49 protein-coding genes (1 of these 49 running past the window's edge) are annotated in these 57671 nt (G+C 68.8%); 28 read left to right on the forward strand and 21 right to left on the reverse strand.

The window, feature by feature from the left end:
- Positions 1-187: 187 nt before the first annotated feature.
- Both ilvA and ACN6O8_RS20465 read right to left on the reverse strand, forming a co-directional pair.
- Positions 188-1774, reverse strand: coding sequence for a threonine ammonia-lyase, biosynthetic (gene ilvA / locus ACN6O8_RS20460; RefSeq protein WP_427992824.1), 1587 nt, complete (start codon positions 1772-1774; stop codon positions 188-190).
- 194 nt (positions 1775-1968) lie between these two features.
- Positions 1969-2871: a winged helix-turn-helix domain-containing protein gene (locus tag ACN6O8_RS20465; protein ID WP_427992825.1), complete on the reverse strand. Its 903-nt coding sequence runs from the start codon at positions 2869-2871 to the stop codon at positions 1969-1971.
- Positions 2872-3315: 444 nt separating this feature from the next.
- Here ACN6O8_RS20465 and ACN6O8_RS20470 point away from each other — a divergent pair, with 444 nt between their 5' ends.
- Entirely contained in the window at positions 3316-5544 is a 2229-nt protein-coding gene (locus ACN6O8_RS20470; RefSeq protein ID WP_427992826.1) for an NADP-dependent isocitrate dehydrogenase, read from the forward strand.
- A 154-nt stretch (positions 5545-5698) separates the two neighbouring features.
- Here ACN6O8_RS20470 and ACN6O8_RS20475 read toward each other — a convergent pair whose 3' ends face one another.
- The 3 genes from ACN6O8_RS20475 to ACN6O8_RS20485 form a co-directional block, all read right to left on the reverse strand.
- A complete protein-coding gene (locus tag ACN6O8_RS20475) occupies positions 5699-6340 on the reverse strand; it encodes a VTT domain-containing protein (protein WP_427992827.1) in 642 nt (213 codons plus the stop codon).
- Positions 6341-6467: 127 nt separating this feature from the next.
- On the reverse strand, positions 6468-7268 hold the full coding sequence (locus tag ACN6O8_RS20480; protein ID WP_427992828.1) for an ABC transporter permease: 801 nt from the start codon (positions 7266-7268) through the stop codon (positions 6468-6470).
- Positions 7259-7873 carry an ABC transporter ATP-binding protein gene (locus ACN6O8_RS20485; RefSeq protein WP_427992829.1) on the reverse strand — a complete coding sequence of 205 codons (615 nt, stop codon included), beginning with the start codon at positions 7871-7873 and terminating at the stop codon, positions 7259-7261. The genes ACN6O8_RS20480 and ACN6O8_RS20485 overlap by 10 nt, the downstream gene beginning before the upstream one ends.
- Before the next feature lie 365 nt (positions 7874-8238).
- Here ACN6O8_RS20485 and ACN6O8_RS20490 point away from each other — a divergent pair, with 365 nt between their 5' ends.
- The 12 genes from ACN6O8_RS20490 to ACN6O8_RS20545 all read left to right on the forward strand — a co-directional run bounded on the left by ACN6O8_RS20490 (position 8239) and on the right by ACN6O8_RS20545 (position 22919).
- A complete protein-coding gene (locus tag ACN6O8_RS20490) occupies positions 8239-9636 on the forward strand; it encodes a lysine N(6)-hydroxylase/L-ornithine N(5)-oxygenase family protein (RefSeq protein WP_427992830.1) in 1398 nt (465 codons plus the stop codon).
- Between the two features lie 16 nt (positions 9637-9652).
- Positions 9653-10258, forward strand: coding sequence for a GNAT family N-acetyltransferase (locus tag ACN6O8_RS20495; protein WP_427992831.1), 606 nt, complete (start codon positions 9653-9655; stop codon positions 10256-10258).
- Positions 10255-12108 (forward strand): IucA/IucC family protein, encoded by a 1854-nt coding sequence (locus tag ACN6O8_RS20500; RefSeq protein WP_427992832.1) that lies wholly within the window; start codon positions 10255-10257, stop codon positions 12106-12108. The genes ACN6O8_RS20495 and ACN6O8_RS20500 overlap by 4 nt, the downstream gene beginning before the upstream one ends.
- Positions 12105-12854, forward strand: coding sequence for a siderophore ferric iron reductase (locus tag ACN6O8_RS20505; RefSeq protein WP_427992833.1), 750 nt, complete (start codon positions 12105-12107; stop codon positions 12852-12854). The genes ACN6O8_RS20500 and ACN6O8_RS20505 overlap by 4 nt, the downstream gene beginning before the upstream one ends.
- Positions 12855-12893: 39 nt before the next feature.
- Positions 12894-14060: an aromatic ring-hydroxylating oxygenase subunit alpha gene (locus tag ACN6O8_RS20510; protein ID WP_427992834.1), complete on the forward strand. Its 1167-nt coding sequence runs from the start codon at positions 12894-12896 to the stop codon at positions 14058-14060.
- Between the two features lie 206 nt (positions 14061-14266).
- Positions 14267-15181 carry a helix-turn-helix transcriptional regulator gene (locus ACN6O8_RS20515; RefSeq protein ID WP_427993058.1) on the forward strand — a complete coding sequence of 305 codons (915 nt, stop codon included), beginning with the start codon at positions 14267-14269 and terminating at the stop codon, positions 15179-15181.
- A 131-nt stretch (positions 15182-15312) separates the two neighbouring features.
- Complete coding sequence (locus ACN6O8_RS20520) at positions 15313-16542, forward strand: multidrug effflux MFS transporter (protein WP_427993059.1); 1230 nt, start codon at positions 15313-15315, stop codon at positions 16540-16542.
- Between the two features lie 116 nt (positions 16543-16658).
- On the forward strand, positions 16659-18863 hold the full coding sequence (fauA, locus tag ACN6O8_RS20525) for a TonB-dependent alcaligin siderophore receptor FauA (RefSeq protein ID WP_427993060.1): 2205 nt from the start codon (positions 16659-16661) through the stop codon (positions 18861-18863).
- Between the two features lie 39 nt (positions 18864-18902).
- Positions 18903-20027, forward strand: coding sequence for an ABC transporter substrate-binding protein (locus ACN6O8_RS20530; RefSeq protein ID WP_427992835.1), 1125 nt, complete (start codon positions 18903-18905; stop codon positions 20025-20027).
- Complete coding sequence (locus tag ACN6O8_RS20535) at positions 20027-21067, forward strand: FecCD family ABC transporter permease (RefSeq protein ID WP_427992836.1); 1041 nt, start codon at positions 20027-20029, stop codon at positions 21065-21067. Before ACN6O8_RS20530 ends, ACN6O8_RS20535 begins: the two co-directional genes overlap by 1 nt.
- A complete protein-coding gene (locus tag ACN6O8_RS20540) occupies positions 21064-22119 on the forward strand; it encodes a FecCD family ABC transporter permease (protein WP_427992837.1) in 1056 nt (351 codons plus the stop codon). Before ACN6O8_RS20535 ends, ACN6O8_RS20540 begins: the two co-directional genes overlap by 4 nt.
- A complete protein-coding gene (locus tag ACN6O8_RS20545; RefSeq protein ID WP_427992838.1) occupies positions 22098-22919 on the forward strand; it encodes an ABC transporter ATP-binding protein in 822 nt (273 codons plus the stop codon). Before ACN6O8_RS20540 ends, ACN6O8_RS20545 begins: the two co-directional genes overlap by 22 nt.
- A 58-nt stretch (positions 22920-22977) precedes the next feature.
- Here ACN6O8_RS20545 and ACN6O8_RS20550 read toward each other — a convergent pair whose 3' ends face one another.
- The 3 genes from ACN6O8_RS20550 to ACN6O8_RS20560 all read right to left on the reverse strand — a co-directional run bounded on the left by ACN6O8_RS20550 (position 22978) and on the right by ACN6O8_RS20560 (position 25318).
- A complete protein-coding gene (locus ACN6O8_RS20550; RefSeq protein WP_427993061.1) occupies positions 22978-23730 on the reverse strand; it encodes an amino acid ABC transporter ATP-binding protein in 753 nt (250 codons plus the stop codon).
- Between the two features lie 25 nt (positions 23731-23755).
- Entirely contained in the window at positions 23756-24409 is a 654-nt protein-coding gene (locus ACN6O8_RS20555) for an amino acid ABC transporter permease (RefSeq protein ID WP_006384524.1), read from the reverse strand.
- 117 nt (positions 24410-24526) lie between these two features.
- Positions 24527-25318 carry an amino acid ABC transporter substrate-binding protein gene (locus ACN6O8_RS20560; RefSeq protein ID WP_427992839.1) on the reverse strand — a complete coding sequence of 264 codons (792 nt, stop codon included), beginning with the start codon at positions 25316-25318 and terminating at the stop codon, positions 24527-24529.
- Positions 25319-25647: 329 nt separating this feature from the next.
- On the opposite strand from ACN6O8_RS20560, the gene ACN6O8_RS20565 reads away from it, so the two are divergent.
- Positions 25648-26472, forward strand: a complete 825-nt coding sequence (locus ACN6O8_RS20565) for a TlpA family protein disulfide reductase (RefSeq protein ID WP_427992840.1) — start codon at positions 25648-25650, stop codon at positions 26470-26472.
- A gap of 37 nt (positions 26473-26509) precedes the next feature.
- Here ACN6O8_RS20565 and ACN6O8_RS20570 read toward each other — a convergent pair whose 3' ends face one another.
- From ACN6O8_RS20570 to ACN6O8_RS20585, 4 genes are read right to left on the reverse strand one after another with little or no spacing between them, the layout of a single operon-like run.
- On the reverse strand, positions 26510-26848 hold the full coding sequence (locus ACN6O8_RS20570) for a hypothetical protein (RefSeq protein WP_427992841.1): 339 nt from the start codon (positions 26846-26848) through the stop codon (positions 26510-26512).
- Entirely contained in the window at positions 26845-27987 is a 1143-nt protein-coding gene (locus ACN6O8_RS20575; RefSeq protein WP_427992842.1) for a thiolase family protein, read from the reverse strand. The genes ACN6O8_RS20570 and ACN6O8_RS20575 overlap by 4 nt, the downstream gene beginning before the upstream one ends.
- Positions 27984-29297 carry an MFS transporter gene (locus tag ACN6O8_RS20580; protein ID WP_427992843.1) on the reverse strand — a complete coding sequence of 438 codons (1314 nt, stop codon included), beginning with the start codon at positions 29295-29297 and terminating at the stop codon, positions 27984-27986. Before ACN6O8_RS20580 ends, ACN6O8_RS20575 begins: the two co-directional genes overlap by 4 nt.
- 31 nt (positions 29298-29328) lie before the next feature.
- Entirely contained in the window at positions 29329-30945 is a 1617-nt protein-coding gene (locus ACN6O8_RS20585; RefSeq protein WP_427992844.1) for an ATP-dependent acyl-CoA ligase, read from the reverse strand.
- Between the two features lie 138 nt (positions 30946-31083).
- Between ACN6O8_RS20585 and ACN6O8_RS20590 the strand changes: the two genes are divergently transcribed.
- Both ACN6O8_RS20590 and ACN6O8_RS20595 read left to right on the forward strand, forming a co-directional pair.
- Positions 31084-32013: a LysR family transcriptional regulator gene (locus ACN6O8_RS20590; RefSeq protein ID WP_427992845.1), complete on the forward strand. Its 930-nt coding sequence runs from the start codon at positions 31084-31086 to the stop codon at positions 32011-32013.
- A 96-nt stretch (positions 32014-32109) separates the two neighbouring features.
- Positions 32110-32991: an MBL fold metallo-hydrolase gene (locus tag ACN6O8_RS20595; RefSeq protein ID WP_427992846.1), complete on the forward strand. Its 882-nt coding sequence runs from the start codon at positions 32110-32112 to the stop codon at positions 32989-32991.
- A gap of 44 nt (positions 32992-33035) precedes the next feature.
- Here ACN6O8_RS20595 and argC read toward each other — a convergent pair whose 3' ends face one another.
- Positions 33036-33980 carry an N-acetyl-gamma-glutamyl-phosphate reductase gene (gene argC, locus ACN6O8_RS20600; protein ID WP_427992847.1) on the reverse strand — a complete coding sequence of 315 codons (945 nt, stop codon included), beginning with the start codon at positions 33978-33980 and terminating at the stop codon, positions 33036-33038.
- A gap of 133 nt (positions 33981-34113) precedes the next feature.
- Here argC and ACN6O8_RS20605 point away from each other — a divergent pair, with 133 nt between their 5' ends.
- The 6 genes from ACN6O8_RS20605 to ACN6O8_RS20630 all read left to right on the forward strand — a co-directional run bounded on the left by ACN6O8_RS20605 (position 34114) and on the right by ACN6O8_RS20630 (position 39547).
- Complete coding sequence (locus tag ACN6O8_RS20605) at positions 34114-35010, forward strand: LysR family transcriptional regulator (RefSeq protein ID WP_427992848.1); 897 nt, start codon at positions 34114-34116, stop codon at positions 35008-35010.
- A gap of 99 nt (positions 35011-35109) precedes the next feature.
- A complete protein-coding gene (locus tag ACN6O8_RS20610) occupies positions 35110-35562 on the forward strand; it encodes a MarR family winged helix-turn-helix transcriptional regulator (protein WP_427992849.1) in 453 nt (150 codons plus the stop codon).
- A 99-nt stretch (positions 35563-35661) separates the two neighbouring features.
- Positions 35662-36828, forward strand: a complete 1167-nt coding sequence (locus ACN6O8_RS20615; RefSeq protein ID WP_427992850.1) for an HPP family protein — start codon at positions 35662-35664, stop codon at positions 36826-36828.
- Positions 36829-36892: 64 nt separating this feature from the next.
- Positions 36893-38332 (forward strand): sensor histidine kinase, encoded by a 1440-nt coding sequence (locus tag ACN6O8_RS20620; RefSeq protein ID WP_427992851.1) that lies wholly within the window; start codon positions 36893-36895, stop codon positions 38330-38332.
- Positions 38329-38943, forward strand: a complete 615-nt coding sequence (locus ACN6O8_RS20625) for a response regulator transcription factor (RefSeq protein WP_427992852.1) — start codon at positions 38329-38331, stop codon at positions 38941-38943. Before ACN6O8_RS20620 ends, ACN6O8_RS20625 begins: the two co-directional genes overlap by 4 nt.
- Positions 38944-39058: 115 nt before the next feature.
- Entirely contained in the window at positions 39059-39547 is a 489-nt protein-coding gene (locus ACN6O8_RS20630) for a GlcG/HbpS family heme-binding protein (protein ID WP_427992853.1), read from the forward strand.
- 121 nt (positions 39548-39668) lie between these two features.
- Here ACN6O8_RS20630 and ACN6O8_RS20635 read toward each other — a convergent pair whose 3' ends face one another.
- Together ACN6O8_RS20635 and ACN6O8_RS20640 are read right to left on the reverse strand one after the other, a co-directional pair.
- Positions 39669-41012 carry a hypothetical protein gene (locus tag ACN6O8_RS20635; RefSeq protein WP_427992854.1) on the reverse strand — a complete coding sequence of 448 codons (1344 nt, stop codon included), beginning with the start codon at positions 41010-41012 and terminating at the stop codon, positions 39669-39671.
- A gap of 150 nt (positions 41013-41162) precedes the next feature.
- Positions 41163-42347: a hypothetical protein gene (locus ACN6O8_RS20640; RefSeq protein WP_427992855.1), complete on the reverse strand. Its 1185-nt coding sequence runs from the start codon at positions 42345-42347 to the stop codon at positions 41163-41165.
- Positions 42348-42702: 355 nt separating this feature from the next.
- Between ACN6O8_RS20640 and ACN6O8_RS20645 the strand changes: the two genes are divergently transcribed.
- The 6 genes from ACN6O8_RS20645 to ACN6O8_RS20670 all read left to right on the forward strand — a co-directional run bounded on the left by ACN6O8_RS20645 (position 42703) and on the right by ACN6O8_RS20670 (position 49826).
- Entirely contained in the window at positions 42703-43959 is a 1257-nt protein-coding gene (locus tag ACN6O8_RS20645; protein ID WP_427992856.1) for a hypothetical protein, read from the forward strand.
- 79 nt (positions 43960-44038) lie between these two features.
- Positions 44039-44554 (forward strand): sigma-70 family RNA polymerase sigma factor, encoded by a 516-nt coding sequence (locus ACN6O8_RS20650; RefSeq protein ID WP_427992857.1) that lies wholly within the window; start codon positions 44039-44041, stop codon positions 44552-44554.
- On the forward strand, positions 44524-45513 hold the full coding sequence (locus ACN6O8_RS20655; protein ID WP_427992858.1) for a FecR domain-containing protein: 990 nt from the start codon (positions 44524-44526) through the stop codon (positions 45511-45513). The genes ACN6O8_RS20650 and ACN6O8_RS20655 overlap by 31 nt, the downstream gene beginning before the upstream one ends.
- Before the next feature lie 130 nt (positions 45514-45643).
- Entirely contained in the window at positions 45644-48049 is a 2406-nt protein-coding gene (locus ACN6O8_RS20660; RefSeq protein WP_427992859.1) for a TonB-dependent siderophore receptor, read from the forward strand.
- A gap of 2 nt (positions 48050-48051) precedes the next feature.
- Positions 48052-49170, forward strand: a complete 1119-nt coding sequence (locus ACN6O8_RS20665) for a YncE family protein (protein ID WP_427992860.1) — start codon at positions 48052-48054, stop codon at positions 49168-49170.
- A complete protein-coding gene (locus ACN6O8_RS20670; protein WP_427992861.1) occupies positions 49167-49826 on the forward strand; it encodes a PepSY-associated TM helix domain-containing protein in 660 nt (219 codons plus the stop codon). Before ACN6O8_RS20665 ends, ACN6O8_RS20670 begins: the two co-directional genes overlap by 4 nt.
- A gap of 33 nt (positions 49827-49859) precedes the next feature.
- On the opposite strand, the gene ACN6O8_RS20675 is transcribed toward ACN6O8_RS20670, so the two are convergent.
- The 6 genes from ACN6O8_RS20675 to ACN6O8_RS20700 all read right to left on the reverse strand — a co-directional run.
- Positions 49860-50384: a hypothetical protein gene (locus ACN6O8_RS20675; RefSeq protein WP_427992862.1), complete on the reverse strand. Its 525-nt coding sequence runs from the start codon at positions 50382-50384 to the stop codon at positions 49860-49862.
- Between the two features lie 151 nt (positions 50385-50535).
- On the reverse strand, positions 50536-51738 hold the full coding sequence (locus ACN6O8_RS20680) for a hypothetical protein (RefSeq protein ID WP_427992863.1): 1203 nt from the start codon (positions 51736-51738) through the stop codon (positions 50536-50538).
- A gap of 269 nt (positions 51739-52007) precedes the next feature.
- The gene (locus ACN6O8_RS20685; RefSeq protein WP_427992864.1) at positions 52008-53303 is read right to left on the reverse strand and encodes a YeeE/YedE family protein; all 1296 of its coding nucleotides are present in this window, start codon (positions 53301-53303) and stop codon (positions 52008-52010) included.
- Positions 53304-54230 carry a sulfurtransferase gene (locus ACN6O8_RS20690; protein ID WP_427992865.1) on the reverse strand — a complete coding sequence of 309 codons (927 nt, stop codon included), beginning with the start codon at positions 54228-54230 and terminating at the stop codon, positions 53304-53306.
- Between the two features lie 205 nt (positions 54231-54435).
- The gene (locus ACN6O8_RS20695) at positions 54436-56643 is read right to left on the reverse strand and encodes a rhodanese-like domain-containing protein (RefSeq protein ID WP_427992866.1); all 2208 of its coding nucleotides are present in this window, start codon (positions 56641-56643) and stop codon (positions 54436-54438) included.
- 114 nt (positions 56644-56757) lie between these two features.
- Positions 56758-57671, reverse strand: partial view of a CysB family HTH-type transcriptional regulator gene (locus ACN6O8_RS20700; protein WP_427992867.1) — the 3' portion only. Its footprint extends 16 nt past the window's final position; the window shows 914 of its 930 coding nt (coding positions 17-930); the start codon falls outside the window, past its right edge; its stop codon occupies positions 56758-56760.

The raw sequence follows: 57671 nt of genomic DNA on the forward strand, positions 1-57671 counted from the left end.
GTTCTTCGACCACCCGCAGAACGAGCGCACCAAGCTGTTCCTGAGCCAGATCCTGCATTGAGGGCGGGCGGCGCGCGCCCATCCACGCAAGCGCCCAGCCCGCAAGGACATGGGGATGGCTGGCCCATCACGGGCTGGCCCATCACGGGCTGGCCCATCGCGGGCTGGCCCATCGCGGGCTGGCCGCCTAGATCAGGAACTGCCGGTAGGCCTCGTTGCCGGTTTCCTCGCAATGGGCGTAGCCCAGTTGCGCCAGGAAGCGGTCCAGCGCCGCGTCGTCGGCCACCGGCGCCTGGATCCCCACCAGCACCGAGCTGAAATCCGCGCCCTGGTTGCGGTAGTGGAACAGGCTGATATTCCAGTTCGGCGCCATGGCCGACAGGAACTTCATCAGCGCGCCCGGGCGCTCCGGGAACTCGAAGCGGAACAGGCGCTCGCCGCCCGCCAGCGGCGAGCGCCCGCCCACCATGTAGCGGATGTGCTGCTTGGAGACCTCGTTGTGCGTCAGGTCGCTGACCGCGAAGCCCTCTTGCTGCAAGCCGCGCATGATGTCCGCGCCCTCGCCGCGGCGCGCGATCTGCACGCTGACGAAGATGCGGGCGGTGCGGGCATCGGCGATGCGGTAGTTGAATTCGGTCACGCTGCGCGGGCCCATCACCGCGCAGAAGCGGCGGAAGCTGCCGCGCTCCTCGGGCAAGGCGACGGCGAACACCGCCTCGCGCGCTTCGCCCACTTCGGCGCGGTCGGCGACGAAACGCATGCGGTCGAAATTCATGTTGGCGCCCGAAGTGATCGCCACCAGCGACTGGCCGCTCACGCCCTCGCGCTCCACGTACCGCTTGAGCCCGGCCAGCGCCAGCGCGCCGGCCGGCTCCAGCACGCTGCGGGTGTCCAGGAACACGTCCTTGATCGCCGCGCAGACCGCGTCGGTATCCACCAGAATGACTTCGTCCAGGAACTGGCGGCACAGGCGGAAGGTCTCCTCGCCCACCAGCTTGACCGCGGTGCCGTCCGAGAACAGCCCCACCTCGGCCAGGCTGACGCGCTCGCCCACCTGGATCGACTGCGCCATGGCGCTGGAATCGACCGTCTGCACCCCGATCACCTTGACCGACGGATCCACCGCCTTCATGTACACCGACACGCCCGCCGCCAGGCTGCCGCCGCCGATCGGCACGAACACCGCATCCAGCCGCCCCGGATGCTGGCGCAGGATCTCCATGCCGACCGTGCCCTGCCCGGCGATGACGTAGGGATCGTCGAACGCCGGAATGAAGGTCAGATCCTGCTCGCGCGCCAGCGTCTGCGCGTAAGCGTAGGCGTCGCTGTAGGAATCGCCCGCCAGCACCACCTGCACCGTCGGCCCGCCGAAGGCGCGCACCGCATCCACCTTCACTTGCGGCGCGGTCTGCGGCACCACGATGGTGGCGCGAACCCCCAGCCGGGCGGCGGAGATTGCCACGCCCTGGGCATGGTTGCCGGCGGACGCGGTGATCACGCCGCGTTCCAGCGCCGCCTGCGGCGTGTTGCGCATCTTGTTGTACGCGCCGCGCACCTTGAAGGAAAACACCGGCTGGTTGTCCTCGCGCTTGAGATGCACGCGGTTGCCCAGCCGGCGCGACAGGCCCTGGGCCGGATCCAGTTCGGTCTCGCGGGCGATGTCGTAGACCCGCGCGGTCAGGATCTGGCGCAGGTATTCCATGGGCGCGGCATGGCCCGCGGTGAAGGCGCCGGCGGCGGCGGTCTGGGAAGTGGCGGCTTGCGGTTGTTGCATGAGAGTCTCTGCGGCGGTTCGAGGAGCGGAGCCCGGCAGAGGCGGCAACAAAAAACCCGCCTCGTGGGGCGGGTTTGTTTGACTGACTACGGTCGCGCGCTAACCCACCATTGCAGGAATGATGGTAATAATCAGCGAAATGCGGACGGCGCGGGAAGTCATGGGGCGTAGCTTCGCGCAACCGCCCCGCTTTGTCAAATTGGGGCCCCCGGCGCAGGGGCCCCCGGCACAGGGCCGCCCGCCATCGGCGCGCCCAGCGCGGTATGAGGATCGTCCGGGCTTGCGGCGCGCGGCTTTTCCAGCTCGGCCTGCGACTCCAGCCAACGCTGCGGCGAGCGCGACAGCACCGATGTGGCGCGGTGCAGGCGCAATTCGACGGGCTCATCGGCCGGGCCGGCCAGGTCGCCACGGGTTCGCGCCAGGCTGCGCCAGATCTCGCTTTTAATGGCGGCCGCGAAGGTGGTGGCGGCGGTCCGGCCGACCGCGGCCTCGTCGTCCGGGGCGATGGCCCAGCGTTCGGCGTGCAGCGCCGCGCCGCTGGCGGCCTCGCGCAGCACCACGGCGCAATGCACGCCGGCCTCGTCCTGGCGCAATCCGACTTCGACACGGAACGGCGCGCGGGCCTCGTCCGCGGCCGCCAGCGACAACAGACTGACGCCGCGTTCGCTCGGCAGGCGCGCCCGCAGGGCTCCGGCCAGATCCACCAGGAAAGCCTTGACCCGGGGTTCGGCCCGTAGCGCCTCGGATCCGGCGGCCGGGCCGATGGCCACATAGACATCGCCGCCCGGCTCCGGCTCGGGCGCGGCGATCCAGCTATAGCCTTCGCCGTAGCTGGTGGCAATGAAGCGTGGCGCGCGCGCCGCATCGCCCAGCTTGCCGCGCAGGCGGTTGATCAGCAGGTCGACACTGCGTTCTAACGCATCGGCCGCGCCGCGCTGGGTCGCGTCCAGCAGTCGCTGGCGCGGCAGGATCTGGCCCACGTGCCCGGCCAGCAGCGCCAGCGCGGCGCTCTCGACCGGCGTGAAATGGATCATCCGGCCATCGTGACGACTGGCGTAGCGGAACTTCGAATCGAACGACAGATTGCCAAACCGCATTGCGCCTCCCCAGCGCCGGGGCTGTATAACGCCCATCGTCATCTGGCGCCCCGGTCTTATCCCGGCCGCCGCATGGCGTGGCCGGATGCCGCATAGTAGCCATAACTTGCGCACTTATACCAACAAGTTATGGAAATTTGGCGCCATTACGGGACACAAAACAGCGCAATTCCCGCCCGAACGCACGGCCCGCGGACATTGGCGCCCATTTCCGCGCACGCCGGACGGGGCACGGTATTACAATGTTCGATTCGTGGCAGTCGCACCTTCCAGGCGGTCGGGCAATCAGACCAGCAAATAAAGGATGGGCGGCGCCATGTTGAGCCGACCAGGGCCCGCCCGGGTCTGCCCAAACGAACCCACTCTCGACAACATCTACCGGCTGACGCCGCATAGCATGTTCGGGTTTGCGCCTAGCGCCACCGCCGAACAGATTCAAGGATCATGTCTCTTACTCCGAAGATTATCTACACCCTCACCGACGAAGCTCCGGCGCTTGCAACCCGTTCCCTGCTGCCGATCGTCCAGACCTTCGCGAAGTCCGCTGGCATTACGGTCGAAACCCGCGACATCTCCCTGGCCGGCCGCATCATCGCCCTGTTCCCCGACTACCTCGATGACAGCCAGAAGCTGGGCGACGCCCTCTCCGAGCTGGGCGCCCTGGCGGTCCGGCCCGAAGCCAACATCATCAAGCTACCCAACATCAGCGCCTCGATGCCGCAGCTCAAGGCCGCCATCAAGGAACTGCAGGAACAAGGCTACAAGCTGCCCGACTACCCGGACGCCCCGGCCAACGACACCGAGCGCGACGTCAAGGCGCGCTACGACAAGGTCAAGGGCAGCGCCGTCAACCCCGTGCTGCGCGAAGGCAACTCCGACCGCCGCGCGCCGCTGTCGGTCAAGAACTACGCCCGCAAGCACCCGCACAAGATGGGCGCCTGGACGGCTGATTCCAAGTCGCACGTGGCGCACATGGACAGCGGCGACTTCTACGGCACCGAAAAATCGGCCCTGATCGCCGAAGCCGGCGACGTCAAGATCGAGCTCACCGCCGCCGACGGCAGCAAGACCGTGCTCAAGGAAAAGACCCCGGTCAAGGCCGGCGAGATCATCGACGCCGCCGTGCTGTCGACCGCCAAGCTCAAGACCTTCCTGCAGGCCCAGATCGACGACGCGCGCGCCCAGGGCGTGCTGTTCTCGGTGCACCTGAAGGCCACCATGATGAAGGTCTCCGACCCCGTCATCTTCGGCCACGTGGTGTCGGTGTTCTACAAGGACGTGCTGGCCAAGCACGCCGCCGCCCTCAAGCAGGTCGGCTTCGACCCCAACAACGGCATTGGCGACCTGTACGCCAAGATCCAGTCGCTGCCCGCCGACCAGCAGGCCGCGATCACCGCCGACATCGACGCCGCCTACAAGACGTTGCCGCAACTGGCCATGGTGAACTCCGACAAGGGCATCACCAACCTGCACGTGCCCAGCGACGTCATCGTCGACGCCTCCATGCCCGCGATGATCCGCGACTCGGGCAAGATGTGGAACGCCGAAGGCAAGCTGCAGGACACCAAGGCCGTCATTCCCGACCGTTGCTACGCCGGCGTCTACCAGGCCGTCATCGACGACTGCAAGCAGCATGGCGCCTTCAACCCGGTCACGATGGGCAGCGTGCCCAACGTCGGCCTGATGGCCCAGGCCGCCGAGGAATACGGTTCGCATAACAAAACCTTCGTCATCCCCGCCGCCGGCACCGTGCGCGTCACCGACGCCGCCGGCAAGGTGCTGCTGGAGCAGGCCGTCGAGGCTGGCGACCTCTGGCGCATGTGCCAGACCAAGGACGCCGCGATCCAGGACTGGGTCAAGCTGGCCGTCACCCGCGCCCGCGTCAGCCAGACGCCGGCCGTGTTCTGGCTGGACGAAAAGCGCGCCCACGACGCCCAGGTCATCGCCAAGGTCAAGCAATACCTGAACGACCACGACACCAGCGGCCTGGATCTGCGCATCCTGGCGCCGGTCGAGGCCACCAAGTTCTCGCTCAAGCGCATCCGCGAAGGCCTGGACACCATTTCCGTCACCGGCAACGTGCTGCGCGACTACCTGACCGACCTGTTCCCCATCATGGAACTGGGCACCAGCGCCAAGATGCTGTCGATCGTGCCGCTGGTCGCCGGCGGCGGCCTGTTCGAAACCGGCGCCGGCGGTTCGGCGCCCAAGCACGTGCAGCAGTTCCTGGAAGAAGGCTTCCTGCGCTGGGATTCGCTGGGCGAGTTCATGGCCCTGGCCGCTTCGCTGGATCACCTGGGCCGCGCCTACGACAACGCCCGCGCCCTGGTGCTGGCCAAGACGCTGGACCTGGCCACCGCCAAGTTCCTGGACGAGAACAAGTCGCCCGACCGCAAGGTCGGCGGCCTGGACAACCGCGGCAGCCACTTCTACCTGGCGATGTACTGGGCCCAGGCCCTGGCCGAGCAGACCGACGACCGCGCCCTGGCCGCGCTGTTCGCCCCGGCCGCCGCCGCGTTCGCGCAAGGCGAAGCCAAGATCCTGGAAGAGCTCAAGGCCGCCCAGGGCAAGCCGGTCGACATCGGCGGCTACTACCAGCCGGACGAAGACAAGGCCAGCCGCGCCATGCGCCCCAGCGCCACGCTGAACCAGGTGCTGGCCAGCATCGGCTAAGCCCGGGCGCGCTCCGGGCCTGCCGGCCCGGGCGCGTCAAAACCGGCGGTTCCTCGCGGAACCGCCGGTTTTTTTTCGCGCCATCGCGGCATGCCGCTTTCCAGCGCGCGCCGCCCCCGGGCGGATGCTCTCCGAAGGCGTGCTCGCACCGGCCCTATGCCCGCGACAACCGCCGCGCCCGCCGCATCTGCAGCCATTGCAGCGCCACGGGAATCAGCGACAGTCCGATGATGATGACCGACACCCAATGCAGGTTGGCGCGCACCCAGGCGATCGAACCGAGCCAGTAGCCGGCCAGCAGCATCGACCCGCACCAGGCAACGGCGCCGACCACGTTATAGATGAAGAAGGTGCGGCGCGGCATCTGCGACAGCCCCGCCACGAACGGCGCCAGCGTACGCACGATGGGCACGAAGCGGGCCACGGTAATGGTCATGGCGCCATAGCGCGCGAAATAGGCGCGGGCCCGCTCCAGGTGATCGGGCTTGACCCAGCGGCTGTGCGCCAGCCGCTGGCCCCAGCGCGACGCGGCAATGGCATAGTTAAGGGCGTCGCCGGCCATGGCGGCGGCCGTGATGGCCGCCAGCGACGCCAGCGGATCGATGCCCGCCAGCCCCAGGAAAGCGCCAGCGGCGAACAGCAGCGAATCGCCCGGCAGGAACGGCATCACCACCAGGCCGGTCTCGATGAACACGATGGCGGCGATGATACAGGTGCCCAGCACCCAGTTCTGCGCCAGCAGCGCCATCAGGCCCTGCTCGCTGGTCAGCCACGCAAACATGTCGGTAATACTCATACGGATCCCGCCCTTCTTTGACGGCCGGTGGCACCGGCCTCGTTATGGATGAAGGCAAGCAGTATGCGGCGGGCCGCGTCGATATTTCATCAAATCCGCCCGCGCCCGACGCCGCCGCGAACGCGGCTCAACGCTCGGCCATCAGCCGGTCCAGCCGCAGCCGGCCGCGCTCGTCCGTCAGCCGCCGCATGGCGCCGTAGGCCGCGCCCATGGCCGCCATGCCGCTGGCGCCGCACAGCAGGAACATCAGCAGGATCTGGTACTTGGCCGCCTCGATCGGGTCCATGCCAGCAATGATCTGCCCGGTCATGATGCCCGGCAGCGTGATGATGCCGGCCGCCGACATCTGGTTGATGCTGGGCACGATGCCGCGCCGCACCGACTCGCGCAGCAGCGCCGCGAAGGCCTGGTGCGCGGTGGCGCCCAGCGCCAGGCGCGCCTCGATCGCCAGCCGGTCGCGGCGCACGCCCGCCAGCACGCCGTCCAGCGCCAGGCTGGCGGCGTTGAGCACGCTGCCCAGCACGATGCCGACCAGGGCAATGGTATAGCGCGGGTCATACCAGGGCTCGGGCCGCAGCGCGGTACTGAGGATGAACAGCGCGGTCACGCCGGTGGTGGCCGCCACCGCCAGCGCGCCGACCTGGCCGTTGCCGTGCCGGACCAGGCGCGCCTTGGGCCGCGCCGCCACCTCGCGCGCCGCCAGCGCCATCATCAACGCCACGACCAGCGCCGTCAGCCACGGCGCCGCGTGCGCGAACACGATGCGCAGGAGATGGCCGACCAGCAGCAGTTGCACCACGGTGCGCAGCGCCGCCCACAGTACCTGGCGTTGCAGGTTCAGGCGCAGCGCGAACGAGATGCCGGCCGACAGCAGCACCAGCAAGGAGGCGATGACCAGATCCAGCGCTTGCAGCTTGATCACGTCCATTGCGGCTCCAGGCGCCCCTGCTCCATGCGCCAGCCGCGCCGCGCCATGCGCCGCGCCTGTTCAGGGTTGTGGGTGACCAGCAGGATGGCCGTGCCGCCGTCGAGGTAACGGCGCAGCTCGGCCTCGACGCGGGCAGTGGCCTCGGGGTCCAGCGCCGCGGTCGGCTCGTCCAGCAGCAACGCCCGCGGCGCCAGCGCCAAAGCGCGCGCCAGGGCGGCGCGCTGGCGTTCGCCGGTGGACAGTTCCTGCACCAGCGCGTCCATTTTTTCCTGTGCCAGGCCCAGGCGCTGCAACAGCCCGGCGGCCAGGGTCCGGTCGGTGAAATGCGGCGCGACGTGGTCGTCCCACCAGCCGGCCTCGGCCTGGCAGTAGATCACCTGGCGGCGCCATTGCCAGCCGCGCATGCCGGAGCGCGGCGCGCCGTCCAGTTCGACTTCGCCATGGCCGGGGTCGAGATCGGCGACCTGCCGCAACAGCAGCGACTTGCCCGACCCGGAGGGGCCGGTGATGGCGGCGCACTCGCCCGCCGCGAGATCGAGGCTGACGGGCGCCAGGCGTTCGCTGTAGACGCCGCGCAGCCTGAGCACGGGAGGTTTATCTTGCATGGCGGCAAGCATAACCCGCCGCCGTGGCGCGGATCCGCCTGCCGCATGCGCTTATGCGCCCGAGCCATGTCCCTATGCGCTGCGCCACCCTGCATATGAGCGCCGCCTGGGTCAGCGCGGCGACGCTTCGCGCCCAAAAGCCATTTGATAGAGTTCCAGTATTGCAAATGAAAATCATACCTATACAGATGTTCGATTCATGCAATACCGGCGCTGGGAATCCTTTGTTGTCGCGGTGGACCGACGGGCGCGCGCGCCCGTCGCATCCTGTCCCGCCTGATTAGGCGCCACGGCCGGCCCTGTCCCGCGGTGCCCGCTCCGGGCGCCGCCTGTGCAACGCAGACTCAGCAAAAGGCGTCACCCTCATGAACCGTGAAATCCATGACTTCGTCGCGATCGGCCTCGGCCCTTTCAATCTCAGCCTGGCCTGCCTGACAGCCCCGCTGCCGGGCGTACGCGCCCTCTTCCTCGACAAGAAACCTGGCTTCGATTGGCACCCCGGCATGCTGATCGAGGCATCCACGCTGCAGAACCCCTTCCTGGCGGATCTGGTCAGCCTGGCCGATCCACGCAGCGAATACAGCTACCTGAACTACTGCAAGCAGACCGGCCGCATCTATTCGTACTACATGCGCGAGAACCACTACCTCACGCGCGCCGAGTACAACCGCTACTGCAAATGGGTGGCCGCGCGCCTGCCCAACCTGCGCTTTAACAGCGACGTGCAGAGCGTGCTGCACGACCCCGAGACCAACACCTACCTGGTCACCGGCCAGCACAGCATCAACGGCGAACGCTTCATGGTTCGCTGCCGCAAGCTGGTGCTGGGCCTGGGCTCGCAGCCGGTGCTGCCGGCCTGCTGCGACCGGCGCGAGGCGCCTTATATCCACAGCGCCGACTACCTGCGACACAAGCAACAACTGCAACAGCGCGCCTCGATCACCATCGTCGGCAGCGGCCAAAGCGCGGCCGAAGTGTTCCACGACCTGCTGCGCGACAGCGACGAGCACGACTACAGCCTGGCCTGGATCACGCGTTCGCCGCGCTTTTTCCAGATGGAGAACACCAAGCTCACGCTGGAACTGATCTCGCCGGACTACACCGACTATTTCTACGACCTGCCCGAGGCCCGCCGCCGCCAGATCCTGGCCGAGCAGAGCAGCCTGTACAAGGGCATCAATGCCTCGCTCATCAACCAGATCTACGACCTGCTGGACGAGAAGATCCACAACGGCGACCGCCGCTACACGCTGCTGACCAACGCCGAATTGCGCGCCAGCCGCCATGACCGCCAGGCCGCGCGCTACCACTTGGAATTCCGCCACGTCGACACCGGCCAGCCGTTCTCTCACACAACCGACGGCCTGGTGCTGGCCACCGGCTACGCCCGCAGCATTCCCGCGTGCGTCAATCCAATCCACGACCGCATCGCCTGGGCCGAAGATGGCAACTACCGGATCGCGCGCAACTACAGCATCGACCACGGCGGCAACGAAATCTTCGTGCAGAACAGCGGCCTGCTCAGCCACGGCGTCACCAACCCCGACCTGGGCTTTTGCTGCTACCGCAATTCGCAGATCCTGCGCGAGCTGACCGGCCACGAGCATTACGCCATCGAGCCGCGCACTGCGCTACAGGACTTCCGTCCGCCGGCCAACGGCGTGCTGGCGCATCGCCCGGCGCACGCCGTCACGGCTTGCCGTGGCGGCGTGGCCCCGGAACTGCTGCCCCTGCTGGACGGCCATCGCGCCGCCACGGTCTGATCCTCGGGAGCCCGCCATGATCACCATGACCGCCACCTTCCTGGGCCAGATCGATCGCCAGGCGCGCAGCCATTACGACGAAGGCGCGGGCCTGACGCTGCGCCCGCTCGATCCCGCCAACGACGCCGCCCTGCTGCGCCAATGGTTCGCGATGGACTACGCCCGCTTCTGGTCGATGCAGACCTTCACCGAAGCGCAAGTGCGCGACTTCTATGACGCCCTGCTCGACTGCGGCCACGCCGGCGCCTGGCTCGGCAGCCACGACGGCCGCCCCGCCTTCCTGGTGGAGTGCTACGACCCGGCCCGCGATCAGGTCGGCGAGCACTACCCGGTGCGCCCCGGCGATCTGGGCATGCACATCTTCATCGGCCCGCCGCGCGTCCGCATCCCGAACTTCAGCCGCCACGTGCTGGCCTTCGTCATGCGCTTCATGTTTTACCGCCTGCAGGCCCGCCGCGTGGTGGTGGAACCCGACAGCAACAACAACAAGATCCATGCGCTCAACCTGGCCATGGGTTTTGTCTACGCCGGCCAGGCGCGTTTTCGCGAGAAGACCGCCAGCATCGCCTTCTGCACCCGGCAGCAATTCGAACAGGCCCAACCCCAGGAGTCATCCGTATGAGCACCCACCCCCATCCCGCCCGGATCGCCAGCCACCTCGCCCCCGAGGTCTGGGACAAAGTGAACCGCCTGCTGGTGAAGAAGGCCATCTCGGAATACGCCCACGAATGGCTGCTGGAGCCCGAGCGGCTCGGCCCCGCCGAGGCGCCCGGCTTCGACCGCTACAGCCTGGTGTTGGCCGACGGCCATGCCGAGTACCAGTTCGACGCGCAACTGATGGCCATGCGCCACTGGCGCATCCCGCCCGAGTCCATCAGCAAGACCATGGCCGGCACGCCCGCGCCGCTGGACGCGCTGCAGTTCGTCATCGAGATCCGCGACAAGCTCGGCATGCCCGAGGACCGCCTGCCGATCTACCTGGACGAGATCACCAGCACGCTGCACGGCAGCGCCTACAAGCACACCCGCGCCGCGCTCTCGGCCGCCGAACTGGCGCTGGCCGATTACCAGACCATCGAAACCTCGATGATCGAAGGCCACCCCAGCTTCGTCGCCAACAATGGCCGCCTGGGGTTCGACGCCGAGGACTACCACGTCTACGCCCCCGAATGCGCCAGCCCGATCCGCGTGATGTGGCTGGCGGTGCACAAGGACAATGCCCACTTCGCCTGCCTGTCCAGCATGGATTACGACAGCCTGCTGCGCGATGAGCTGGGCGCCGACACCGTCGCCCGCCACAGCCAGGCCCTGCGCGACCAGGGGCTGGATCCGGCCGACTATTACTTCATGCCGTCGCACCCGTGGCAGTGGTTCAACAAGCTGTCGCTGGCGTTCGCGCCCTACGTGGCCACGCGCAAGATCGTGTGCCTGGGCTATGGCGACGACGACTACCTGGCGCAGCAGTCGATCCGCACCTTCTACAACATCAGCCAGCCCGGCAAGCACTATGTGAAGACCTCGCTGTCGATCCTGAACATGGGCTTCATGCGCGGCCTGTCGCCGTACTACATGTCCGGCACGCCGGCCATCAATGAATACCTGCATGGGCTGATCTCGGCCGATCCGTGGCTGCGCCAGAACGGCTTCACCATCCTGCGCGAGGCGGCTTCGCTGGGATTCCGCAACTACTATTACGAAGCGGCCATCTCGGTGGACACGCCGTACAAGAAGATGTTCTCGGCGCTCTGGCGCGAAAACCCGACCGCGCTGATCGGCCCCAACCAGCGCCTGATGACCATGGCCGCGCTGCTGCATGTCGATCCGCAAGGCCGCGCGCTGCTGCCGGAACTGATCCGCGCCTCGGGCCTGGACGCGGCCGCGTGGCTCGAACGCTACGTCGACGCCTACCTCACGCCGCTGGTGCATTGCTTCTACGCCCACGACCTGGTGTTCATGCCGCACGGCGAGAACGTCATTCTGGTGGTCGAGGACCACGTGCCGGTGCGCGCCTTCATGAAGGATATCGCCGAGGAATCGTCGATCCTGAACCCCGACGCCGCGCTGCCCGAGAACGCCCGCCGCCTGGCCGCCGACGTGCCCGAGGAATACAAACTGCTGACGATTTTCGTCGATGTGTTCGAGGGTTACTTCCGCCACCTGGCGCAGGTGCTGGCCGACAACGGCGTGATGGATGAGGACGCCTTCTGGCAACTGGTGGCCGGCCGCATCAGCGCCTACCAGCAGGCCCATCCCGAGCGGCTGGAGAAATACCGCCAGTACGACCTGTTCGCCCCCGAGATGATCCATTCATGCCTGAACCGCCTGCAATTGGCCAACAACCTGCAGATGGTCAACCTGGCCGACCCCATCGGCAGCTTCCAGATGGCGCCCAACCTGGTCAACCCCATCGCCCGCTACCGCCCACAGTGGCTGGGCCAGGGTCAGGCCGACACCGCGCGAGCGCTTGCGTGAACCGCGACCTGGACGATCTGCTGGACCTGACCGGCCGCCTGGTGCCCGGGCTGTCGGGCCAGGTCGCGCCGGCGGCCGGCCCGGGCATCCGCCCGGGCGCCGACAACGCCCAGGCCATCGCGCAACTGCGCGATCTCTGGGGGCAGCGCCATCCGGAAGCCGGGCCGCACTACCTGGCGCTGCGTTGCTGGGGGCTGCTGATCTGGCAACCCGTGTACCTGAGCGTGATCGCCGCGCACCGCAGCGAGATCGTGCCCGACCTGTCGGGCATGCACCAGCCGGTGCCGGACGACGGCTTCATCATCGGCTATACGCTGGAGCGCCATGAACCCTGGCGCGGCGGCCCGCGCGAGCGCATGCGGGCCGCCGCCGCGCAACTGCGCAGCATCTGCGCCACCTTCTACCGGGAATTGACCCAGGTGCTGCGGGTCAGCCCGCGCGCGGCCGAAAGCATGCAGGCCGATTGCGTGCTGTATGCCCTGCTGGCCGCGCGCCATGACGACGGCGCTGCCGCCAACGCCTGGGCCCAACGGCAGGCCACCGCCTGGATGGAACTGCTGGGCGTCCCGGGACGCAGCGGCTACCTGACCTGGCAGCGCGCGGCGCGGCCGGTCATCGCCGTGGACCGGCAGGTCTGCTGCCACTACTTCCGCAGGCGCGGCAGCGATTACTGCAGCACCTGCCCCAAATTGGATCTTGCCGAACGCATGGCCCGGATCGACGCCGAGAGCGCCGTGCCCGCCTGAGGGCGGCCGGGCCCCGCGGGCTGGCACAAGGAGTCGGAAATGACGGACATTGGCCGCCTTGAGCAGGTGCGCGAGGCCCTGAGCCCGCTGCACGTGCGGGCCTATTTCGACCAAGCCCTGTTCGCGCGCGAACAGGAACGGATATTCAAGCAATCGGCCCTGTACGTGGGCCACGAGAAAGGCGTGCCCGAACCGGGCGACTGGCGCCGCCTGCCGCACGAGGACGGCGGCCGCGTGCTGGTGCGCAACGCCCAGGGCGTCGAGCTGGTCTCCAACGTCTGCCGTCACCGGCAGGCGCTGATCCTGGGCGGCGAGACCGGCGCGGTCACCGGCCCCGGCAATCCCGCCGGCAACCTGTCGGCCACGGGCGGCAACATCGTCTGCCCGCTGCACCGCTGGACCTACGACAACCGCGGCCAGATCCTGGGCGCGCCGCAGTTTCCCAGCACCCCTTGCCTGAACCTGCCGCGCTTCCCGCTGCATAACTGCCATGGCCTGCTGTTCGAGGGCCCGCGCGACCCGCGCGCCGACCTGGGCCACCTGTTCGCGCGGCCGGAGTTCGATTTCTCCGACTACGTGCTCGACCACGTCGAGGTGCACCAGTGCAACTACAACTGGAAGACCTTCATCGAGGTCTACCTGGAGGACTATCACGTCGGGCCGTTCCACCCCGGACTGGGCCGCTTCGTCACCTGCGACGACCTGAGCTGGGAATTCGGCCGCCGGCACAGCCTGCAGCGCGTGGGCGTGCACGATTCGCTGGAAAAGCCCGGCTCGGACGTCTACCGCGACTGGCACGACACGCTGATGCGCTATCGCGGCGGCGCGGCGCCCGAGTTCGGCGCGATCTGGGTGACCTACTTCCCGACCCACATGATCGAGCTGTACCCGCACGTGCTGGTGCTGTCCACGCTCTACCCCAAGAGCCCGCAGGAGACCATCAACATCGCCGAGTTCTACTACCCCGAGGAAATCGCCCTGTTCGAACGCGGGTTTGTCCAGGCCCAGCGCGCGGCTTACATGGAAACCGCGGTGGAGGATGACGAGATCGGCGAACGCATGGACGCCGGCCGCCTGGCGCTTCTGCGCCGCGGCACCTCGGAAAGCGGCCCCTATCAGTCGCCGATGGAGGACGGCATGCAGCATTTCCACGAGTGGTACCGCGACATCATGGGCGACGAATTAGGCGACTGCGCGGCGCCGTGAGGACGGACGGGGGCATACGGGCGCCGCGTCATTAAAACGGTGCCGGAGCGGTGAGAATAGCTGCAACAATGCGAACATATGTTATTCTCATTCTCACATCTGGCGGCGCATGAACGGCCGTCCTAGGGGCTCATCCCGTAACGCGAGTGACGATCTTGAACCCAGTACCCTCCCCCGTCCCATTCACCGTCGCCGACTTCAACCGCATGGGCAGCCAGAGCGGTTTCCGCTACCGCCTGCCGCAATTGAACGGCGCGCTGCGCGGCGACCCGGAAACCCTCTGCATCGCCGAAGGCCGGGTCGAGACCCACGCGATCCGCCCGGGCCTGACCCTGGTGCTGTCCGACGTGCGCGTGCACCAGCATTACGAAGCCACGTCGATGATGTCGCCGCGCTTTTCCGCCATCGTCATGCTGCAGGGCCACGCCCAGACCCGCATCGATCGCCACGATGACGTCAGGCTGGCCGCGCACAGCGGCGTCAGCGCGCTGTACGGCGATACGGTCGCCATGACCGGCATCCACACGCCGGGCCAGCGCCTGCGCAGCGTCAACCTGTCGCTGTCCGACCCGGACGGCGCGGGCGATGACCAGACCAGCGAGATGATCTGGAAGGCGTTGCGCTCGCCCTCGCTGCGGCTGCGCCGCTGGCAGGTGCAAGGCCACTTGCTGCAGGCCATCGAGCACCTGCTCGATTGCGGCTGGGACGGCCCGCTGCAGGCCATGTTGCGCGAAGGCGTCGGCACGCAGCTGCTGGCGCATGCGCTGGCGACGCTGGAACAACCCGCGCCGGCCGACAGCGGCGTCTCGGAACGCGACCGGCAGTTGCTGGAACGGGTGCGCGAGCGTCTGTACCACGCCCCCGGCGAGGAACACACGCTGGACGAGCTGGCGCGGCTGGCCTGCATGAGTCCCAGCACGCTGCGCGCCAAGTTCCAGGCCACCTACCAGCGCTCGGTCTTCAGTTGGCTGCGCGAACGCCGGCTGGAGGTGGCGCGCGAGCAACTGGCCCAGGGTTGCAGCGTACAACAGGCGGCGCACTTCGTCGGCTACCGCCACGCCACCAACTTCGCCACGGCGTTCCGCGAACGCTACGGCATCGCGCCCAGCGAACTGAACTGAGCGCCCGGCCGTGCACGGCTTACGGCGGCGCCCATTGCTCTTGCGGCGTTCTCCATTCCTGCAACCCGCGACGACAGGCGACCATGCGGCAAAGCCTCCCAGCCCGGGAGGCGCCCGCCATGGATGCCGTTGTGTCTCGCCGCGAACCCCTGCCTTCCTTTCCCGTCATGGTGCTGATGCTGGGCCTGCTGTCCTGTGTCGCTCCCGCCACCATCGATGCCTACCTGCCCGCTTTCGGCGCGCTGGGCCGGGAGTTCGCCGTGCCGCAGGAGACCGTGCAACTGACGCTGGGCGTCTACATGGCCTGCTATGCCTCGATGCTGCTGCTGCACGGCACGCTGTCCGACTCGCTGGGGCGCCGCCGCGTGGTGCTGACGGCGTTGGCGGTGTACGTGTGCGGCGCGCTGATGGCCGCGCTGGCGCCCAGCTTCGGCTGGCTGCTGGCCGGACGCGCGGTGCAGGGTCTGTCGGCCGGCGCCGGCATCGTGGTCGGCCAGGCCATCATCCGCGACTGCTACGACGGCGCCGTGGCGCGCCGCGCCATGTCCTACCTGATCCTGGTGTTCAACCTGTCGCCGGCGCTGGCGCCGATCCTGGGCGGCTACCTGGCCGCGCACCAGGGCTGGCGCGCGGTGTTCGTGCTGCTGACCGCGCTGGCCGGCGCCGCCTGGCTGCTGTGCGCGCGGCGCCTGCCCGAAACGCTGCCGCCCGCACGGCGCCAGCCGCTGGCCTGGCGCGCGCTGGGCGGCAACTATGCGCGCGTGCTGGGCAACCGCCGCTATGTCGCGCTGGGCGCGGCGTTCAGCCTGCTGTTCGCCGCCCAAGGGTTCCTGATCGGGGCCGCGCCCGACTTCATCACCAACGTGCTGGGATTGCCGGAAACCGATTTCGCCTATCTGTTCGTGCCGCTGGTGGCCGGCGCCATGGCCGGCGCGCTGCTGGCGGCGCGCAAGGCCGGCCGCTGGTCGGATGGACGCATCGCGCGCCTGTCCTACCTGCTGATGGCGGGCAGTTGCCTGGGCTACGTGCTGTACATGGCCGCCGCCGAGCCGCCGCGCCTGCCGTGGGCGGTGCTGCTGCCCGGCCTGTTCACCTGCGGCCTGGCGCTGGGCGTGCCGGCCATGACGCTGCGCATCCTGGGCCATGTGCCGGACCTGTCGGGCACCGCCGCGTCGGTGCTGGGTTTCATGCAGATGCTGACGTTTTCGGTGGCCAGCGGCTGGGGCGTGCCGTGGGTCTACGGACAACCGCTGCGGCTGGCGGCGGCCATGCTGGCCTGCGTGGCGGCCAGCGCCATCAGCTGGGCGTGGCTGCATCGCCACGCGTCTCCCGTGGCCAAGGCCGAGGCGGGCCTGGGATAGCCCGCCGGCATTTGCCATATGCATCGCAGCGTGCCGCATACATCAGCACAACGGTAAAAATCAATAATTCTCATTACCAAATTTTTCCGCTGGAGCTCGACCTCATGCTGTCCGCCATGCCCTCGCCCGCCGCCCGTCCGCGCCGGGTGCGCCCTCTTGTCTACGCGATCCGGACGGCCCTGTTCTGCTCCGCGCTGGCCCATCAACAGGTCTTTGCCCAGGCCGGCGCCGCCGGCAAGAGCGCCGAGGTGGCGCAATTGCCGGCCGTCACGGTCACCGGCAGTGGCATCGCCGGCACCACCGAAGGCACCCATTCCTACACCACCGACGCCATGAACACGGCCACCGGCCTGACCCTGTCGCCGCGCGAAACGCCGCAGTCGGTCAGCGTGGTCACGCGCCAGCAAATCGAGGACCAGGGTCTGCGCGACACCGGCTCGATCCTGACCAGCGCGCCCGGCATCTCGGTTGCGCGCAGCGACAGCAACCGGCTGTCGTTCTCGTCGCGCGGCTTCGATATCGACAACTTCCAGTTCGACGGCCTGAACTCGCCCATCCTCAGCCTCTGGAACTACGGCGCCACCGACATCGACGCGGCCATCTACGACCGGGTCGAGATCGTGCGCGGCGCCACCGGCCTGATGACCGGCTCGGGCAATCCGTCGGCGGCGGTCAATTTCATCCGCAAGAAGCCGCTGCGCGAATTCGCCCTGTCCGGCAGCGCCAGCGCGGGCAGTTGGAATCAGGTCGGCGGCAACCTGGATCTGTCGGTGCCCGTCACCGAAGGCGGCCGCATCCGCTCGCGCTTCGTGGCCGCCTACGACCAGGGCGACAGCTACGTGACGTTCCTGGATTCGCGCAAGCGCACTTTCTACGGTGTCATCAGCGCCGACCTGACGCCGGATACGGTACTGACCGCCGGCATCGAATATTCCCGCAACCAGAGCAATGGCTTCGGCAGCGGCTTCCCGCTGTTCTACCGCGACGGCTCGCGCACCGACTTCAACCGCTCGGTGGCCAACAACACCCGCTGGGCCCGCATCGACACCGAGTCCACCACCACCTTCGTCGACCTGACGCATCGCTTCGCCAACGACTGGAAGGTGCGCGCCGCCTACAGCCACAACGACGGCGACTACCGCATGAAGCAACTGTTCCGCGGCGGCTACCCCGACCGCGTCACCGGCGCGGGCATGACCAGCGCCTTCAACAACTACGACGGCGACCGTTCGCGCGATGACATCCACCTGACCGTGTCGGGCCCGTTCCAGTGGTTCGGCCGCAAGCACGAACTGGCGCTGGGCTGGATGAGCGTCAACGACCACAGCAATATCGGCCAGTACCTGCAGACCGGCGCCAAGCCGGCCATCGGCAGCTTCTTCGACTGGCGCCAGGATCACATCGCCGAACCGGCCTGGGCCGCCGACAAGACGCCCGCCGACGACATGCGCGTCAAGCAGACCGGCGCCTACGCGGTGGGCCGCTTCTCGCTGGCCGACCCCTTGCACCTGATCGTGGGCGGCCGCTGGAGCAATTGGGAAACCAACCAGACCTATTTCGGCACCAAGCGCCAGTACAAGATCAACGACCAGTTCACGCCCTACGCCGGCCTGCTGTACGACATCAACAGCACCTACACGGCCTACGCCAGCTACACGGAGATCTTCCAGCCGCAGAACGCGCGCTCGCCCAGCGGCTCGATCCTGCCGCCGATCGACGGCAAGAGCTATGAGGTCGGCCTGAAGGCGGCCTACCTGGACGGCCTGCTGAACGCCTCGGCGGCGCTCTACCAGACCCGCCAGAACAATCTGGCCCAGGCCATCCCCGGCGAATCGGTCATCGGCATGCCCGGCACCCAGGCCTACCGCGCCGCCTCCGGCGCCAAGGTGGAAGGCTTCGAGCTGGAGACCAGCGGCCAGCTCACGCCGGGCTGGAACATCGGCGCCAGCTACACCCATTTCACCGCCAAGGACGCCGACGGCAAGCCCATCAACACCAGCCATCCGCGCAGCCTGTTCAAGGTCTACACCACCTACCGGCTGCCGGGCGACCTGCACCGCCTGACGGTCGGCGGCGGCCTCGACTGGCAGAGCCGCATCTACCGCTCCGCCGCCAGCCCGCGCGGCAACGTCGACGTGGAGCAAGGCAGCTACGCGCTGGTCAACCTGATGGCCCGCTTCGATTTCAGCAAGCAGGTTTCGGCCACGCTCAACCTGAACAACGTGTTCGACCGCAAGTACTACGACCAGATCGGCTTTTACAGCCAGGGCTGGTATGGCGCGCCCCGCAACGTCATGCTGACGCTGCGCGCGCAGTATTGAACCGGCGGCACGCCTCGCGGAAAGGAGATCCCCGCCACAATGCGTCTGCATCAATCCATCGCGGCGCGCTGGCGCCGCCGCGCCGCCCTGGGCGCGGCGGCGTTGGCCATGGCCTGCACCCTGGCCGCGTGCGACCGCCCCGCGCCGTCCGCTTCCACGCTCGCCCCCACCGCGGCCACCGCCGCCACGCCCCCGGCCGGCCGCGCGCCGCGTGACGCCGTCGACGGCCCCGCCAGCGGCTTTCCGGTGACCCTCGACAGCGCGCTCGGCAAGGCGGTGATCACGGCCCGCCCCAAGCGCGTCGTCACCCTCGGCCTGGGCGCCGACGACCTGGCGCTGGCGCTGGGCGTGGTGCCGGTGGGCGTGGGCCGCGCCGACTGGGGCGGCGATGCCGACCATTACTGGCCTTGGGTGCGCGCCGCCATCGAGGCCGCCGGCCAGCCGCTGCCCGAACGCATCACGGTGTACCCCGAACTGGATATCGAGAAAATCATCGCGTTGCGCCCGGACGTGGTGCTGGCGCCGTTCTCCGGCGTCACGCCCGAGGCCTACGCGCAACTGTCGCGGCTGGTGCCCGTGGTGGCCTATCCCGACCAGCCGTTCCTGACGCCGGTGGACACGCAGATCGACCTGATCGCGGCAGCGCTGGGCAAGCCCGAGGCGGCCGCGCCGCTCAAGGCCCGCATCCGCCAGGCGCTGGCGCAGGCCGCGCGCCGCTACCCCGAACTGGCCGGCAAGACCTTCGCCTACGTGCGCGCCGACCTGGGTTCGGGCAACTTCGCCGCCTACGTGGCCGGCGATCCGCGCGTCGATACGCTCACGGCCATGGGCCTGACCCTGGCGCCGTCGGTGCGCGGCCTGCGCGCCAGCGCCGGCCATTTCGCCCACTACCTGGGCTTCGAGCATGCCGACGCGCTGGGCGATGCCGATATCCTGGTGTCGTGGTTCTACTCGCCCGAGGAACGCGACCGTACCGCCGCCCTGCCCTTGTATGGCTCGATTGCGGCGGTACGGCGCGGCGCCTACGTGGCGCTGAGCGACCCGGCGCTGGTCATGGCCTCGTCCTCCGGCACGCCGCTGGCGGTGGCCTGGATGCTGGACCGGCTGGCGCCGCGACTGGCGCAGGCCGCCCGCCACGCCCAGCCCGACGGAGCCGGCTCCTGATGCCGCCGCGCCGCCCGCCCTCGGCCGCCGCCGTCGCGGCCTTGCGCCAGGGCGCGCCACGCTTGCGGGCGCCGCTGTTGCTGGCGGCCTGTACGCTGCTGGCCCTGGCCGCGCTGGCCAGCCTGTGGCTCGGCTCGCGCGGCCTGGCGCCCGCCACGGTCTGGCGCGTCTTGCTGCACCCGGACGACAGCCATGCCGCCATGGTGGTCGCGGCACGCATTCCCCGCACCCTGTTGGCGCTGCTGACCGGCGCGGCCCTGGCCGTGGCCGGCGCGCTGATCCAGGCGCTGACCCGCAACCCGCTGGCCGAACCCGGCCTGCTGGGCGTGAACGCGGGCGCGGCCGCCTCCATCGTGACGGCGGCGCTGCTGCTGGGCGGCCTTCCGGCGCATCCGTTCTGGGCGGCGCTGCCCGGTGCGCTGGGCGCGGCAGCGGCGGTGTACCTGATCGGCGCCGCAGGGCGCGGGCTGCAACCGGTGCGGCTGATCCTGGCCGGCGCCGCCGTCAACGCGGTGCTGTTCGCCTATGTGCAGGCGGTGGCGCTGCTGCGCGACGACATCTTCGATGCCTACCGCTTCTGGGCCGTGGGATCGTTGGCCGGCCAATCGCTGGCCGCCGCGTGGCGCGCCGCGCCCTACATTGGCATCGGCCTGCTGCTGGCCGCCATGCTGGCGCGGCCGCTCAACCTGTTGGCGCTGGGCCAGGCGCTGGCGCGGGCGCTGGGGCTGCGCGCCGGGCTGTATCGCGCGCTGGGCTTGCTGTGCGTGGCGGTGCTGGCCGCCGCCGCCACCGCCGCCGCCGGGCCCATCGCCTTCGTCGGCCTGGCCGTGCCGCACATCGCGCGCCGCTACGCCGGTCCGGACCTGCGTTGGCTGTTGGCCTATTGCGCGGTGCTGGGGCCGCTGCTGATGCTGGTGGCCGACATCCTGGCGCGGCTGCTGCGTGCGCCGGCCGAACTGCTGACTGGCGTGGTGGTGGCCTTCATCGGCGCGCCGTTCCTGCTGATCGCCCTGCGCAGCCGGGCACGGGGCCTGGCATGACCCGCGCCACGCCCGCCCCGCCTCGCCGCCCGCGCATGCTGAGCGCTGGCGCGTGGCTGGCCTGGCCGGTCGCGCCGCGCGCGCTGGCCTGCGCCGCGCTGCTGCTGGCGCTGGCCGGCGCCCTGCTGGCCGCCGCCTTGCGCGTCGGCGACCCCGGCCTGTCATGGGCTGCGCTGTGGCAGGCGCTGCAAGGCGCCGGCGGCGCCGTGGAGCAATGGCTGGTGCACACGGTGCGCCTGCCGCGCGCGCTGACGGCGCTGGGCGCGGGCGCCGCGCTGGGCCTGTCGGGCGCGCTGTTCCAGAGCCTGACCCGCAATCCGCTGGGCAGCCCCGACGTCATCGGCCTGACGGCGGGCGCTTCTGCCGGCGCCGTGGCGGTGGCCATGGTCTGGCCCGGCCTCATGCCGGTGGCCTGGGGCGCGGCGGCCGGCGCGCTGCTGGCCACGGCCGGCGTCTGGTTCGGCTCGGGCAGCGGCTTTGCCGCGCCGCAGCGCCTGGTCATCGCTGGCATCGCCGTCGGCGCGATCGCCTTCGCCTTCGTGCAATACGGCTTGTCCAACCTGCGGCGCGAACAGGCCTACCTGGCGGCCACCTGGCTCAACGGCAGCCTGGCCGGCAGGACCTGGCGCGACGTTGCCCTGATCGGCTCGGCCTGCGCCGTGCTGCTGCCGCTGGCGCTGGCCTTGTGCGCCCGCCTGCGCCTGCTGGAGATGGGCGACGACCTGGCCCAGGCCCTCGGCGCGCCGCCGGCCCGCAGCCGGCTGGCGGCCACGCTGGTGGCGGTATTGGCAGCGGCCGCCGCCGTCGCGGTGGCCGGGCCGATCGCCTTCATCGCCCTGGCGGCGCCGCAAATCGCCCGCCGCTGCGTGCGCGTCAGCGGCCCGCAACCGCTGCTGGCGGCCCTGACGGGCGCCGTGCTGCTGGCCGGCGCCGACCTGCTGACCCGGCTGGCCGGCCCCAACGGCCTGCCGGTCGGCGTCCTGACCGCCGGCATCGGCGGCGTCTATCTTGCTTTCCTGCTGGTACTCGAATGGCGCAAGACCTCCACCTGAACACCTCTCCAGACGGCCAGCCCGCGCTGCAATTGCGGCAAGTCCAATTGGCTTACGGCGACAAACCCGTGCTGCGCGACCTGTCGCTGGCGGTCGCCCCGGGCGCATTCACGGCGGTGGTCGGCCCCAACGGCTGCGGCAAGTCCACGCTGCTGCGCGTGCTGGGCGGGGCGCTGGCGCCCAGCCAGGGCCAGGCGTTCCTGGACGGCGCCAACCTGGCGGGCCTGCGGCGCAAGGCGGTGGCGCGGCGCCTGGCCTATCTGCCGCAGAACCCGGTGGCGCCGGAAATGATCACCGTGCGCGACCTGGTGGCGCGCGGCCGCTATCCGCACCAGACCCTGCTGCGACAGTGGTCGCCGGCCGACGCCCAGGCGGTCGAGGCGGCCCTGGCCGACACCGACCTGGCGGACCTGGCCGACCAGCCGGTGCACACGCTGTCGGGCGGCCAGCGGCAGCGCGCCTGGCTGGCGCTGGTGCTGGCGCAGGACGCCGGCATCATGTTGCTGGACGAGCCCACCACCTTCCTCGACATCCGCCACCAGATCGACCTGCTGGAACTGTGCGCGCGCCTGCACCGCGCCGGGCGCACGCTGGTGGTGGTGCTGCACGACCTGAACCTGGCGTTCCGCTACGCCGGCCGGGTCGTCATGATGCGCGCCGGCGCCATCGCCGCGCAGGGCGAAGTGCGGCAGGTGGTAACGGAGGCGACGCTGCGGCGGGTGTTCGACCTGGACTGCCGGGTGCTGCCGGATCCGGAGACCGGCAGCCCGATGATCGTGCCCCGGCGCGGCCAGCGCTGAGGCCGGCGCGGCGCGGCCACGGCCACGCACTGGCACGCAGCGGCGCCGCTGCCGCGTTCTACAGCATGTGCGCCAGGAATTCGCGGCTGCGCGGATGCCGCGGCGCGCGGAAGAAGTCCGCCGACGGCGCCGCTTCGACGATGCGGCCTTCGTCCATGAAGATGACACGGTGCGCCACTTCGCGCGCGAACCCCATTTCGTGGGTCACCACCAGCATGGTCATGTGCTCGTCGGCCAGTTGGCGCATGGTGCGCAGCACCTCGCCGGTCAGCTCGGGGTCGAGCGCCGAGGTGGGCTCGTCGAACAGCATGATGTCCGGTTCCATCGCCAGCGCGCGGGCGATCGCCACGCGCTGCTTCTGGCCGCCGGACAGACGCGTGGGATAGTTGTCGCGCTTGTTCAGCAGGCCGACCTTGCGCAGCAGTTCCTCGGCCTTGGGCACGATGGCCGCGCGCGGCATGCGCTTGACGATCATGGGCGCTTCGATGATGTTCTGCAGCACCGTCATGTGCGGGAACAGGTTGAACGACTGGAACACCATGCCCATCTTGCGGCAGATGCGGCGCACGTCGCCGTCGCTGGCGTAGCGGCTGTGGCCGCCCGGCACGGCGGTGGCCAGGGCCTCGCCTTCGATCTCGATGGTGCCGTCGTCAATGGTTTCCAGGTGGTTCAGGCAGCGCAGGAAGGTGCTCTTGCCCGAGCCCGACGGCCCGATCACCGCCACCACCTCGCCCTTGCCCAGTTCCAGCGAGACTTGGTTCAGCACCCGGTTGGCGCCGAACGACTTGACGATGCCGCGCGCCGAGATCATGGCGCCGCGACCGCCGGCGGACGGATTACTGGTCGTATTTGGCATAGCGCTTTTCCATACGCTGGAAGAACCACGTCAACACCAGCGTCATGATGAGATAGAAGGCGGCCGCGACCAGGAACGGCGTGGTCGTGAAATCGCGCTGCACGATGCCGCGCGCGGTGCGCAGGATGTCGTTGAGCGCCAGCACGTAGATCAGGGAGGTGTCCTTGACCAGGGTGATGGTTTCGTTGCTCATGGGCGGCAGCACCCGCTGCACCATCTGCGGCAGCACGATGCGGCGCAGCGTCTGCAGGTAGGTCATGCCCAGCACCTTGCTGCCCTCGTACTGGCCGCGATCCACCGACTGGATGCCGGCGCGGAAGATCTCGGCGAAGTATGCCGCGTAGTTCAGCGCGAACGCCACCACCGCCGCCGGGAAGTCGGGCAGCCGCACCCCCACCACCGGCACGAACGGCAGCGCGAAGTAGATGAACAGCATCTGCAGCATCAGCGGCGTGCCGCGCATCAGCCAGATGTAGCCATTGACCAGCTGGCTGACAAAGCCCCACTTGGAGATCCGCAGCAGCGCCAGCACCAGGCCCAGCGGCACGGCCAGCGCCAGCGTGATGAAGAACAGCGTCAAGGTCACTTTCGCGCCTTGCGCCAGGGGTCCCAGAAGGGAAAGTACGTAGTCCATGCGGATGGGTGCGCGCCGGTCAGGGCGGGATGAATCGGGGGCCGGGTCACCGGCGTACAGGATCGCCGGACTGCAAAACGCCCGGACCGCGGCGCGGTCCGGGCGCTTCCCGGGAGATTACTTGATGATGTTGGCGCCGAACCACTGGGTGGCGATGCGGCCGGCGGTGCCGTCCTGCTTCATCGAGTCCAGCGTCTTGTCGAGCTTGGCGAGCAGCTCGGTATCGTCCTTGCGCACGCCGACGCCGTAGTCTTCGGTGCCGAAGTTGTCGTCCAGCACGCGGTATTCACCGGCGCGCTTGCTGATCAGGTAGCGGCCCACCACTTCGTCGACCACGATGGCGTCCAGGCGGCCGGCGGCCAGATCCATCAGCGCGGTGACGTTGTCGCCGAACTTCTTGACTTCCTTGATGCTGCCGGCGACCGGGTCCTTGGCGATGGCGTCGGTGGCGCTGCTGCCGTCCTGGGCGCCGACCACCTTGCCGGCCAGGTCGGCCTTGGCCTTCACCGGCGAGGCGTTGCCGACGATGATGATCTGGTGGTTGGCCATGTAGGGCGCGGTGAAGCTGATGTTCTTCTTGCGTTCCTCGGTGATGGTCAGGCCGTTCCAGAGCACGTCGACGCGCTTGCCGTTCAGCTCGGCTTCCTTGGCGCTCCAGTCGATCGGCTTGAATTCGACTTCCAGGCCCAGGCGCTTGCTGGCTTCCTTGGCCATGTCGACGTCAAAGCCGACGATCTGGTTGTTGGCGTCGCGGAAACCCATGGGCGGGAAGTTGTCGTCCAGGCCGACGACCACCTTGCGGGCGGCGGCCGGCGCCTGCGCGCTGGCGGCCGGCGCGTTGTCGGACGGGCCGCAGGCGGTCAGCATCGTGGTGGCGGACACGAGAAGAACAGCAGTCAGTTTTTTCATGTTTTGTCGAGAGCGCGGGGCGCAGGGATGATGAAGGCCGGAGGGCTCGATGAAAGCCGCGAGCCGGTTATTTTAACGTCCCTGGAAATATGTGTTTCAGCGTGGCCGTATATAGGGCCAAGCGCCGTGTCCGCCGATGCCGGGCGCGGCGCGGCCGCCCCGATCGCCATGCGGCAGTCTGGCGTACCCGGGCACGCCGGCGGCAATGAGGGACGCCCAGGCCTATAGCGGCGCCATGCTAGGCTTGGGCCTTCGCCCGACTCGTCTCACGCCATGGAATTTCGCAGCAACGGCCGCCCCGGCGCGGCCACGCGCCTGGAGCGCGCCGCATGAGCCCCGCCCTGCGCCTGGGCCCGTTGGTGTTTCCCGTCGAACTGGCGCTGCTGGCGGCCGCCGTCGTCGCCGGCCTGATCGCCGGCCGGCTGCTGGCCGGCGCCCGCGCCGAGGCGACCGGCCGCGCGCTGTGGCGCTGCCTGCTGCTGGGCCTGCTGGCGGCGCGCCTGGGATTCGTCTGGCAATACCGCGACCATTTCCAGCAAGATCCGCTCAAGATACTGGATCTGCGCGACGGCGGCTGGGCCGGTGCCGCCGGACTGGTCGCGGCGTTGGCCTATGGCGCCTACGCCACGCTACGCAACCGCGCGCCGCGCCGCGCACTGCTGGTCGCGATGGCGCTGGGCGCGGCCGTCTGGCTGGGCGGCGCACGCCTGCTGGCGCCGCCGGCCCAGACGCCGCCGCAGTTGGCGGGGCTGTCGCTGCAACGGCTGGACGGCGCCGCCGCCACGCTGGCCGCCTTCCACGGCAAGCCCATGGTCGTGAACCTGTGGGCCAGCTGGTGCCCGCCGTGCCGGCGCGAGATGCCGGCCTTCGAGCAGGCGCAGGCGGCCCACCCCGATATCCATTTCGTCTTTGTCAACCAGGGCGAGGCCGCGGCCACCGTGCGCCAATACCTGGACGAGCACGCCCCGTCCCTGGCCAACGCCCTGCTCGACCCGGCCGGCGAGGCTTCGCGCCAGATGAGCAATCGCGGCTTGCCGGCCACGCTGTTCCTCGATGCCGAAGGCCGGCTGCTGGATGTGCGCGTCGGCGAACTGTCGAGCGCCACGCTGGCGCAGCGGCTGGCATCGATCCGGTCGGCCAACGCGCGGCCCTGACCCGCACCGCCGGCACGCGCCTGCCGACCCCGGGTCGTCAGCCCTCGCCCGGGGCGTCGTCACCCTTGGACAGCGCTTGCGCCCAGGGCAGCGTCACCCCTTGCTCGATCCGCGCAAGCAGGCGCAGGCGTTGCCCTGCCCCCTGCGGCACGTCCGGCAGGCGCGCCACCAGCAGCGGTCCGCGCGGCAGCGCGTTGACGGTGGCCAAGACGCTGCCACCTTCGCCCGCCTTGGCGGGCACGCGCGTCCACGCCAGCAGCTCGGCTTGCTCCACCGCCACCTCGCGCGCCCGGTCGTGCCCGCACGCCGGGCACCAGAGCCGCGCCGGGTAGACCCGATGCGCGCACCGCGCGCATTCCATCACGTTGAAACTCATGCGTCCTCCCTGGCCAGCACCGCCGCGTTGGCGCACATGCCGTAGCGCAACTGCACCATGCCGTAACCGGTCGCCACGCCGTGACGCGCGCCGGCCACCTGGCGGGCGCCGGCGCGGCCCAGCAGTTGGCGCGCCACTTCCGCCAGGCCGTGCATGCCGCCGGCCGTGCCCGCCTGCCCCGCCGACAGTTGCCCGCCCGCCGTATTGACCGGCAGTTCGCGCGTGGCGATGCGGCGCGCAATGAAGCCCGGCAGATCGTCCGCCGGCGCCAGGCCCAGGTCGCACAGTTGCGCCACGGCCATGGCCGGGTAGTCATCGTAGACGCCGATCACGTCCATCTCATCCGGCCCCAATCCGGCCTGGGCCCACAACGCCGGCGCGAACCCGGCGATGCCGGTCACCAGCCCGTCGCCCTCCTGCTGGTCGGCGTTGTAGCGCGCGCCGCTGGCCCGCAACGTGACGCGCACGCCTTGCGGCCGCGCCTGCAACACCAGCGCGCAGGCGCCGCTGACCACCGGCACGCAATCGAGCCGGCCCAGCGGCGCGGCCACCAGCGGCGCCGCCAGGTATTGCGCCAGCGTCAGCGGCTGGCGGTAGGCGGCGTTGGGGTTGTCGGCGGCCCAGGCGCGCTGCGCCACGCACAGCGCGCCATAGTCCTCGCGCCGCAGGCCGGTTCGCGCCATCTGCCGCTGCGTCAGCATGGCGAACAGCGGGTTCGGCCCGGCGCAGCCCAGCGGGCTCAGGTAATCCTGCGCGCTGCGGTTGTAGCGCCCCACCAGGTCGGCGAAATCGGCGCCGCTGAAATGGTCGCCGGCCACCAGCACGATGGTGCGCGCCTGCCCGGCCTGGAGCGCCAGCCAGGCATGGCGCAGCATGTTGATGGCGCTGGCGCCGCCCATCTCGTCCTGCATGCACCAATCCAGTGTCAGGCCGAGCCGCCACGCCATGTCGATGGCCCGATCGGGACGCAGCGTGAACGAGGCCAGCCCCAGGCCGTCCACCTCCGCCGGCCGCAGCCCGGCATCGTCCAGCGCCAGCCGCACCGCCTGCGCGATCAGCGTGGCGGTGTCGCAGCCGGGCTCGGGATGGCGCAGCGCGGGCGTCTCGCCCACGCCGACGATGCCGGGTCCGGCGCTCATGCCGATTCCTGCCGCGGCGGTTCGCGCGTCAGCAGCAAGGTGATGACCGTGATCGCCGCCATGCCCACCAGGAACCACGCCACCGGCGTGGCCGATTCATATTTGCGCAGCAGCGCCATGGCGATGAGCGGCGACAGGCCGCCGGCGAACACCGAGGCCAGCTCGTGCCCCAGCGCCAGGCCGGTGTAGCGCACCTCGGGCGGGAACAGCTCGGCGAAGTACGCTGGCTGCGTGCCGATCATGGCGGCGTGACACACGGTATTGCCCAGGAAGAACGCCAGAAAGATCCACATCGGCTCCTTGGTCTGCACCAGCCAGAAGAACGGAAACGCCGCCAGCATCAGGCCGGCCGAACCGATCAGGTACACGGTGCGCCGGCCGATCCGGTCCGACAGGTGGCCAAACCACACCAGCGAGCCCAGTTCGATGAACATGGACGCCAGCACCCCGCCGAGCATCACGTCGTTGGGAATGCCCAGGAACTTGCCATAGGCCAGCGCGAACGCCAGGAAAATGTACGAACCGCCGTTCTCCGCCACCCGCAGCCCCATCGCCGTGAACACCTGGCGCGGATAGCGGCGGAACACTTCCACCGCCGGCATGCCGCGCTTGGCGGTCTTCTTGGCCTGCACGAATTCGTCGCTTTCGGGAATGTGCTTGCGGATGTACAGGCCAATGCCGAAGATCAGCACGCTCAACAGGAACGGCAGACGCCAGCCCCAGCTCATGAAGGCCTCCTGCGGCAGTTGCTGCGCCAGCATGAAGACGCCCGACGACAGCACGAAGCCGCCGGCCACGCCCAACTGGCTGAACGACGAGAAGTAGCCGCGGCGCTTGCCGCCCACCGCCTCGCTGATCAGCAGCACGCCGCCGCCCCATTCGCCGCCGGCCGCCGCGCCCTGCAACACGCGCAGCGCCACCATCGCCACCGGCGCCCAGATGCCGATCTGCTCATAGGTGGGCAACAACCCGATCAGGAAGGTGGCCGCGCCCATGATGCCCAGCGTCCACTCCAGCGCCAGCTTGCGGCCGTAGCGGTCGCCGATGTGGCCGAACACCACCCCGCCCAGCGGCCGCGCCAGAAAGCCCACGGCAAAGCCGGCGAAGGCGCCCATGGTGCCCAGCAGCGGATCGGTGCCCTTGGGAAAGAACAACTCGCCGAACACCAGCGCCGCCGCCGTGCCGTAGATGAAAAAGTCGTACCACTCCATCGCGTTGCCGGCGACGGACGCCATCACCACCCGCCGCGTGCGCTGCCTGCGGGCCTGCTCATCGGCGCTTTGCACCGCGCCCTGGTATGCCATTGTCATGCTGTTGCCCCTTGTTTTATATGGACGGGATTCAGCGCGCCACGCGGTAGCCGGCGGCGTCGCGATCCCAGGTGTCGCCCGTCACGCCCTCATCGCGCAACCGGAACTTGCGGACCTTGCCGTTCTCGGTGCGCGGCAGGTCGTCCAGCACGCGCAGGTAGCGCGGCACGGCGAAATACGGCATGCGTGGCTGGCAGAAGTCCAACAGGGCTTCGGGCGTGAGTGCGCAGCCCGGCTTGTAGACCAGCGCCGCCATGACCTCGTCCTCGGCCAGTTCCGAACGCACCGCGTAGACCGCGGCCACCGCCACCGACGGGTGCGCCAGCAGCACCTGCTCCACCTCGTACGACGAAATGTTCTCGCCGCGCCGGCGGATCGCGTCTTTCATGCGATCCAGGAAGCGGAAGTAGCCGTCGGCGTCGCGCACCACGCGGTCGCCGGTGTGGAACCACAGGTTGCGCCAGGCCTCGACTGTCTTGTCAGCCATGCCGAAGTAGCCGGTGGCGATGGCGAACGGCGGCCGCGCGCGCAGCAGCAGCTCGCCGGCCTGGCCGTCGGGCAGCGGCGCGTCGTGCTCGTCGGCCACGATCGCGTCGAACTCCGGCGCGACACGGCCCATGGCGCCGGGGCGCTGCTGGGCCAGCGTGCCTCCCAGCGCGAAGTTGGTTTCGGTGGAGCCGTAGCCTTCCAGCAGCGCGATGCCGGTGCGCTCGGTGAAAGTCGCGTGGAAGCGTTCCGGCACGCCTGGCGCCAGCGCGATGCGGGCGCGGTGGCCGCTTTCGGCGGCCGACGGCTGGCGCGCCAGCAGCATCGGCACCATGGCGCCAAGCAGATAGGTCACGGTGGCGCCGGTGGCCGCCAGGCGCTCGAAGTAGCGGCTGACCGAAAAGCGTTCGTCGCAGACAATCGACGCGCCGGTGACCAGCGCCTGGAAGCAGGCGTTGAGCGCATTGGTGTGGAACAGCGGCAGGCTGGTGTAGAGCACGTCATCGGCGCCGATCTCCAGGTTGCGCGCGGCGATGACGCCCCACCAGTGGAACTGCGCGTGCGGACAGCACACGCCCTTGGACAGGCCCGAGGTGCCGGACGTGTAGAGAATCGCCAGCGTGTCGCCCGGGCCCAGGCCGGCCGCCGGCATCGGCGTCTCCGGCAAGGATGGAAGCCGCGTGACGGGCGCCGGCAGACCGGCGGCTGGGATGGCCCCGGCGCCGGCCGGCCCGGCATGGACGGCCCCCGCTGGCGCCTGCCGCTCGTCCAAGAGCCAGATCCGCCGCAGCGCCAGGCCCGCCGCGTCCAGGCCTGCCAGCGCCGGACAGGAGGCGCTGTCCGCCACCAGCAGCACGCAGCCGCTGTTGACCAGGATGTGCTGCAACTGCAGGCCGCGCGACGCGGTGTTGATGGGCACCACCACCGCGCCCAGCCAGCCGCAGCCCAGCACCACCGACAGAAACTCGATGCGGTTGCCGGCCATCAGCCCGACGCGGTCGCCGCGCCCCACCCCGGCCGCGGCCAGCAGCGCCGCCCAACGCGCGGCGTGCGCCGGCGCCTCGGCATAACTCAACGCCCCGCCCGGCGCCTGGATCCACGGTCGGCCCCCCTGGCGGGCGGCCTGGTCGCACAACAGCGACGGCAATGTCAACGCTTGCATGGCGTGCTTTTCCCCTTGTTGTCGGCGGCCGGCGGTCGGTGCCGCGGCTCGTGAAAATTAGTCTAGGAATCAACTATTTATGTGTCAAATTTATGGGTATTATTCATCGCATAAAGCAGACTGATAACAAGGGCAGGCGTGGACTTCGACTTGAATCTCATGCGGGTTTTCCTGACCGTGCTGCACGAACGCAGCGTCACCCGCGCGGCCCAGCGTCTGCAACTGACGCAGCCCGCGGTCAGCTATGCGCTGGCGCGGCTGCGCGAAAAATTCGACGACCCGTTGTTCGTGCGCACGCCCGCCGGCATGCGGCCCACGCCGGTGGCCTTCGCGCTGGCCGACCCGATCGAGCGCGGCATGAACAGCTTCGCCGAGGCCGTCAGCCTGCGGCAGCATTTCGAGCCGGCCAACAGCACGCGGCGCTTCCGCCTGTCCATGTCCGATATCGGCGAGATGGTGTTCCTGCCCAGCCTGATGGAGCGCGTGCACGCGCTGGCGCCGCGCCTGCGGATCGAGGTGGTGGAAGTGCCGCTGGAACAATTGCCGCAGGCGCTCAAGGACGGCGAGATCGACCTGGCGATCGGCAACCTGGCCGGCCTGGGCCGCCACACGCGCCACGCCGACCTGTTCAGCGAACGCTACGTGTGCATGGGCCGGCGCGGCCATCCGGTGCTGGCCGCCGGCCTGACGCGCGGCCAGTTCAAGCGGCTGGACCACATCCTGGTCGCTTCCCGCGCCAGCGCCCACCGCCTGCTGGACGACGTGCTCGGCGAGGCCGGCCTGCACCGCCAGCCCTATCTGACGCTGCCGCATTTCTCGGCCGCCGCCGAAATCGTGCGGCGCACCGACCTGACCGTCACGCTGCCGTATCGCGCCGCGCTCTGGTTCAACCATGACGGCGCCTTCGAGATCCGGCCGCTGCCGCTGCCCCTGCCGCCCTTGAGCGTCACCGTGCACTGGCACGCGCGCTTCGAGAGCGATCCCGGCACGCGCTGGTTGCGCAGCTTGATTGTGGAGACGCTGGCCGATCCGGCAGGCGCGGATCCAGCGGCGGCGCCCGAGACATGATCGATTTACGCATCAGACTCACCCGGAATAAGCGGTTTATCTGATCGAATGACGCAACTAGACTGCCGGCATTCCCTTTCTTTCCAGGAAACCGCCATGTCCTCCCTGCCCACCCCGCGCCGCCTGCTGCCCGCCTTGGCGCTGGCCCTGTCCGCCCCCGGCCTGGCCGCCGCCACCGAGTTGACGATCACGCCCTACAACCCGGGCAACGACGCCATCTTCCAGGTCTCGTCCGTGCTGGTCAGCGGCGAACGCGAGGCGGTTCTGATCGACGCCCAATTCGGCAAGGCGCAGGCCGAGCAGTTGGTGGCACTGGTGCGCGCCAGCGGCAAGACGCTGACCACCATCTACATCAGCCACGGCGACCCGGATTTCTATTTCGGACTCGACACCATCCTGGCCGCGTTCCCGCAAGCCAAGGTCGTGGCCACCGCCCCGACCGTGCGCCATATCCGCGACACCGTCGACGCCAAGCTGGCGTTCTGGGGGCCCAAGCTGGGCGCCGACGCGCCGCGCAAGGCGGTCATCCCGCAAGTGCTGCAAGGCGACACCCTGACGCTGGAAGGCGAGACCCTGAAAATCACCGGCCTGGACGGCCCGCAGCCGGACCGCAGCTTCGTCTGGATCCCCTCGCGCCAGGCGGTGGTGGGCGGCGTGGTGGTGTTCGGCAACCTGCACGTGTGGACCGCCGACACGCAGACGCCGCGGTCGCGCGCCGACTGGCTCGCCACGCTGGCCCGCATCGCCAGCCTCAAGCCCACGACCGTGGTGCCGGGCCACTACGCCCCCGGCGCGCCGCTGACGCTGGAATCGGTGCATTACACCGAAGGCTACCTGCGCGCCTTCGAGGCCGAGGCGGCCCGGGCCAAGGACAGCGCCGCGCTGATCCAGGCGATGCGCGCGCGCTACCCGCAAGCGGGCGCGGCCGCCTCGCTGGAAATCAGCGCCAAGGTGGCCAAGGGCGAAATGACGTGGTGACGCGGCGGCGGTGACGCCGCCGGCACGCCATCATCAGCCCGTCTTCAGGCCTCGGCCAGCGCCAGCGCCTGCAGCATCAGGTCCAGGTTCTGCACCGCCGCGCCCGAGGCGCCCTTGCCCAGGTTGTCGAACACGGCGGCCAGCAGCACCTGGCCATGCTGCTCGTTGCCGTGCACCGCCAGCCGCAGATCGTTGGTGCCGTTGAGCGCCTGCGGATCCAGATGGGTCTGGGCAGCGGCATCCTGCGGCGCCACCACCCGCACATGGCGGCTGCCGGCGTAGTGCCGCGCCAGGCATTGGTGCAGTTGCGCAATCGTGACGCCGGCTGGCAACAGGCGCAGTTGCAACGGCACCGTCAGCACGATGCCCTGGCGGAACGCGCCGTAGGACGGCACGAACACCGGCCGCTGCGACAAGCCGGCGTGGCGCTCGATTTCCGGGGTGTGTTTGTGCGCCAGCCCCAGTCCATAGACCTGGAAGGCCAACCCGCCCGTGGCTCCCGGCGCCTCAAAGGCGTCGACGCTGGCGCGGCCGCCGCCCGAATAGCCGGACACCGCATGGATTGCCAGCGGGTAGTCGGCCGGCACCAGCCCTGCCCGCACCAGCGGCCGCAGCAAGGCGATGGCGCCGGTGGGGTAGCAGCCCGGATTGCTGACGCGCTTGGCCTCGGCGATGCGCCGCGCCTGCTCCGCTTCCATTTCCGGGAACCCGTAAACCCAGCCGGGCGTCGTGCGATGCGCCGAACTGGCGTCGATCACCCGCACCGCGGGATTGACGATGGACGCCACCGCCTGACGCGCCGGTTCGTCCGGCAGACACAGGATGGCGATATCGCTGGCGTTGATGGCCTCGGCGCGGCGCCGCGGGTCTTTGCGCTCGGCCTCGGGCAGGGTCAGCAGCCGCAGGTCGTCACGGCCGCGCAGGCGTTCGTGGATCTGCAGCCCGGTGGTGCCCTGGTCGCCGTCGATGAATACGAGAGGATGCGTCATGTGCGTGGCCTTGCGGAAAAACCGGCGCGGTGCCGGCGGGAGGTCGTCGTGGCTGCCATCATTGCGCAGTGCCAGACATAATAAAAGTCGAATATCATGACCGTTGGATTCAGCTTTCCTGAACGAAACCGCCATGCGTGAAATCAACCTCGACCGCCTGCGCACCCTGGTCGCCATCGCCGACCTGGGTTCGTTCGCCGAGGCCGCCCGCGCCCTGCACCTGGCGCCGCCCACCGTCAGCCTGCACGTGGCCGACCTGGAAGCCCGCATCGGCGCGCCGCTGCTGACACGCACGCGCGGCCAGGTGCGGCCCACGCCCATCGGCGACACCCTGCTGGAACGCGCGCGGCGCCTGCTGGCCGACGCCGACCAGGCGCTCGACGACGTGCAGCGGCAGGTGCAGGGCCTGGGCGGCCGGGTGCGGCTGGGCGCGTCCACCGGCGCCATCGCCCATCTGCTGCCGCGCGCGCTCGAAACGCTGGGGCGCCAGCATCCCGGCATCGACGTGCAGGTGGCGGTGCTGACCTCGCAGGAAACGCTGCAGCAACTGCGCGACGGCACGCTCGATGTCGGTCTGGTGGCGCTGCCGCAGCCGCCGGTGCCGGGACTGGTGCTGCGGCCATGGCGGCGCGATCCCATCATGGCCTTCCTGCCCGCCGCCTGGGACGCGCCGGCGCGCGTCACGCCGGCCTGGCTGGGCGAACGGCCGCTGATCCTGAACGACGCCAGTACCCGCCTATCGCGCCAGACCGGCGAATGGTTCGCCGGCGCCGGCCTCAATCCGCGCCCGCGCATCCAACTGAACTACAACGACGCCATCAAGAGCCTGGTGGCGGCCGGCTACGGCGCGACCCTGCTGCCGCACGAGGCCACCGCGCCGCAACCCGATCCGCGCATCGTCATGCGGCCATTGCGCCCGGCACTGTGGCGGCCGCTGGGCATCGCGCATCGCGATGGTCAGATCGAGCGCGCCACGCAGCACGTGCTGGACGCGTTGTGGCTGCTGCGCGCGGCCGGCGGGCGCGCCTGATACGGCCATGGACGGCGCCGGCCTTTGCGGCCTGGGTGGCGGCAGATGCCTGCGAAAAATCAACCAGGTCGCATAACGACATAACTTAGAATCGACCGCGTGAAACGCCCTCCATCCCCCGCCCTGCCGTCCGCCACCGACTACGAACTGCTGGCCGATTTCCGCTACGCGCTGCGCAAGTTCGCCGCCTTCAGCGAAAACGCCGCCGCCGGCCTCGACCTGATGCCGCAACAGCACCAGGCCTTGCTGGCCATCAAGGGCAGCCGCCCCGACGCGCCTGGCCGGCGCGGCCTGTACGTGGGCGAGATCGCCGAACGCCTGCTGGTGCGCCCGCACACCGCCGCCGAACTGGTCAACCGCCTGGAGCGGCTCGACCTGGTCAGCCGCGAGCCCGACGCCGAAGACGGCCGCCGCGTGGAAGTGGTGCTGACGGACAAGGCCGAACGCATCCTGGAGAGCCTGTCGGCCTCGCACCTGGAGGAGCTGCGCGCCATGCGCCCGCTGCTCACGCGGTTGCTGGCGCGCATCGGCGAAGCGCCCGCCGCACGCTGATCCCGCTTATCGCAGCCGCCACAAGCGCACACCGCCCCGCGGCGCGCCGCGTGATAAATTGTCATCCCCCGATATATCTGAAGCGGCGAGGAGACGGTTTTGGGTGTGGCAATCAAGCGCTGGCTGGGTGCGTTCGCACCGGCGCCGGTCGGCGTCAACACGCGCGAAAAGCTCTATGGCGCGCTCGGCGCGCTGGTCGGGCTGTTTTGCACCGAATGGGTCGGCCGCCATGCGCTGGGCAGCGCCAATCCGTGGTTCATCGCGCCCATGGGCGCCTCGGCCGTGTTGCTGTTCGCCGCGCCCGCCAGCCCGCTGGCCCAGCCCTGGTCGATCATGGCGGGCAATTTCGTCTCGGCCCTGATCGGCGTGTTCTGCGCCCAGTCGATCGCCGACCCCGGCGTGGCCGCGGCCAGCGCGGCGGCGCTGGCGATTGGCGCGATGTTCTGGCTGCGCTGCCTGCATCCGCCCAGCGGCGCCGTGGCCCTGACCGCGGTGCTGGGCGGGCCGCAGGTCGCCGCGCTCGGCTATGGCTTCGCCCTGTGGCCGGTGGCCTTGAATTCCGCCATCCTGCTCAGCATCGCCGTGGTCTTCAACGGCCTGCTCAAGCGCAACTATCCACGCCGCCACGCCGACCCGGCCACCCACCACCAGACCCGCGATCCGGCGCCCAGCGCCCGCCTCGGCTTCTCGCGCGCCGATCTCGACCAGGCCCTGGCGCAGCGCGGCGAGCTGCTCGACATCAGCAAGGAAGACCTGGAGGAAATCGTGCTGGCGGCCGAACTGCGCGCCAGCCGCCGCCGTTTCGGCGACGTGCGCTGCGCCGACATCATGTCGCGCGACGTGATCACGGTGCGACAGCAGGATCCGCTGGACTACGCCGTGCGCCTGTTCGACAAACACCGGCTGCACTGGCTGCCGGTGCTCGATTCCGCCGGCCACTACGCCGGCATGCTGGCGCAGGGCGACGTGCTGGCGCGCAACAGCCGGCCGGCGCAAGTGGCCGCCGCCGGCGGCGCGCCCGCCGATCTGCTGGTGGCCGATTGCATGCGCTCGGAAGTGCCGTTCGCCCATCCCGACCTGCCCGCGATCGAGCTGGCGCGCCCCATGTCCGACAGCCTGCACTGCGTGCCGGTGCTGCGCGAGGACCGCGTGCTGGTCGGCCTGGTGACCCAATCCGACCTGGTCGCCGCGCTGCATCAGATGGCCTTGTCGGCCGCCGCCCAGGCCGCCCCCGACCACAACGGGGGCGGCCGCCTCGCCGCGTGAGGCGCCGCCCCCTCCGTAGCCCTACGGATGCCCGGCTGGACAGGGCGCAAGGCATAATTCCAGCGTGAATCCCCCCTTGCGCCACCGCGCCCTCCTCTGCTGGCTGGTCCTGTTCTGCCTCGGCGCCCTCTGGATCGGCCGCCAGCACTACGTCGACCAGTACGAGCGTTTTTTCCAGGACACCAGCATTGCGCAGCGCATGCTGAGCCAGAAGACGGTGCAGCACGAGGCGGTGCTGGCGACCCTGGCCGCGCTGTCGCATCCGCCCGCGCCCGAACGGCTGTTTCCCAGCCTGCGCCCGGCCATGCCGCAACTGCGGGCGCTCGGCTACCTGGCGGACGGCGCCTGGTCCGGCAGCAGCGCCGAGCCGCCCGGCCTGCGCGCCGCCGTGGAGCAGGCCCGCGAGCTGGGCCGCCCCGTCACGCTGGCGCTGGACGCCGCCCGCTACTGGCTGGTGTCGCCCTCCAGCTGGAGCCTGCTGGTGGACGCGCGCGACCTGCTCGCCGCCGCCGATTTTCCCGCCGGCCTGTCCAACCTGACCGTTGCCATCGGCACGCCGCCGCTGGCGTTGCTGCAACGCCAGCCCGATCCCGCGCCGTTCGGCTGGCCGTTGACGCTGACCAAGCCGCTGGGCGCGGCCAGCCAACCCTTCGTGCTGCACAGCGTCCGCAGCCTCACGCCAGCCACCTGGCCCTGGCTGCCGTGGCTGCTGTGGGGCCTGACCAGCGCGCTGCTGGTGGCGGGCGTGGCGGCAACCCGCCGCTCGCGCGCCGAGGCCCGGCGCCAGCAGGAACAAGCGCGCCTGGCGGCGATGGCGCGGCTCGGCACGCTGGGCGAAATGGCGGCCGGCATCGCCCACGAGCTGAACCAGCCGCTGACCGCGATCCTGGCGCAGACCCGCGCCGCGCAACGCCTGCTGGACGACGACGAGGAACGCCCCAGCGTGCGTCGCGCGCTGCTGGCCAGCGCCGAACAGGCCAAGCGCGCCGCCGACATCATCAGCCGCATGCGCGCCCTGGTGCAACCCAGCGCCCCGGGCCGGCGCGAAGCGCTGGACCCGGACGCGCTGGTGGCCTCGCTGCGCTTCCTGCGCGAACCCGAGCTGGCGCGCCAGGACATCCATCTGAGCTGGCGCAACGCCAGCCCGCAGGCCCGGCCGCTGGGCGACCGCGTGGCCCTGGAACAGATCCTGCACAACCTGGTGCAGAACGCCGCCGACGCCCTGGCCGACGTGAGCGGGCCGCGCCGCATCGCGCTCGAAGGCCGTGCCGAAGGCGCCGGCTACGTCTTCAGTGTCAGCGACAACGGCCCCGGCATCCCGGCCGACGCCCTGCCGCGCTTGTTCACGCCTTTCCATACCACCCGCGCCCAGGGCATGGGACTGGGCCTGGCGCTGTGCGAAACGCTGGCCGGCGCCATGGACGGCCGCATGGCCGCGCGCAACCTGACGCCCAGTGGCGCCTGCTTCACGCTGGTTGTGCCCCTGGCCGGAAACGCCACATGAACCTGTCCGATCAATCGCCCCTGGTCTACCTGGTCGACGACGACGACGCCGTGCGCGACGCGCTGGCGCTGCTGTTGCGCAGCGTCGGCCTGCGCAGCGAGGGTCATGGCGACCCGCAGGCCTTCCTGGCGCAACTGTCGCCGCACGCCATTGGCTGCGTGGTGCTGGACATCCGCATGCCCGGCATCAGCGGACTCGACGTGCTGGCGCGGCTGGCCGACGCCTCCGACCTGCCGGTGGTGATGCTGACCGGCCATGCCAACGTCGACCTGTGCCGCCGCGCCTTCAAGGGCGGCGCCATGGAGTTCCTGCAAAAGCCGGTGGACGACGACGTGTTCCTGGACGCGGTGCAGTCCGCCGTGCGCGGCCACATCGCCCGCCGCGAGCGCCTGGCCGTGACCCAGGCCGCCGCCGACCGCCTGGCGCGCCTGTCCACGCGCGAGCACGAGGTCCTGGAACGCATCGTGCAGGGCATGAGCAACAAGGAAATCGCGCGCGAATTCGACCTGTCGCCGCGCACGGTGGAAACCTATCGCGCCAATGTCTTCGCCAAGCTCGAAGCCGATTCGCTGGCGCAGTTGATCCGCCAGTACGCCACCCTGCTGGACTGACCCCGCCGCCTCCGTAGCGCTACGGAGGCGCGTGGGTATTCGGGCGTATACCGCGCCGCCGGCCTTTTGGCCACACTGACTGCTCCCGATCACCCTTCCGAAAAAGGACGCAGACATGATTCGCCACCCGCTCGCCGCCCTGGTTGCCACCCTCGCCGTCAGCGGCGCCGCCCACGCCGCCGTGCTCACCGAAAGCAATATCTCGACCGCCGACGCCCAGAAGCTGGCCAGCGCCGCCGTCGCCGCCTGCCAGGCCAAGGGCTACAACGTCAGCGCCTCGGTGGTCGACCGCGCCGGCCTGCTCAAGGCCTTCGTGCGCGCCGACAACGCCGGCCCGCACACCATCGAAGCCAGCCGCGCCAAGGCTTTCACCTCGGCCTCCGCCAAGGCGCCGACCCTCGCCATCATGGAGAACGCGCAGAAGAATCCCGGCGCCGCCAACCTGACCGACATCCCCGGCTACCTGCTGCTGGGCGGCGGCGTGCCGATCAAGGCCGGCAACAACGTCATCGGCGCCATCGGCGTGGCCGGCGCGCCGGGCGGCAACCTGGACGCGCAATGCGCGGATGCGGTGCTGGAAGAGAACGCGGCGTTGTTCAAGTAAGCGGCGAGCGGAGCTGGCCTCCGACTGCCGCCGCCCTGCGGCCAATCATGGGCCAGCGCCGCATTCTGACTCAAGGGTGCCTTGCCTGCGCCAGCCAACCTGGCGGGCGTGCAAATCCGAATCACCACCCCACATCCTCGACGCTATTGCCCACCACGGCGCAACTCGTGTCCGCCACCTCCCAATTTCCTTCGAACAGCAACGCATCGTCCGTATCGGGTAACAGCGCACTGGATTGATTGTCTCCCTGCGCCAGCGTCGCCGTCGCGCCGGAATCGGCTGTAACGAGCTGATTGAGGCTCTGTCCTATCCGGAGGTCAACGGCCCGGTTGATCGCCATGGAATAGGCGTCGCGCAGCAGTCCATCGCAGAAACTCTGCGTGAAAAAGTCGGGGCGGTCGCACTGGAACATATCCCAGGTCGCGTTGATCCAGTCATTGACGGGGGTGCCGTGGACGACAATGGACGGCGATGGAGCCCCCTTCAATCCCGTCCCATCGTCGGGAAAGGGAGGATCCACCAACACGGCGTAAAACGGACCGCCGTCGGTTCTGTCGGGCGGCGCCGAATCCTCCTCAGGGGCAGCGATTGGCCCGGGTAACGACGGTAAGGGGACCGACGGCAAGGGATACGAGATGATCGGCCCGATGCCGCTGACCGAGGGTATCGGCATGCTCGCCGTATCCGGATCGCTTGCTGGAGGCGCCGATGGCGCCGCAGGTGGTGGAACAGGGATCGCGTCTGGGAAGACCTGGAAATCGTCGAGATACAGCCCAGGCCAGGCCATGGTCGAAGGCTCCGCCAGCACGACGGGGTCCTGCAGACCGGATTGCGCAGTGACAAAACCACCGTCATAGACCGTGATCGTTCGGGACGATCCTTCGACGATTTCGCCAGCGACAACGGCGGCGATACCGTGAGCTTCCCGATACGGATCCGTGTAATACGAAATTATCGCCCTGCCCCCCGCCGTATCGGTCGCCGTCAGCGTGAACCGTGTGAACGGGATGTCCCAGAACTCCTGATCACCGAATCCGCCGTGGAGGTATCCTTCATTGATCGCCCCCCACATCATGGCGCCGAACTGATCCATATAGGACAGCCCATCAATTTTGTCGAAGAGGCCATGGAGCGATAGCATCAGATCCTTCATGGCCGTCATGACCGCCTCGTAACCAAGCGCGGGGACATCGACGTTGAAAATCTTCTCGGCGAAAGCGAGGGCCATCAGTTTGCTGTAGGTTTTCTCGTCTTTGGTGAGCAGAGTTTCGTCGAGTGCGGCAACTTTTCTTAGCAGATCCATATCCGCTTCAAATTTCTGCATTGCTTCACTGCCAGGGTGACTTTCCGCCTCAAAGTAGGCCAAGTCATGCTCCTTGCAGATCAGATCCAACGGGCTCTCGACCTTGGATCCGCCTTCGGAACCGATACGTTGAAAAACGCGTTCTCGAGCAAGTTCAGTCATGCTCTTCGTCGTCCCCCGCTCCCCGGCAGACCAATCCGGCCCGCACCACCTGCCATATACCGGTAGCCAACTGGAAGGGATCGAGCTCGGATCTTGAATTCTGATGCTGCCGTCCTCGGATGCCATTTCGGTTTCCTCTGTGTTAAAGCACTAAGGCCTGACGCGGGCCTCTTCGTGCGAGACTGCGACCGGGATTTCTTCTGCTTTCCATGGAGGGGGAAGCGGAACCGCGGACCATATGTCGGCAGCGATATCGAGCATGGCCAGTCCGCCCGTACCGCCGCCAAAACGTACCGGGTGATCTCGATATATCGACGCGATATACCTTCCGTTCGAATCGCAAACGAGTTCCCTCGGCTCGAACCATGGCTCCGACGACAATGGCACCTCCTGCCAGGCTTGGCGCCACCCGTCCGCGGAAATTCGGATGACGGTGAGTCCATAGCGCGGCGTCTGCCCCCAGAGGCAGAGATTTCCCGCTCGATCCATAGATGGCATCTGGGCATGCTCTATTCCGTCGAACACAACGGGGATCGGTACCACCTCATTCCCCCGACGCATCCGATAGATTGCGCTGCCCGCGTATATCTCGTGATAGCGTGAAAACAGGCCAGACGGACCAAAGGATTCGAGCAGGATTTCATCACCCGAGATGTATTGCGCCTGGCCACCTTCCACAAATTTGAAGATGCCTGCGAACGGCTGTTCACGCATGCCGCGCCGGTCGTACTCCCAGATATCGAACTCCAGGAGCCGCACTCGCCGGCCGGGAGGAACCAGGCGCTCACTGCGCCAGAATGCGATCCGCGACTCGTCGGGAGACATGAACGGCGACAACTTATTGCCCGGTGCAACCGGCACAACCTCGAAGGCGCTGCCGTCTGCGTGCATCAGCACGATTTGCAGGTCATGAAGCGAACGGCGCAGGTCCTCTTCGGTATCTCCATAGACAGGCATGCGCGACATCACGATGAAGTTGCCTTTGGGCGAGTAATGTGCATAGGTATAGGAATAGGCGGCCGGCAGCGCGTAGCGATACAGCCGACCGGAATCGAGTTGGTAACGCATGACCTCGCAACGGTTATCGCCATCCTGGGCGCACTCGACAAACAGCCAGTCCACGCCATTCGGATGCACGCTCAGCGAGCGGATGGCCCTGCCGCCGTTTGGCGGGGAGAACGGCGTTCTCGTGGTGGGCGTCTCCACCACGGTGACTACCGCCTTCTTCTCGTTCGCGACCTGAGAGGCCGAAGTCCAGAGCGACCACCACAGCGGCAGCACGCAGATCAACGTCACGGCCGCCACGAAAATCCACGCGCGATTTCGCTTCATCATCGTCTCCGCACACGTTCAGAAGCCCGCCAAGGCGGCGGCACAATGCTCGACAACGTATATCGATGCCCGCTACAACTCCAGACTCGAACGGCCACAATAGGAACAATTCCTATTTTTTAGATTAAGAATCCTCGCCGTGGTGCCACTCTGGCGGAGCCGCGTCTCGTCTCAAAGCAGCGTTCCCGTGCGTGCATTAGCGGCTCGCATGAGTACCGGCGCCCGTCGACGACCACGGTGGCTTGATGGGGCTTGGTCCGCTTTAGCCGAATCGGGGCTTTCGTCACCTTGACCATCGATATACGTTGTTGAGCATCGTCCCGCTACTCCGGCGGGCGTCTGAAGGCAAGCGGACGCAATGATGAAAAATCGAGGATGGGCTTTCGCCGCGGCATTGACGGTGGCTTGCGTCTTGCCATTGTGGTGGTCTTTCCTCACCTCACCGCCTCCGACTACCGAAGTGAAAGCGAGGGTCGCGGCCGAGGTGGCGACGCCCACCACGCAGACGCGCTTCTCGCCGCCCAATGGCGGCCGTGAGATCCGTTCGCTGAGTATTCATCCGAATGGCAACGACTGGTTGTTCGTCGAGTGCGTTGAGCGGATTCATCAGCGTTGTGACGTGATGCGTTACCAGTTGACGACAGGCCGCTTGTATCGTTATGGATTACCTGAAGGCTTTCGCTACACGTACGCGCACTATTCGCCTCAAGGACGCTACATCGTAATGTCTCGTCGGACGATTCCCGGTGACTCCGAAGACGAGGAGCGCCGTTCGCTGGATGAATCTGAAATAGCGCTGATGCCCAGCGAAGGCGGTGTGCTGGCGATCATTCCGGCGGCGCGAGGAAACAAATTATCCCCTTTCATGTCTCTGGACGAGACGAAGATCGCATTCTGGCGCAGTGCGCGCTTGGTGCCACCCGGTCGGCGCGTACGGCTTCTAGAGTTCGATCTTTGGGAATTTGACCTTTCAAGCGGCACGGAACGGCCTTTCTCGGGTTTGTTCGAGTTTGTCGAAGGGGGGCAGGCGCAGTACGTTTCGGACGACGAAATTCTCCTCCAATCCTACGGCCCGTTCGGGCTCTTCGCCGATTACCACGATCGCTATGGGGGTAGCGAGATTTATCGAATGAGACGTGGAGACGGCAAGGTGCCAGTCCCATGTGCCTTTGATGGAATCTCGCATGCTGAACTCCCGTCCCAGGACCGGGCTGGCCATCTTTGCCTCCAGGGGCAAACGCGTCGCCATGGATTGAGTGTGATCCGCCTGTCCTCGCAAGGCGTGCGGCAAGGGTGGCAGTTAATGCCTGCGGATTCGGGGTCGATATTTGAGCCTCGCGAATTGCTATGTGCGCCCGGTGGCGGCTATATCGCGTCGATCTACATGGATCAGCCCTCCACTCGGGGCAACAGGCTTGGGGGAATGGCGCTACTGGATATCGCTACGACAACCTGGTCCGCCATCCGCCTGCCCGCGTGGGCGGATGCGCAGATCGTCCCTGTGGCAGTCTCATCCGAACTGGGCAATAGGGAAGTGAAACCGCAGTTCTTGACGGTCGGCGTGGACGATGACGCCCGCCATTTGCGGAACGATCCCTCACGGCGCAACGACTGAGCACATTCCCCCCTGCAACTCCAGGCCTGAATATATATAATAGGAACCATTCCCATTATTTTTCCGATCTGGAGCATCCGTGCCGCCCGGCGACCTCCCGGCTCCCCACGCCGTCGACACGCTCTATCGTTCGCACCACGCCTGGCTGACGGCATGGCTGCGCCGCCGCCTGCGCAACGACCACGACGCCGCCGACCTGGCCCAGGACACCTTCCTGCGCCTGATCACCGCCCGTGACACGCCTGGCCTGCGCGAACCGCGCGCCTTCCTGACCCGCATCGCCCACGGCCTGATGGTCAACCTGTGGCGCCGCCGCGACCTCGAACACGCCTACCTGCAGGCGCTGGCGCTGCGCCCCGAGGCCAGCGCGCCCTCGCCCGAGCGGCGCGCGCTGGTGCTGGAAGCGCTGGTCGAGATCGACGCCATGCTGCAACGCTTGCCGGCGCGCGCCCGCGATGCCTTCCTGCTGGCCCAGTTGGGCGGCTATACCTATGCCGAGATCGGCCGTCGCCTGGACGTGTCCGAGCGCATGGTGAAGAAATACATGGCGCAGGCGATGCTGCAATGCCTGCTGATCGCGGACGGCGTCTGGTGAGGCCGGCCGCGCTGTCCGCCCTGCCCGACCGCCGCGTGCTCGAAGCCGCGGCCGACTGGTTCGCGCGCCTGGGCGACGAACGCGCCGGCGCCGACGACACCCGCCAATGGCAGGCTTGGCTCGATGCCCGGCCGGAACACCGCCGCGCCTGGGACGCCGTGGCCGCGATCAGCGCGCGCTTCGAATCCGTGGCCGGCCAGCCGGCGCTGCAGGCCCTGACCGGTGCCGGACGCGGCCGCCGCCGCGCGCTGCGCACGCTGATGCTGCTGGCCGGCGTCGGCGGCCTGGGCGCCGCCGCCTGGAATCAGCCGGCCACCCGCCGCCAGTTGGCTGACCTGCGCACCGATGTCGGCCAGACCCGCCAGGCCACGCTGGAGGACGGCTCGCGGCTGTGGCTGAACACCGCCAGCGCGGTCAATCTGCGTTTTGACGCGCAGGCGCGCCGCGTGGTGCTGGTGGACGGCGAAACCCTGATCGACACCCATCCCGATCCGCGCGCGCCGGCGCGGCCGTTCCTGTTGGACGTGGGCTATGCGCAACTGCGGGCGCTGGGCACCCGCTTTGCCGTGCGGCGCGACGGCGGCCGCGCCTGGCTCGATGTCTACGCCGGCGCGGTCGAGATCCGGCCCGACGATGCCCCCGTCCGCGTCGCGCAGGCCGGCACGCGCACCGGCTTCAGCGGCCGCGCCATCGACGCGGCCGAAACGCTCGACCCTGCGCGCGACGCCTGGATCCGTGGCGAGCTGGTGGCCGACGGCATGCCGCTGGCCCGCTTCGCCGCCGAGCTGGCGCGCTACCGCCGCGGCGTCGTCACCTGTACGCCGGAGATCGCGCAACTGCCGCTGGTGGGCGTGTTCCCGCTGGCCGACACTGACCGCATCCTGCGCGCGCTGGAGACCACCCTGCCCGTGCGCGCCCGGCGCGTGCTGCCCGGGTGGATCCGGCTGGAAGCCGCCTGACCGGACATAGCCCCGGCGCGGCGCGACAGGCCTTTTTGTAACAGTGGTGGATTCTCAGTTCCCCTTTTTTCTTTTCGCTTGGCAAGCCGAATGTACGACGCGTTTCGCGCGTCCGCCGCCAAGGAATCCCATGCACGTCCCTCCCTTCCGCTCCCCGCTCCTGGCCCGCGCCCTCGCCGCCGCGCTGGCCGCCCCGCTCGCCATGCTGGTCGCCACGCCGGTTCAGGCCCAGGCGCCGGCCGGCTTTCAGGTTTCGCCCGGTTCCTTGTCGCAGGCCTTGAGCCAATTCGCCAGCCAGGCCGGCGTGGCGCTGTCGCTGGATGGGCGCCTGGTCGCCGGCAAGCAGAGCGCCGGGCTGTCCGGCACCTACAGCGTGGATCAGGGCTTCGGCCGGCTGCTGGACGGCACCGGCCTGCGCGCCGAACGGCGCTCGGACAACGTCTACACGGTGCGGCCGGTGGCCAGTGGCGACAATGCCGCCCAACTGGAGCCGGTGACCGTGGTGGGCGCGACGACCGCCGAAGGCGCCTACCAGCCGGAACCGGTGGCCGCGGTGACGCGCTCGCCGCTGGCGGTGCTGGATCAGCCCCAGGCCGTCAACGTGGTGCCGGCGCAGGTGCTGCGCGACCAGCGCCCGCGCAACCTGGACGACGCGCTGGCCAACGTCAGCGGCATCACCCAGGGCAACACGCTCGCGGGCACGCAGGACACGCTGATGAAACGCGGCTTCGGCGCCAACCGCGACGGTTCGATCATGCACAACGGCATGCCGCTGGTGCAGGGCCGCGGGCTGAACGCCGCCGCCGACAGCGTCGAGGTTCTCAAGGGCCCGGCGTCGCTGCTGTACGGCATCATGGATCCGGGCGGCGTCATCAATATCGTCAGCAAGCGGCCGCAACTCACGCCCTATCACGCCATCACGCTGACCGGCTCCACCTACGCGCACGGCCGCGATGGCGCTGGCGCCACGCTCGACAGCACCGGGCCGATCGGCGACTCGCGCCTGGCCTACCGCCTGGTGGTCGACACCATGAACGAGGACTACTGGCGCGACTTCGGCCGCCGCCGCGACACGCTGGTGGCGCCATCGCTGGCCTGGTACGGCGAAGACACGCAGATCGTGGCGTCGTACGAGCATCGCGACTACCGCTACCCGTTCGACCGCGGTACCGCGCTCGATCCCACCACCGGCAAACCGCTGGACATCCCCTCGCGCCGCCGCCTGGACGAGCCCTACAACAACATGTGGGGCAGCACCGAGCTGGCCCAGGTCACCGTCGACCAGCGCGTCACCGACAACTGGAAGGCGCACCTGGGCTACAGCTGGAACCAGGAACGTTACGATGCCAACCAGGTGCGCACCACCGCCATCGATCCGGTCGCCGGCACGCTCAGGCGCAGCAATGACGGCACCCGCGGCGCGCTGTCCACCGACCACTACGTGATCGGCTACGTCGACGGCCGTGTCGATCTTGGCGGCCTGCGCAACGACCTGCAGATCGGCGCCGACTACGAGCGCCGCAAGATCTTCCGTTCCGACCTGATCCGGCAGAACCTGTCCAAGCCCTTCAGCTACGTCAACCCGGTCTACGACCAGCAGGACCCCGGCAACACCGTGGTCGCCAGCGACAGCGACCAGACCGACAAGCTGCGCGCCACCTCGTTCTTCCTGCAGGACTCGCTGCACCTGGGAGAGCGCTGGATCCTGGTGGGCGGCCTGCGCTACCAGCACTATGAACAATTGGCCGGCCGCGGCCGCCCGTTCAAGACCAACACCGACATCGAGGGCGGCAAGTGGCTGCCGCGCGCCGGCCTGGTCTACAAGTGGACGCCCGAAGTCTCACTGTACGGCAGCTACACCGAATCGCTCAAGCCCACCTCCACCATCGCGCCGCTGACCAGCGGCACAGTGATCGATTCGGGCGTGGCGCCGGAACAGGCCAAGTCGTGGGAACTGGGCCTGAAGTGGGACGTGCCCGGGCAGACCACCGGCACGTTGGCGCTGTTCGACATCCGCAAGCGCAACGTGCTGGTGTCGCAGTACAACGACGCCACCAAGCTCACCGACTGGCGCACCAGCGGCGCGGCGCGCTCGCGCGGCGTGGAACTGGATGTGAGCGGCTCGCTGTCGGCGCGCTGGGACTTCATGGCCAGCTACGCTTATCTGGATGCCCGCACCACCGATGATCCGCAGTACCAGGGCAACCGTCTGTGGAACGTGGCGCGCCACACCGGCTCGGTGGCGCTGGTCTACAACGCCGGCCAGGTGGGCGCGGGCCGCCTGCGCCTGGGCGCCGCGGCGCGCTACGTCGGCACCCGTCCCGGCGATTCGGCCAATTCCTTCGAGCTGCCGGCCTACACCGTGGTCAACGCCTTCGCCACCTACGACACCCGCATCGCCGGCCGCAACGTGCAGTTCCAGCTCAACGTCAACAACCTGTTCGACCGCACCTACTACACGTCCAGCGCCAACCAATATTTCATTTCCATGGGCGACGCGCGCCAGTTCGTGCTGTCGACCCGGGTGGAGTTCTGAACATGAAGCAATCCGCTTGCGTGCGGGTGGCGTCGCTGGCGCGCCGGCGCGCCGCGACGCTGCCGGCTCTCCTGGCCGCCGTCCTGGTCGCCATGGCCGCGGCCAGCGCCGCCCGCGCCGCGCCGGGCGATCCCATCATTGCCGAGCGCAGCGCCACCACGCTGCCGGGCAGCGGGCACAGTTGGGGCTTCGCCACGCTGGCGCAAGACGGCGCCCAACTGCTGCTGGCACGCCGCGAGAACGGCCTGACCGTCTACGACACCGCCCGGCGCCAGGCGCCGACTCCGATCCCCGGCACCGAAGGCGCCAACGCCGCCGTCGCCGTACCCGCCGCCGACCGGCTCTACGTGGCCGGCATGGACGGCAGCGTGCTGGTGCTGCGGGCCTCCGATCGCCGCGTGCTGCGGCACGTGCCGGTCGAGATCGGCAACCTCAACAATCTCCTGCATGACCCTGACAGCGGCCAGGTGCTGGTGACCAGTGGCCGCCGCGACCACATCTCGCGCATCTATCGGCTCGATCCGGCCTGCGACTGTGTGCGCGCCAGCCTCGACCTGCCGGCCGCCAAGCTCGATGCGCCGGTCCTGCTGGGCGCGGGCCGGGTGGCGCTGCCGCTGCGCGACGAAGGCCGCATCGCCGTCATCGACCTGCGCCGCATGACGCTGATACGTTCATGGCAGCCGGCCCAGTGCCCGCGCCCCAGCGCCCTGGCGGCGGACCCGGCCGGCACGCGCCTGTTCGTCGCCTGCCGCGGCGCCGACCCGCGCGTGCTGAGCCTGGACGCGGACAGCGGCGCGCTGCTGGCCAGCGCCCAGGCCGGCCGCGACATCAACGCCCTGGCCTACGACGCCGCGCGCGGCTGGCTGCTGGCCCCGAGCGGCGCCGACGCCCGGCTGTGGATCCACGACGCCAGCCCGGCCGGGCAACTGGAGCGCCTCGCCTCGGTCGGCACCCGTCCCTGGGCCCACAACATGGCCTATGACGCCGCCCACGGCATCGCCTACCTGTTCAGCATGGACGACACCGAGGTCTATCCGGCGTACGGCGGCGAGGCCCAACGCCATTTCGTCGCCGACAGCTTCACCATCACCGCGCTGCGCCTGCGCGACGCCCAACCATGACCGCCGCCTCCCCCTCCGCCCGCCCGCGTCCGCCCGCGCGCCGCGGCCAGTACCTGAAGGCGCTGCGCAAGGCCCACGGCTGGCTCGGCCTGTGGGGCGCGCTGCTGGGCTTGCTGTTCGGCGCCAGCGGCATCCTGCAAAACCATCGCGCCGTGCTCAAGATCGACATGCCCGGCCCGGTGGTCGAGACCCTGCAATTGCAGGCCCCCGCCAGCCTGCCGCGCACCGACGCGGCGGTCGGCCAGTGGCTGCAGCAGGCCCTGAACCTGGACAAGCCAGTCGAAGGCATCCGCAAGGAAGCCGCGCAGGATGTGCGCTGGGGCGATGTCAGCGCGCGCCAGCCCGAGCGCTGGCAGGCGCTGTTCCGCGCGCCGGGCTATCAGGTGCAGGTGGAATTCTGGCCGCAAAGCGGCGCCGCCAGCGCGCGCCGCAGCAGCGCCAGCTGGTGGGGCGTGGTCCAGAATTTCCATCGTGCCAACGGCACCGGCGTGGCCTGGGTGCTGCTGTCGGACACCATCGGCGGCGCGCTGATCGCGCTGTGCCTGACCGGCGTGCTGCTCTGGACCGAGCTGGAAAAGCGCAAGCTGATCGGGCTGGCCATTGCGTTCGCGTCGGTGATCGCGTGCCTGGCGGCCGTGGCGCAATCGTGGGCCTGATCGGCCCTCAGACGGGCTGCGGTGCGGATAAGTTCAATATATGTCTTGTCCAACTGGTACGTCGGAGGGGTGGGGCGATGAAAACAATCCCAAGAACGGCGCATAGACGAGATCGTCCGCCTGCCTGTCCGTCACCCAGTACATTTGATAGGCGAAGCCTCCAACTTTGCCATCTAGGGCCACGCCTGTCATCTTGGTACCGAACTGATCGGTGTAGGTCAGACCATTGATTTTCTGAAAGAGCCTTTCAAAGGACTTGGAGAGTTCGAGAATGCGGTTCCCCATCCACTCGCTCGAAGCGCTGGGCAGATCAACGCATAGGATTTTCTCGAAGAATGCAAACGACATCAGGCGGCCATATAGGCGCTCGGTCTCCGGAAGCTGGTCGAAATCAAGCTGTTCGAGCCTGGCCATCAAGACAAGATCCGCTTCCAGCTTCCGCATGGCTTCATCCGGTTGCCCCCGCGCATCGAAATAGGCAATGTCATGGTCCTTGCAGAACGAATCGACGGGGCTGATCTCTGGTGTCACCCCGTCGATACCGATGCGCGTCAACACCTCGCTCTCGACCAACTGCGCCCTGGTTTTCTCCCCGCCTCTCTCCCCGCGGACCAATTTGGCCCGCACCAAAGCCCGTACACGGGGATGTAGCTTGTTGGACTCCAGAAATCCAGATCCACCAATCCTATTGCGTCATGCTCCATTGCCATCAGTCGCTCCTCGAATTTATCGAACAGCCCTGCGCGCCGTTATGCATGCCGCACGCACTTGTGCTCACCGGAATGGTTTCCGCATCCCGCCACAACGGCAGTGCAATCGCGGTCCAGGTATCCGTCGCGATATCCAGCATGGCCAACCCGCCCGGACGGTTCGTGACATCCATCGGCTGGTCCCAATAGATCGTCGCGAGATACGTGCCAGCCGGATCGCAGATCAGCTCCTGCGGAACGAATCGCACGCCCGGCTGCCATGCCCTGCGCTGCCCTCCAGGTTCAATACGGATCACGCTCAGGCCGTACCGCGGTGTCTGCCCCCAGAGATACAGGTTCCCTGCGCGATCCATCGTCGGCATCTCGGCGTACTTGATGCCACTGAAGACATGCGGTTCGGGTAGCCGCGTATCTCCACGCCGCATGCGATGAATGCGACTTCCACCATACAGGGGCTCGTAGCTCCAGAGATGTCCCGCTGGCCCGAACGTTCGAAACAGGATCTCGTCACCCGAGAGATACTGCGCCTGGCCGCCGGAAACGAATTTGAAGATGCCCGCGAAAGGCCGCTCTGTCGCGTGAGCCCGATCGAACTCCCAGATATCGAAATCGAGCAGGCCCAGGCGTTGGCCGGGCGGCAGGATGCGTCCCGTCCTCCAGAATGCAATCCGGCTCTCGTCCCGCGACATGAAAGGCGATAGCTTGTTGCCCCGCGCCAATGGAAGGACCTCCAGGCCCCCGCCATCGCTGCGCATCAGCAGGATCTGCATGGCATCGAGCGAACGGCGCTGTTCATCGTCGGAGTGCCCGGAGATCCGCCGCCGCGACATCACGATGTAGTTGCCCTGCGGTGAATAGTGGGCGTAGGGATAGGTGTACCCTGTGGGCAGACCGTAGCGATACAGCTTTCCCGTCTTCCATTGATAGCGCATGACGTCGCACCGGTTGTCGCCGGTCCGGGCGCACTCCACGAACAGCCAATCGTTGCCCTCGGGATGCACGCTAAGCGAACGGATCTCCCGGCCGCCATTGGGCGGGGAGAATGGCGTCCGCATCGTTGGCGTCTCCTGTACCCACTCGTCCGGCTTGACGGGTGGCTTGGCGAACCCGTGCGGGAACGGCAGCAACCATGACAACGGCACCAGCAGGAGCATCCCCAGTACCGACGCGATCACGAGCAGGCGTGATTGATGTCGCTTCATCGCCGTCGCCTCATCTCAGCGCCGAGTCTGACCCGCAGATGCACTAACTGGATTTCAGCGACAACGCCGAATACCCCGCCCCGTATTTCTGATACCGCACCACCGCCGCCTCAACGCCGCCATCCGGAAACCGAACGTCCCTGCCGCCGCACGAGGCGCGCGGCCCGCCTTGAGTGGCCCACGCACGGAGCCGTTATTGCCGATCTGCGATAACGTATCGGCGAAAACGGTCGAGCGGAAGCGGTTGTCGGTGGAAAGCGGACGGATGCTCAGCGCGTCGGCCGCAGCTTCAACGCCACCCAAATCCCCGCCACGCACGCCACGCCGAAGATCCACCCCGACGCCGCGCCCGCCATCACGCCCGACAGTAACGTCCCCACGGTGCAGCCCAGCGCTGTCATGCCACCCCACCCCATCAGCACGCCGCCCGTGAAGTTGCGAACGATCTCGCGCCCGGTCGGCAGGCGCGGCCGGAAGGCGTTCGCGGCCAGCGCGGCGGCCCAGGCGCCGGCGAGCAGCGCCAGCACGAACGCGCCATTGTTCGACAGCAGCACGCTCTTGACGGCGGTGGCGCAGCCGGCGAAGGAGTCCAACCCTCCGAGACGCGACGGCAGCATGCCCGCGGCAGCGGCCGCCGTGCGCGCCACGCTGCCCAGTTCGGCGGTCACGCCTAGCGGCGCGATGCGCAAATAGGCGATGACGCCGATGAAGGCCACCAACAGACCGCCCACGGCTGGCGGCCAGCGGTCTCGCAGCACCGCGTGCCATAGCTGTGGGTCCGCGGCAACGGGCGGGGAAACTTCCTCCTCAAGCGTTTCCATGCGAGCACTGTCCGGGTTTTGGCCCGTGGCGCCCGGCGCGCCAGCGGGGAAGCGCGAGGCGGAATCGCGCCCGCGGCGACCGAGCCGGCTCAGGCCCAACGCCAGCATGCCCAACGCCGCGCCTTGCAGCAACACCGTGCCGCTGTACCCCAGCCAATGCGGCAGCCACACCACCGGCGCCGTCTGGATCATCGCCAGGTACAGCGCGTTCCACGATGCGAAGCCCAGCACGAAGCCTGCACCCGCGCCCAGCAATGCGAACGGCGAGGCCAGCGCGCCTTCGCCCAGCCGGTAGAAATGCGCGCTGATGCAGGAACCCGAGATCCGCATGCCCACGCCGAACACGAACGCCCCGGCCACCAGCGCCAGGCTGACCGGCCCGATGTGCGCGCCCGGCGGCAGCCGTTCGGACCCGGGCACCGGCAGGAAGGCGCCGAACACCGCGTGATAGCCCAACATGCCGACCGCCAGCGCCACCAGCACCGCGTAGGCGCCCCGCGGATCGCGGCGCTCGATGGCGTCACGCGCGATGCAATAGAAGCAGAAGCGCGAACGCTGCAGCACGATGCCGAACGCCGCGCCCAGCAACAACGACAAGGACAGGTCGCGGCCGCCATCCGGCAGGGGAGCCAGCCGCCAGGCGGCCACGCCGACCAGGGCCAGCAGCGTGGCGGCCAGCGCGTAGCGCAGCGCCGCGCCGGTCTGCGCGTACTCCGGCGACGCGCGGGTTACCGGGGCGCTCACTCAGGTCTTGCCCCACACGGTGCCCGACGGATTGCTGATCGGCGAACCGACGCTGTTGCCATACTCGGTCCACGAACCGTCGTAGTTGCGCACGTCGTAGCCCAGCAGCTTGCGCAGCGCGAACCACGAATGGCTGGAACGCTCGCCGATGCGGCAATAGGTGATGATGGGCTTGCTGCCGTCCACGCCCGCCGCCTGATAGATGGCGCGCAGTTCGTCGGCCGACTTGAAGGTGCCGTCTTCCGCCACCAGCTTGCTCCAGGTGACGTTGACCGCGCCCGGCACGTGGCCGGCGCGAACGGCCAGTTCCGGCACGCCATTGGGCGCGAAGATCTTGCCGTTGTATTCATCGGCCGAGCGGATGTCGACCAGCACGCCCGCCTTGTCCTTGCGCGCCACCGCCAATACGTCCTGCAAGTGGGCGCGCAACGCGGTGTTGGCGTCCTTCGGGCGGGCGTTGCCCGCGGCCGGGATTTTCACGCTGTTGGACAGCGGCCGGCCTTCGGCTTCCCATTTCTTGCGGCCGCCGTCCAGGATCTTGACGTTCTCGATGCCATAAATGTCGAAGATCCAGGCGCCCCACGCGGCGAACCAGTTGTTGTTGTCGCCATACAGCACGGTGGTGCTGTCGTTGTTGATCCCGGTGCGTTGCAACAGGGCCTGGAACTGCGCGGGCGGCGCGATGTCGCGGTTGACGGTGTCGACCAGGTCGGTGTGCCAGTTGACGTTGCTGGCGCCCGGGATGTGGCCGCGCTCGAACAGGCCGGGGTTGACGCTCACCTCGATGACGCGCACCTTGGGGTCGTTCAGGTTCTTCTCCAGCCACTCGGTGGTGACCAGGTACTTGGCATGTTGCGCCGTGGCGGGAAAGGCCATCAGCGCGGCCAGCGCGGCGAAGGCGCCCGCCAGCAATTTGGAAAGGGACATCACGTTCTCCGGTAGCAGGCACGATCGGGCCTGGGAAACCGGAGCATATTTGTTCAGCTTACAGTCAGGAACAATTAAGTGGTCATAACCTGATTACCGCAACGCGCAGATCCCGCCGCGAAGCGGAAATGGCGCGGCCGCGCAGGCAGGCGATGGGCGGCCGGCGGCACCGTGCCGGCCGCCCATCGCTCGTGCTCGGCCGGGCCTATGCCGCCGCGATCAGCCGGATATCCGCGCTGCCGTCGCGCTCCAACTGCGCCACCAACCCCAATTCCCAATCGAGGTAATCGCGAAAGCCCTGGTCGCGCGCCGCGAGATCGTCGAACAGGTATGGACTGATGCTCTGGTCATCGTCGCCCGTCAGCACGCCGTCGGCGCCCTGCGTCAGCGGCAGGCCCTGCGCCTGCCAGGCGCGGGTGCCGCCCAGCAGGTAGCGCACCGGGCGGCCGGTGCGCCAGGCCAGCTCGGCCGCCGCCACGGCGGCCAGCACGCCGTCGGGCGAAGTCAACACGATCGTGCGCTGTGTGTCGGCCGGCAGGAACTCCGGCAAACGATCCGGCGCGGCGTAGCGCGCGCCCGGCACGTGGCCGCGCTCGTAGGCCAATCGCGATTCGATGTCGAAGACTTCCGCCGAACCGGCGTCGATAGCCGCCTGCAAGGCCTGCGGCCGCAGCGCCGGCACGTCGGGCCGGTGCCGCAGCACGCGGCGCGGCTCGGCGCCGCGTTCCAATGGCGCCAGCGCCGGCGGCCGGTACAGATAGACCTCGACCGCGCCCAGTTGCGCCAGCCAGGCGCCGGTGGTCTGGGCGCGCACCCCGTCCCAGTCGGCCAGCACCACCCGCGCGCGGCGCGTCGCCAGGTACTCGTCGGTCGCCTGCACCAGTTGGCCGCCGGGCGCCCAGCGCCAGCCCGGCAGGTGGCCGGTCTCGTATTCCTCGCGGGTACGCACGTCGAACTTGTACAGCGTGCGCGTGCCCTGCTCGGCCTCGAAGGCGCGCAAGGTGGCATCGTCGATGTGGCCGATGCCGGCCCGTTGGGCCACGCCGCGCGCCTGTTCGCGCGCCGCCGCGGCGCTGTCGGCCGACGGTTCGGGCAAGGCCGCGTGGCGGCCGTAGGCCAGTTCCCGGCCGGACAGCAGCCATTCCATGGTGCCGTTGCGCAGCGAGGCGACACGGTTCGGGATGCCGGCGTCGATCAGTGTCTGCGCGCCGACGATGCTGCGCGTGCGGCCGGCGCAGTTCACCACCACGAAGGTCCTGGGATCCGGCGCCAGTTCGCGGATGCGGTACACCAACTCGGCCCCTGGCAGGCTGTGCGAGAACGGCAGCGTGAAATTGTGGAATTCCTCCGGCGTGCGGCTGTCGACCACCACGATGTCGTCGCCGCGCGCGACCCGTTCGTGCAGTTCGTCGACGTCGATCCACGGCGTGTGCTTTTCGTGTTCGATGACTTCGCCGAACGCCTTGCTGGGCACGTTGGTGCCGGAAAACAGTTCGTATCCTTCCCGCTCCCAGCCGTCGGTGCCGCCGGCCAGCACCGAGATGTCGGTCCAGCCCAGGCGCATCAGCTTGGCGGCGGCCTGGTGCGCCAGGGTCTCGTCGTCGTCCACCAGCACGATGCGCGTGTCGCGGCGCGGCACCAGGCGGTCGGCCAGCACCTCCAGGCGCCACAGCGGCGCCGGCACCGCGTACAGCAGGTGACGGCGGGCGTAGCGGCCGGCCTCGCGCACGTCCAGCACGGCAATCTCGGATTCGCCGCGCAGCGCTTCCTGCAACCCGGCCGGAGACAGGCGCGCATGGTAGATCGCGGCCGGCGGCGAAAAGGTGCGGTAGGCGCCGCCGGCGGTGCTCTCGAACACCACCCGGCCGTGCAGGCGGTCGAGCGCCAGGCCGTAGAAATGCAGATGCGCGCCGGGCGCGTCGCCCACCAGTTCGATGGTGTGCACATCGGCCGGTCCCAGCACGATGGAATCGCCCACCGCCACGTCCACCCGTCGTACGTGGGTCAGCACGTCGCGCCCCGGCTCGGCGCCGGCGCTGCGCGCATAGACCTCGTTGCGCTCGTTGCCGGACACGCCGGCGATGATGGCCCAGGTGGTGTGGTCGTGCGGCGGCTGCGCCTTGCCGGGTTCGCCCAGCGACAGGTACAGCGCATAGCCGCCGTCGGCGTCTTCGGCCAGGCGGTAGATCGAGGTGGGCCGGCCCGGCACCACTTCAAAGGCATGCGCGGGAAACAGCTGCGCGCGGCGGCCCAGCGCTTCGAGCAGGCGGGCCACCGGCGCCAATTGGTCGGGCGTGGCGCGCGCGGGGTCCGGCACCAGCGCCTTGACCTGCGCAATGAATTCGCGCACGGCGCGGGCGCGTTCGGTGGCGTGAGGGAAGGCGGCGATGGCCGCGTCGGGAACGGTGCTCATGGGATCCGGAATTCCTGGTGTTTGGAGAACCGGATCAGCCTACGTTCCCGCCCCGCCGGGGACAACGTAGAAATGCGTCTATGGATATGCGCGCGCTGCCCGCCGCCTGGCGCTTCAGGCCTCGCCCTTGAGCGCCTGATCCACCACCGCGCGCGTCAAGGTCGGCACGAACATCTCGATGAAATGGAAGGCATAGCCGCGCAGCCAGGCGCCGCGGCGGATCGCCAGGCGCGTCAGGTTGATTTCGAACAGGTGGCGCGCGTCGATGGCGCACAGCCGCGTGTCGCGCTCGGCGTCCCAGGCGACGGCGGCCACGATGCCCACGCCCAGTTCGAGCTCGACATAAGTCTTGATGACGTCGGCGTCCATCGCGGTCATGACGATGTCCGGCACGATGCCGGCGCGCGCAAAAGCTTCATCGATGTGGGCCCGGCCGGTGTAGCCGCGCCCGTAGGTGATGATCGGATAACGCGACAGTTGCGACAGGCTGATGCCGCCCTCGACCACGCTCAGGGGATGCCCCTGGGGCACGATGATGCTGTGGCTCCAGCGGTAGCACGGCAGGTTCAGCAGGCCGGGATAGTCGGCCACCGCCTCGGTCGCCACGCCGATGTCGGCCTCGCCTTCCAGCAGCATCTCCGAGACCTGCTTGGGCGAGCCCTGGTGCAAGTGCAGCACGACCTCGGGATAGCGCTGGCGGAATTCCTTGATCACCGGCGGCAAGGCGTAGCGCGCCTGCGAATGCGTGGCCGCGATCGACAGCACGCCCTTGCGGCTGTCGGCATACTCGGCGCCCGCGTGGCGGATGTTGTCGGCGCATTGCAGGATCTGCTCGACCAGCGGCAGGATCTGCTCGCCCGGCGGCGTCAGGCCGATCAGGCGCTTGCCCGAGCGCACGAAGATGTCGACGCCGACCTCTTCCTCCAGTTCGCGGATCTGGCGGCTGACGCCGGGCTGCGAGGTATGCAGGCTTTCCGACACGTCGGTCAGGTTGAAATCGCGGCGCACGGCCTCGCGCACGGAGCGCA

Origin of the sequence: Achromobacter sp. (assembly GCF_050285565.1) — a bacterium.
Taxonomy (GTDB): Bacteria; Pseudomonadota; Gammaproteobacteria; order Burkholderiales; family Burkholderiaceae_B; genus Achromobacter.

Coding starts and splice junctions, on each gene's coding strand:
- ACN6O8_RS20585 (WP_427992844.1), bottom strand. CDS start 30,945: ATGCAAGCGTTGACATTGCCGTCGCTGTTGTGCGACCAGGCCGCCCGC.
- ACN6O8_RS20565 (WP_427992840.1), top strand. CDS start 25,648: ATGAGCCCCGCCCTGCGCCTGGGCCCGTTGGTGTTTCCCGTCGAACTG.
- ACN6O8_RS20535 (WP_427992836.1), top strand. CDS start 20,027: ATGCCGCCGCGCCGCCCGCCCTCGGCCGCCGCCGTCGCGGCCTTGCGC.
- ACN6O8_RS20560 (WP_427992839.1), bottom strand. CDS start 25,318: ATGAAAAAACTGACTGCTGTTCTTCTCGTGTCCGCCACCACGATGCTG.
- argC (WP_427992847.1), bottom strand. CDS start 33,980: ATGACGCATCCTCTCGTATTCATCGACGGCGACCAGGGCACCACCGGG.
- ACN6O8_RS20690 (WP_427992865.1), bottom strand. CDS start 54,230: ATGTCCCTTTCCAAATTGCTGGCGGGCGCCTTCGCCGCGCTGGCCGCG.
- ACN6O8_RS20480 (WP_427992828.1), bottom strand. CDS start 7,268: ATGGACGTGATCAAGCTGCAAGCGCTGGATCTGGTCATCGCCTCCTTG.
- ACN6O8_RS20540 (WP_427992837.1), top strand. CDS start 21,064: ATGACCCGCGCCACGCCCGCCCCGCCTCGCCGCCCGCGCATGCTGAGC.
- ACN6O8_RS20510 (WP_427992834.1), top strand. CDS start 12,894: ATGACGGACATTGGCCGCCTTGAGCAGGTGCGCGAGGCCCTGAGCCCG.
- ACN6O8_RS20695 (WP_427992866.1), bottom strand. CDS start 56,643: ATGAGCACCGTTCCCGACGCGGCCATCGCCGCCTTCCCTCACGCCACC.
- ACN6O8_RS20495 (WP_427992831.1), top strand. CDS start 9,653: ATGATCACCATGACCGCCACCTTCCTGGGCCAGATCGATCGCCAGGCG.
- ACN6O8_RS20670 (WP_427992861.1), top strand. CDS start 49,167: ATGACCGCCGCCTCCCCCTCCGCCCGCCCGCGTCCGCCCGCGCGCCGC.
- ACN6O8_RS20640 (WP_427992855.1), bottom strand. CDS start 42,347: ATGATGAAGCGAAATCGCGCGTGGATTTTCGTGGCGGCCGTGACGTTG.
- ACN6O8_RS20575 (WP_427992842.1), bottom strand. CDS start 27,987: ATGAGCGCCGGACCCGGCATCGTCGGCGTGGGCGAGACGCCCGCGCTG.
- ACN6O8_RS20595 (WP_427992846.1), top strand. CDS start 32,110: ATGTCCTCCCTGCCCACCCCGCGCCGCCTGCTGCCCGCCTTGGCGCTG.
- ACN6O8_RS20500 (WP_427992832.1), top strand. CDS start 10,255: ATGAGCACCCACCCCCATCCCGCCCGGATCGCCAGCCACCTCGCCCCC.
- ACN6O8_RS20555 (WP_006384524.1), bottom strand. CDS start 24,409: ATGGACTACGTACTTTCCCTTCTGGGACCCCTGGCGCAAGGCGCGAAA.
- ACN6O8_RS20580 (WP_427992843.1), bottom strand. CDS start 29,297: ATGACAATGGCATACCAGGGCGCGGTGCAAAGCGCCGATGAGCAGGCC.
- ACN6O8_RS20485 (WP_427992829.1), bottom strand. CDS start 7,873: ATGCAAGATAAACCTCCCGTGCTCAGGCTGCGCGGCGTCTACAGCGAA.
- ACN6O8_RS20475 (WP_427992827.1), bottom strand. CDS start 6,340: ATGAGTATTACCGACATGTTTGCGTGGCTGACCAGCGAGCAGGGCCTG.
- ACN6O8_RS20490 (WP_427992830.1), top strand. CDS start 8,239: ATGAACCGTGAAATCCATGACTTCGTCGCGATCGGCCTCGGCCCTTTC.
- ACN6O8_RS20630 (WP_427992853.1), top strand. CDS start 39,059: ATGATTCGCCACCCGCTCGCCGCCCTGGTTGCCACCCTCGCCGTCAGC.
- ACN6O8_RS20635 (WP_427992854.1), bottom strand. CDS start 41,012: ATGACTGAACTTGCTCGAGAACGCGTTTTTCAACGTATCGGTTCCGAA.
- fauA (WP_427993060.1), top strand. CDS start 16,659: ATGCCCTCGCCCGCCGCCCGTCCGCGCCGGGTGCGCCCTCTTGTCTAC.
- ACN6O8_RS20550 (WP_427993061.1), bottom strand. CDS start 23,730: ATGATCTCGGCGCGCGGCATCGTCAAGTCGTTCGGCGCCAACCGGGTG.
- ACN6O8_RS20680 (WP_427992863.1), bottom strand. CDS start 51,738: ATGAAGCGACATCAATCACGCCTGCTCGTGATCGCGTCGGTACTGGGG.
- ACN6O8_RS20665 (WP_427992860.1), top strand. CDS start 48,052: ATGAAGCAATCCGCTTGCGTGCGGGTGGCGTCGCTGGCGCGCCGGCGC.
- ACN6O8_RS20570 (WP_427992841.1), bottom strand. CDS start 26,848: ATGAGTTTCAACGTGATGGAATGCGCGCGGTGCGCGCATCGGGTCTAC.
- ilvA (WP_427992824.1), bottom strand. CDS start 1,774: ATGCAACAACCGCAAGCCGCCACTTCCCAGACCGCCGCCGCCGGCGCC.
- ACN6O8_RS20655 (WP_427992858.1), top strand. CDS start 44,524: ATGCCTGCTGATCGCGGACGGCGTCTGGTGAGGCCGGCCGCGCTGTCC.
- ACN6O8_RS20660 (WP_427992859.1), top strand. CDS start 45,644: ATGCACGTCCCTCCCTTCCGCTCCCCGCTCCTGGCCCGCGCCCTCGCC.
- ACN6O8_RS20625 (WP_427992852.1), top strand. CDS start 38,329: ATGAACCTGTCCGATCAATCGCCCCTGGTCTACCTGGTCGACGACGAC.
- ACN6O8_RS20470 (WP_427992826.1), top strand. CDS start 3,316: ATGTCTCTTACTCCGAAGATTATCTACACCCTCACCGACGAAGCTCCG.
- ACN6O8_RS20530 (WP_427992835.1), top strand. CDS start 18,903: ATGCGTCTGCATCAATCCATCGCGGCGCGCTGGCGCCGCCGCGCCGCC.
- ACN6O8_RS20545 (WP_427992838.1), top strand. CDS start 22,098: ATGGCGCAAGACCTCCACCTGAACACCTCTCCAGACGGCCAGCCCGCG.
- ACN6O8_RS20515 (WP_427993058.1), top strand. CDS start 14,267: ATGGGCAGCCAGAGCGGTTTCCGCTACCGCCTGCCGCAATTGAACGGC.
- ACN6O8_RS20645 (WP_427992856.1), top strand. CDS start 42,703: ATGATGAAAAATCGAGGATGGGCTTTCGCCGCGGCATTGACGGTGGCT.
- ACN6O8_RS20465 (WP_427992825.1), bottom strand. CDS start 2,871: ATGCGGTTTGGCAATCTGTCGTTCGATTCGAAGTTCCGCTACGCCAGT.
- ACN6O8_RS20605 (WP_427992848.1), top strand. CDS start 34,114: ATGCGTGAAATCAACCTCGACCGCCTGCGCACCCTGGTCGCCATCGCC.